This window comes from Mongoliimonas terrestris (assembly GCF_001927285.1).
GTDB classification, from domain to species: domain Bacteria; phylum Pseudomonadota; class Alphaproteobacteria; order Rhizobiales; family Pleomorphomonadaceae; genus Chthonobacter; species Chthonobacter terrestris.
The window spans coordinates 284,601-337,477 of the sequence record NZ_MSIG01000006.1; the positions used below are offsets into that span (position 1 = coordinate 284,601).

General features: G+C 66.8%; 66 protein-coding genes and 3 tRNA genes (2 of these 69 cut by a window edge). 26 read left to right on the forward strand and 43 right to left on the reverse strand.

The genetic code is table 11. The features are described 5' to 3' along the window. The 3 genes from BUQ68_RS11270 to BUQ68_RS11275 form a co-directional block, all read left to right on the forward strand. Positions 1–1,145, forward strand: partial view of a head maturation protease, ClpP-related gene (locus BUQ68_RS11270; RefSeq protein WP_075216039.1) — the 3' portion only. 817 nt of this gene lie to the left of the window's left edge; the window shows 1,145 of its 1,962 coding nt (coding positions 818–1,962); its start codon lies beyond the left edge, outside the window; the stop codon is at positions 1,143–1,145. Between the two features lie 69 nt (positions 1,146–1,214). Then, positions 1,215–1,409, forward strand: coding sequence for a hypothetical protein (locus BUQ68_RS23295; RefSeq protein WP_139315214.1), 195 nt, complete (start codon positions 1,215–1,217; stop codon positions 1,407–1,409). Next, positions 1,406–2,515, forward strand: a complete 1,110-nt coding sequence (locus tag BUQ68_RS11275; protein ID WP_075216040.1) for a site-specific integrase — start codon at positions 1,406–1,408, stop codon at positions 2,513–2,515. The genes BUQ68_RS23295 and BUQ68_RS11275 overlap by 4 nt, the downstream gene beginning before the upstream one ends. Positions 2,516–2,522: 7 nt before the next feature. Here the strand turns inward: BUQ68_RS11275 and BUQ68_RS11280 are convergent. The 3 genes from BUQ68_RS11280 to BUQ68_RS11285 form a co-directional block, all read right to left on the reverse strand. Then, positions 2,523–2,612, reverse strand: a tRNA-Ser gene (locus tag BUQ68_RS11280). 201 nt (positions 2,613–2,813) lie between these two features. Then, entirely contained in the window at positions 2,814–2,984 is a 171-nt protein-coding gene (locus tag BUQ68_RS23720) for a hypothetical protein (protein WP_175577792.1), read from the reverse strand. 118 nt (positions 2,985–3,102) lie between these two features. After that, complete coding sequence (locus BUQ68_RS11285; protein ID WP_075216041.1) at positions 3,103–4,563, reverse strand: S8 family serine peptidase; 1,461 nt, start codon at positions 4,561–4,563, stop codon at positions 3,103–3,105. 261 nt (positions 4,564–4,824) lie between these two features. Between BUQ68_RS11285 and BUQ68_RS11290 the strand changes: the two genes are divergently transcribed. The 4 genes from BUQ68_RS11290 (at position 4,825) to BUQ68_RS11305 (ending at position 7,401) form a co-directional block, all read left to right on the forward strand. Beyond that, positions 4,825–5,229 (forward strand): hypothetical protein, encoded by a 405-nt coding sequence (locus BUQ68_RS11290; RefSeq protein ID WP_139315215.1) that lies wholly within the window; start codon positions 4,825–4,827, stop codon positions 5,227–5,229. Positions 5,230–5,440: 211 nt separating this feature from the next. Continuing rightward, complete coding sequence (locus BUQ68_RS11295) at positions 5,441–5,932, forward strand: RNA polymerase sigma factor (RefSeq protein WP_095407329.1); 492 nt, start codon at positions 5,441–5,443, stop codon at positions 5,930–5,932. Between the two features lie 47 nt (positions 5,933–5,979). Further along, complete coding sequence (locus tag BUQ68_RS11300; RefSeq protein WP_075216151.1) at positions 5,980–6,744, forward strand: hypothetical protein; 765 nt, start codon at positions 5,980–5,982, stop codon at positions 6,742–6,744. Between the two features lie 471 nt (positions 6,745–7,215). Then, on the forward strand, positions 7,216–7,401 hold the full coding sequence (locus BUQ68_RS11305) for a hypothetical protein (protein WP_075216043.1): 186 nt from the start codon (positions 7,216–7,218) through the stop codon (positions 7,399–7,401). Positions 7,402–7,544: 143 nt separating this feature from the next. Here BUQ68_RS11305 and BUQ68_RS23725 read toward each other — a convergent pair whose 3' ends face one another. Together BUQ68_RS23725 and pncB are read right to left on the reverse strand one after the other, a co-directional pair. Further along, positions 7,545–7,709 carry a hypothetical protein gene (locus BUQ68_RS23725; RefSeq protein WP_175577793.1) on the reverse strand — a complete coding sequence of 55 codons (165 nt, stop codon included), beginning with the start codon at positions 7,707–7,709 and terminating at the stop codon, positions 7,545–7,547. Positions 7,710–7,807: 98 nt separating this feature from the next. Beyond that, positions 7,808–9,109: a nicotinate phosphoribosyltransferase gene (gene pncB / locus BUQ68_RS11310; protein WP_075216044.1), complete on the reverse strand. Its 1,302-nt coding sequence runs from the start codon at positions 9,107–9,109 to the stop codon at positions 7,808–7,810. Between the two features lie 244 nt (positions 9,110–9,353). Here pncB and BUQ68_RS23730 point away from each other — a divergent pair, with 244 nt between their 5' ends. Next, positions 9,354–9,521, forward strand: coding sequence for a hypothetical protein (locus BUQ68_RS23730; protein ID WP_175577794.1), 168 nt, complete (start codon positions 9,354–9,356; stop codon positions 9,519–9,521). Positions 9,522–9,567: 46 nt separating this feature from the next. Here the strand turns inward: BUQ68_RS23730 and BUQ68_RS23735 are convergent, their stop codons facing one another. Continuing rightward, complete coding sequence (locus tag BUQ68_RS23735) at positions 9,568–9,741, reverse strand: hypothetical protein (RefSeq protein ID WP_175577795.1); 174 nt, start codon at positions 9,739–9,741, stop codon at positions 9,568–9,570. A gap of 298 nt (positions 9,742–10,039) precedes the next feature. Here BUQ68_RS23735 and BUQ68_RS11315 point away from each other — a divergent pair, with 298 nt between their 5' ends. Continuing rightward, a complete protein-coding gene (locus BUQ68_RS11315) occupies positions 10,040–10,267 on the forward strand; it encodes a hypothetical protein (protein WP_075216045.1) in 228 nt (75 codons plus the stop codon). Between the two features lie 146 nt (positions 10,268–10,413). Here BUQ68_RS11315 and BUQ68_RS11320 read toward each other — a convergent pair whose 3' ends face one another. Further along, positions 10,414–10,608 carry a hypothetical protein gene (locus BUQ68_RS11320; RefSeq protein ID WP_075216046.1) on the reverse strand — a complete coding sequence of 65 codons (195 nt, stop codon included), beginning with the start codon at positions 10,606–10,608 and terminating at the stop codon, positions 10,414–10,416. A 41-nt stretch (positions 10,609–10,649) separates the two neighbouring features. After that, positions 10,650–12,875: a heavy metal translocating P-type ATPase gene (locus BUQ68_RS11325; protein WP_083656501.1), complete on the reverse strand. Its 2,226-nt coding sequence runs from the start codon at positions 12,873–12,875 to the stop codon at positions 10,650–10,652. 71 nt (positions 12,876–12,946) lie between these two features. Here BUQ68_RS11325 and BUQ68_RS11330 point away from each other — a divergent pair, with 71 nt between their 5' ends. Continuing rightward, positions 12,947–13,387 (forward strand): MerR family transcriptional regulator, encoded by a 441-nt coding sequence (locus BUQ68_RS11330; RefSeq protein WP_075216048.1) that lies wholly within the window; start codon positions 12,947–12,949, stop codon positions 13,385–13,387. 19 nt (positions 13,388–13,406) lie between these two features. On the opposite strand, the gene BUQ68_RS11335 is transcribed toward BUQ68_RS11330, so the two are convergent. Further along, a complete protein-coding gene (locus BUQ68_RS11335; protein ID WP_075216049.1) occupies positions 13,407–13,928 on the reverse strand; it encodes a hypothetical protein in 522 nt (173 codons plus the stop codon). Between the two features lie 222 nt (positions 13,929–14,150). Between BUQ68_RS11335 and BUQ68_RS11340 the strand changes: the two genes are divergently transcribed. The 7 genes from BUQ68_RS11340 to BUQ68_RS11370 all read left to right on the forward strand — a co-directional run bounded on the left by BUQ68_RS11340 (position 14,151) and on the right by BUQ68_RS11370 (position 20,401). After that, positions 14,151–14,384 carry a hypothetical protein gene (locus BUQ68_RS11340; RefSeq protein WP_075216050.1) on the forward strand — a complete coding sequence of 78 codons (234 nt, stop codon included), beginning with the start codon at positions 14,151–14,153 and terminating at the stop codon, positions 14,382–14,384. A gap of 922 nt (positions 14,385–15,306) precedes the next feature. Next, positions 15,307–15,564 carry a hypothetical protein gene (locus tag BUQ68_RS11345; RefSeq protein ID WP_075216051.1) on the forward strand — a complete coding sequence of 86 codons (258 nt, stop codon included), beginning with the start codon at positions 15,307–15,309 and terminating at the stop codon, positions 15,562–15,564. A 158-nt stretch (positions 15,565–15,722) separates the two neighbouring features. Then, a complete protein-coding gene (locus BUQ68_RS11350) occupies positions 15,723–16,973 on the forward strand; it encodes a glycosyltransferase (RefSeq protein WP_075216052.1) in 1,251 nt (416 codons plus the stop codon). Positions 16,974–17,122: 149 nt separating this feature from the next. After that, a complete protein-coding gene (locus BUQ68_RS11355) occupies positions 17,123–17,881 on the forward strand; it encodes a hypothetical protein (RefSeq protein ID WP_075216053.1) in 759 nt (252 codons plus the stop codon). A gap of 98 nt (positions 17,882–17,979) precedes the next feature. Further along, positions 17,980–19,101, forward strand: coding sequence for an Acg family FMN-binding oxidoreductase (locus BUQ68_RS11360; RefSeq protein ID WP_095407323.1), 1,122 nt, complete (start codon positions 17,980–17,982; stop codon positions 19,099–19,101). A gap of 77 nt (positions 19,102–19,178) precedes the next feature. Further along, a complete protein-coding gene (locus BUQ68_RS11365; RefSeq protein WP_075216054.1) occupies positions 19,179–19,703 on the forward strand; it encodes an MbcA/ParS/Xre antitoxin family protein in 525 nt (174 codons plus the stop codon). Then, positions 19,700–20,401, forward strand: coding sequence for an RES family NAD+ phosphorylase (locus BUQ68_RS11370; protein WP_075216055.1), 702 nt, complete (start codon positions 19,700–19,702; stop codon positions 20,399–20,401). Before BUQ68_RS11365 ends, BUQ68_RS11370 begins: the two co-directional genes overlap by 4 nt. A gap of 1 nt (position 20,402) precedes the next feature. On the opposite strand, the gene BUQ68_RS11375 is transcribed toward BUQ68_RS11370, so the two are convergent. Beyond that, on the reverse strand, positions 20,403–21,155 hold the full coding sequence (locus tag BUQ68_RS11375; RefSeq protein ID WP_139315217.1) for a hypothetical protein: 753 nt from the start codon (positions 21,153–21,155) through the stop codon (positions 20,403–20,405). 239 nt (positions 21,156–21,394) lie between these two features. Here BUQ68_RS11375 and BUQ68_RS24235 point away from each other — a divergent pair, with 239 nt between their 5' ends. Beyond that, entirely contained in the window at positions 21,395–21,784 is a 390-nt protein-coding gene (locus BUQ68_RS24235; protein ID WP_245293225.1) for a hypothetical protein, read from the forward strand. Positions 21,785–21,786: 2 nt separating this feature from the next. Continuing rightward, positions 21,787–22,356, forward strand: coding sequence for a type II toxin-antitoxin system VapC family toxin (locus BUQ68_RS11385; RefSeq protein ID WP_245293226.1), 570 nt, complete (start codon positions 21,787–21,789; stop codon positions 22,354–22,356). A 116-nt stretch (positions 22,357–22,472) separates the two neighbouring features. Here the strand turns inward: BUQ68_RS11385 and BUQ68_RS11390 are convergent. From BUQ68_RS11390 to BUQ68_RS11400, 3 genes are all read right to left on the reverse strand, one after another. After that, positions 22,473–22,549: transfer RNA gene (locus BUQ68_RS11390), tRNA-Arg, on the reverse strand. 138 nt (positions 22,550–22,687) lie between these two features. Next, positions 22,688–22,993: an ETC complex I subunit gene (locus tag BUQ68_RS11395; RefSeq protein ID WP_075216057.1), complete on the reverse strand. Its 306-nt coding sequence runs from the start codon at positions 22,991–22,993 to the stop codon at positions 22,688–22,690. An 88-nt stretch (positions 22,994–23,081) separates the two neighbouring features. Further along, positions 23,082–23,158, reverse strand: a tRNA-Pro gene (locus tag BUQ68_RS11400). Between the two features lie 438 nt (positions 23,159–23,596). Here BUQ68_RS11400 and BUQ68_RS22860 point away from each other — a divergent pair. Beyond that, positions 23,597–25,210, forward strand: a complete 1,614-nt coding sequence (locus tag BUQ68_RS22860; RefSeq protein ID WP_175577796.1) for a sensor histidine kinase — start codon at positions 23,597–23,599, stop codon at positions 25,208–25,210. A 40-nt stretch (positions 25,211–25,250) separates the two neighbouring features. Here BUQ68_RS22860 and BUQ68_RS11410 read toward each other — a convergent pair whose 3' ends face one another. Next, on the reverse strand, positions 25,251–26,198 hold the full coding sequence (locus BUQ68_RS11410; protein ID WP_139315218.1) for a LysR family transcriptional regulator: 948 nt from the start codon (positions 26,196–26,198) through the stop codon (positions 25,251–25,253). 78 nt (positions 26,199–26,276) lie between these two features. On the opposite strand from BUQ68_RS11410, the gene BUQ68_RS11415 reads away from it, so the two are divergent. The 4 genes from BUQ68_RS11415 (at position 26,277) to BUQ68_RS23300 (ending at position 29,556) form a co-directional block, all read left to right on the forward strand. Then, positions 26,277–26,735 (forward strand): cupin domain-containing protein, encoded by a 459-nt coding sequence (locus BUQ68_RS11415; protein WP_075216060.1) that lies wholly within the window; start codon positions 26,277–26,279, stop codon positions 26,733–26,735. A 660-nt stretch (positions 26,736–27,395) separates the two neighbouring features. Beyond that, the gene (locus BUQ68_RS11420) at positions 27,396–28,349 is read left to right on the forward strand and encodes a dienelactone hydrolase family protein (RefSeq protein ID WP_075216061.1); all 954 of its coding nucleotides are present in this window, start codon (positions 27,396–27,398) and stop codon (positions 28,347–28,349) included. A gap of 246 nt (positions 28,350–28,595) precedes the next feature. After that, entirely contained in the window at positions 28,596–28,820 is a 225-nt protein-coding gene (locus BUQ68_RS11425) for a hypothetical protein (protein WP_139315219.1), read from the forward strand. Between the two features lie 295 nt (positions 28,821–29,115). Continuing rightward, positions 29,116–29,556 (forward strand): BstA C-terminal domain-containing protein, encoded by a 441-nt coding sequence (locus BUQ68_RS23300; RefSeq protein WP_139315220.1) that lies wholly within the window; start codon positions 29,116–29,118, stop codon positions 29,554–29,556. Between the two features lie 26 nt (positions 29,557–29,582). Here the strand turns inward: BUQ68_RS23300 and BUQ68_RS11430 are convergent, their stop codons facing one another. The 10 genes from BUQ68_RS11430 to BUQ68_RS11470 all read right to left on the reverse strand — a co-directional run bounded on the left by BUQ68_RS11430 (position 29,583) and on the right by BUQ68_RS11470 (position 35,422). Next, on the reverse strand, positions 29,583–29,924 hold the full coding sequence (locus BUQ68_RS11430; protein ID WP_075216063.1) for a hypothetical protein: 342 nt from the start codon (positions 29,922–29,924) through the stop codon (positions 29,583–29,585). Then, positions 29,905–30,369, reverse strand: coding sequence for an acetate uptake transporter family protein (locus tag BUQ68_RS11435; RefSeq protein ID WP_139315221.1), 465 nt, complete (start codon positions 30,367–30,369; stop codon positions 29,905–29,907). The genes BUQ68_RS11430 and BUQ68_RS11435 overlap by 20 nt, the downstream gene beginning before the upstream one ends. A 664-nt stretch (positions 30,370–31,033) precedes the next feature. After that, positions 31,034–31,396, reverse strand: a complete 363-nt coding sequence (locus tag BUQ68_RS11440; RefSeq protein ID WP_075216065.1) for a hypothetical protein — start codon at positions 31,394–31,396, stop codon at positions 31,034–31,036. Further along, on the reverse strand, positions 31,393–31,719 hold the full coding sequence (locus BUQ68_RS11445) for a hypothetical protein (RefSeq protein ID WP_075216066.1): 327 nt from the start codon (positions 31,717–31,719) through the stop codon (positions 31,393–31,395). Before BUQ68_RS11445 ends, BUQ68_RS11440 begins: the two co-directional genes overlap by 4 nt. A gap of 9 nt (positions 31,720–31,728) precedes the next feature. Further along, entirely contained in the window at positions 31,729–32,157 is a 429-nt protein-coding gene (locus tag BUQ68_RS11450; protein WP_075216067.1) for a hypothetical protein, read from the reverse strand. Next, positions 32,157–33,044 carry a glycoside hydrolase family 19 protein gene (locus BUQ68_RS11455; protein WP_075216068.1) on the reverse strand — a complete coding sequence of 296 codons (888 nt, stop codon included), beginning with the start codon at positions 33,042–33,044 and terminating at the stop codon, positions 32,157–32,159. The genes BUQ68_RS11450 and BUQ68_RS11455 overlap by 1 nt, the downstream gene beginning before the upstream one ends. A gap of 144 nt (positions 33,045–33,188) precedes the next feature. Continuing rightward, entirely contained in the window at positions 33,189–34,346 is a 1,158-nt protein-coding gene (locus BUQ68_RS11460; RefSeq protein WP_139315222.1) for an SGNH/GDSL hydrolase family protein, read from the reverse strand. A 3-nt stretch (positions 34,347–34,349) separates the two neighbouring features. Then, on the reverse strand, positions 34,350–34,901 hold the full coding sequence (locus tag BUQ68_RS11465) for a hypothetical protein (protein WP_075216070.1): 552 nt from the start codon (positions 34,899–34,901) through the stop codon (positions 34,350–34,352). A gap of 1 nt (position 34,902) precedes the next feature. Further along, positions 34,903–35,079 carry a hypothetical protein gene (locus tag BUQ68_RS23740; protein ID WP_175577797.1) on the reverse strand — a complete coding sequence of 59 codons (177 nt, stop codon included), beginning with the start codon at positions 35,077–35,079 and terminating at the stop codon, positions 34,903–34,905. Further along, positions 35,072–35,422 (reverse strand): hypothetical protein, encoded by a 351-nt coding sequence (locus BUQ68_RS11470; RefSeq protein WP_075216071.1) that lies wholly within the window; start codon positions 35,420–35,422, stop codon positions 35,072–35,074. The genes BUQ68_RS23740 and BUQ68_RS11470 overlap by 8 nt, the downstream gene beginning before the upstream one ends. A gap of 434 nt (positions 35,423–35,856) precedes the next feature. Here BUQ68_RS11470 and BUQ68_RS24430 point away from each other — a divergent pair, with 434 nt between their 5' ends. Continuing rightward, entirely contained in the window at positions 35,857–35,991 is a 135-nt protein-coding gene (locus BUQ68_RS24430) for a hypothetical protein (RefSeq protein WP_280949698.1), read from the forward strand. A 91-nt stretch (positions 35,992–36,082) separates the two neighbouring features. On the opposite strand, the gene BUQ68_RS11475 is transcribed toward BUQ68_RS24430, so the two are convergent. The 7 genes from BUQ68_RS11475 to BUQ68_RS11505 are packed head-to-tail and all read right to left on the reverse strand — an operon-like array spanning position 36,083 to position 43,832. Further along, the gene (locus BUQ68_RS11475) at positions 36,083–36,634 is read right to left on the reverse strand and encodes a hypothetical protein (protein ID WP_075216072.1); all 552 of its coding nucleotides are present in this window, start codon (positions 36,632–36,634) and stop codon (positions 36,083–36,085) included. Then, complete coding sequence (locus BUQ68_RS11480) at positions 36,634–37,938, reverse strand: hypothetical protein (protein WP_139315223.1); 1,305 nt, start codon at positions 37,936–37,938, stop codon at positions 36,634–36,636. Before BUQ68_RS11480 ends, BUQ68_RS11475 begins: the two co-directional genes overlap by 1 nt. Before the next feature lie 26 nt (positions 37,939–37,964). Next, a complete protein-coding gene (locus BUQ68_RS11485; protein WP_075216074.1) occupies positions 37,965–40,058 on the reverse strand; it encodes a phage tail protein in 2,094 nt (697 codons plus the stop codon). Beyond that, on the reverse strand, positions 40,059–40,436 hold the full coding sequence (locus tag BUQ68_RS11490; RefSeq protein WP_075216075.1) for a DUF6950 family protein: 378 nt from the start codon (positions 40,434–40,436) through the stop codon (positions 40,059–40,061). It lies immediately after the preceding gene. After that, positions 40,433–41,038 carry a hypothetical protein gene (locus BUQ68_RS11495; RefSeq protein WP_083656504.1) on the reverse strand — a complete coding sequence of 202 codons (606 nt, stop codon included), beginning with the start codon at positions 41,036–41,038 and terminating at the stop codon, positions 40,433–40,435. The genes BUQ68_RS11490 and BUQ68_RS11495 overlap by 4 nt, the downstream gene beginning before the upstream one ends. Beyond that, positions 41,035–41,751, reverse strand: a complete 717-nt coding sequence (locus BUQ68_RS11500; protein ID WP_075216076.1) for a hypothetical protein — start codon at positions 41,749–41,751, stop codon at positions 41,035–41,037. Before BUQ68_RS11500 ends, BUQ68_RS11495 begins: the two co-directional genes overlap by 4 nt. Beyond that, entirely contained in the window at positions 41,748–43,832 is a 2,085-nt protein-coding gene (locus tag BUQ68_RS11505) for a phage tail tape measure protein (protein ID WP_075216077.1), read from the reverse strand. Before BUQ68_RS11505 ends, BUQ68_RS11500 begins: the two co-directional genes overlap by 4 nt. 55 nt (positions 43,833–43,887) lie before the next feature. On the opposite strand from BUQ68_RS11505, the gene BUQ68_RS11510 reads away from it, so the two are divergent. Beyond that, positions 43,888–44,136 (forward strand): DUF3862 domain-containing protein, encoded by a 249-nt coding sequence (locus BUQ68_RS11510; protein ID WP_210215625.1) that lies wholly within the window; start codon positions 43,888–43,890, stop codon positions 44,134–44,136. Positions 44,137–44,433: 297 nt separating this feature from the next. On the opposite strand, the gene BUQ68_RS11520 is transcribed toward BUQ68_RS11510, so the two are convergent. From BUQ68_RS11520 to BUQ68_RS11575, 12 genes are all read right to left on the reverse strand, one after another. Then, the gene (locus tag BUQ68_RS11520) at positions 44,434–44,787 is read right to left on the reverse strand and encodes a hypothetical protein (protein WP_075216079.1); all 354 of its coding nucleotides are present in this window, start codon (positions 44,785–44,787) and stop codon (positions 44,434–44,436) included. Then, positions 44,787–45,212 carry a phage tail tube protein gene (locus BUQ68_RS11525; protein WP_075216080.1) on the reverse strand — a complete coding sequence of 142 codons (426 nt, stop codon included), beginning with the start codon at positions 45,210–45,212 and terminating at the stop codon, positions 44,787–44,789. The genes BUQ68_RS11520 and BUQ68_RS11525 overlap by 1 nt, the downstream gene beginning before the upstream one ends. Before the next feature lie 2 nt (positions 45,213–45,214). Next, positions 45,215–45,613: a DUF3168 domain-containing protein gene (locus BUQ68_RS11530; RefSeq protein WP_075216081.1), complete on the reverse strand. Its 399-nt coding sequence runs from the start codon at positions 45,611–45,613 to the stop codon at positions 45,215–45,217. A gap of 1 nt (position 45,614) precedes the next feature. Further along, positions 45,615–46,058, reverse strand: a complete 444-nt coding sequence (locus BUQ68_RS11535; protein WP_075216082.1) for an HK97-gp10 family putative phage morphogenesis protein — start codon at positions 46,056–46,058, stop codon at positions 45,615–45,617. After that, complete coding sequence (locus BUQ68_RS11540) at positions 46,058–46,390, reverse strand: phage head closure protein (RefSeq protein ID WP_075216157.1); 333 nt, start codon at positions 46,388–46,390, stop codon at positions 46,058–46,060. The genes BUQ68_RS11535 and BUQ68_RS11540 overlap by 1 nt, the downstream gene beginning before the upstream one ends. After that, a complete protein-coding gene (locus BUQ68_RS11545; protein WP_075216083.1) occupies positions 46,390–46,971 on the reverse strand; it encodes a head-tail connector protein in 582 nt (193 codons plus the stop codon). The genes BUQ68_RS11540 and BUQ68_RS11545 overlap by 1 nt, the downstream gene beginning before the upstream one ends. Before the next feature lie 55 nt (positions 46,972–47,026). Continuing rightward, complete coding sequence (locus tag BUQ68_RS11550; RefSeq protein WP_139315224.1) at positions 47,027–47,422, reverse strand: hypothetical protein; 396 nt, start codon at positions 47,420–47,422, stop codon at positions 47,027–47,029. 62 nt (positions 47,423–47,484) lie between these two features. After that, positions 47,485–48,714, reverse strand: a complete 1,230-nt coding sequence (locus tag BUQ68_RS11555; protein WP_075216085.1) for a phage major capsid protein — start codon at positions 48,712–48,714, stop codon at positions 47,485–47,487. A 14-nt stretch (positions 48,715–48,728) separates the two neighbouring features. Further along, positions 48,729–49,580 (reverse strand): head maturation protease, ClpP-related, encoded by an 852-nt coding sequence (locus BUQ68_RS11560; protein ID WP_075216086.1) that lies wholly within the window; start codon positions 49,578–49,580, stop codon positions 48,729–48,731. Continuing rightward, positions 49,558–50,835, reverse strand: coding sequence for a phage portal protein (locus tag BUQ68_RS11565; RefSeq protein WP_075216087.1), 1,278 nt, complete (start codon positions 50,833–50,835; stop codon positions 49,558–49,560). Before BUQ68_RS11565 ends, BUQ68_RS11560 begins: the two co-directional genes overlap by 23 nt. Before the next feature lie 4 nt (positions 50,836–50,839). After that, positions 50,840–52,549 (reverse strand): terminase large subunit, encoded by a 1,710-nt coding sequence (locus tag BUQ68_RS11570; protein WP_075216088.1) that lies wholly within the window; start codon positions 52,547–52,549, stop codon positions 50,840–50,842. Continuing rightward, positions 52,549–52,877: the 3' portion of a sigma factor-like helix-turn-helix DNA-binding protein gene (locus BUQ68_RS11575; RefSeq protein ID WP_075216089.1), read on the reverse strand. It continues 133 nt past the right edge of the window; the window shows 329 of its 462 coding nt (coding positions 134–462); its start codon lies off the right edge, out of view; the stop codon is at positions 52,549–52,551. The genes BUQ68_RS11570 and BUQ68_RS11575 overlap by 1 nt, the downstream gene beginning before the upstream one ends.

A 52,877-nucleotide genomic window follows, 5' to 3' on the forward strand; every position in this document is an offset into this window, starting at 1 on the left:
CGGAGCCCCGCCCACATCTGCCGACCTCGGCCGTCGGGCTGGAACCGTTGCGTCAGCGTGCGTATGAAGATGCTCTCCACGCCAAGATGACCGGCCGGTCCGTAGAAGGCCAAGCGCGCCACTTCGCGTCGATGAGGCTCCCGGACCTCGCTCGCAGCTTCGCCGAGGACATCGGCATCAGCGGTGCGCGCATGTGGACCCCGCGCCAGGCTGTCGAGTGGGCCACTTCCACGAGCGGCCGCTCGAACTTCCTCGCCGGCCCGCGGATGAACGCCGGCATGCACTCCACCTCGGATTTCCCGGCGCTACTGGGAGGCGTGGCCCACAAGGTGGCGATGGATGCCTATCAGGCGGCGGAATCGCCACTCATGCGGCTTGTTCGGATCATGAACACGTCCGATTTCAAGCCGATCCAAGCAAGCCGCCTCAGCGAGATGCCCTCGCTTGAAGAGGTGCCGGAGGCGGGTGAATACACCTACGGCTCTCGGGCTGAAACCTCGGAGACCTTCAGCATCAAGACCTATGGCCGCATGTTCGCCATCACACGCCAGGCGCTCATCAACGACGATCTGAGCATGCTCGCCACTCCCATGGTGGAGTTCGGTCGGGCTGCCTCGCGCAAGGAAGCGGACCTGCTGGCCGCTCTCCTCGCAAACGACGGCCCGACCCTGGACGACGGAACGGCGCTGTTCGCCACCTCGCGGAGCAACAAGGCTAGCACCGGGTCCGGCATTTCGGTTTCCAGCCTCTCCGATGGGCGGCAGGCCATGCGCAACACGAAGGGAATAGACGGCACGACGTTCCTGAACCTGGCTCCCCGATACCTCGTCGTGGGCACCGCCAAAGAAACTGAGGCCGAGCAGGCCCTCGCCGCTCTCGACGCGGCGGCCCAGGAAGACGTGAACGTGTTTGCCGGCCGGCTCGAGATCCTGGTGGAGCCGCGCATCGCCGGCAATCGCTGGATGCTCTTCGCCGACCCGGCCCAGGCTTCCGTTCTCGGCGCGGCATGGCTGGACGGCCAGCGCGGTCCCAATCTCCTGATGCGCGAGGGATGGGAGGTGGACGGTACCGAGTACCGCGCTCGCCTCGACTTCGGTTGCGGGGCTCTCGGATGGCGCGGCGCCTACCTCAACCCTGGCAATTGAACGGCGCTCAGAACAGAGGGCGGGCCATCGGGCCCGCCTCTACCCCTTCCAGCTTGTGAGGTTCAGTCGATGGCGCGCCGTGCGGTTCCCTTCTCCCAAGCTGACGTGACTCGCGCCGTCAAGGGTGTGATCGCCGCCGGCATCCCGCGTGAGCGAATCATCCTTGTGAAGACCACACCCGGCGGTGTCGAGCTCGTCCTCGGCAGCTCTTCGGAGGATCTGAAATCCGGCCTCGTGAACGAGTGGGACGAGGTGCTCAAGTGATCGCGCGCCGCCTACCGAGGTATGTCTCTGAATTCGTCGACCGTCACGGCAAAGTCCGTGTCCGGTTCCGCCGGAAGGGCCAGGAGCCCTATTATTTCAAAGCGAAGCCCTGGACGCCGGAGTTCATGGCCGAGTATCAGGCGTGCCTCGACAAAGAGGCGGCGCCGCGCATCGAGGTGGGCAAGAGCCGCAGCAAGCCGGGCACGGTCTCGGCGCTGATAGCCGCTTACCTCGCCTCGCCGGAGTTCACAGGGCTCGCCAAAACGAGCCAGACCACCTATCGCGGCATCATCGAGCGGTTCCGTGTCGAGCACGGCGAGAAGCGGGTCGCGCTGATCCAACGGCAGCACATCAAGGCCATCATCGGCAAGAAGGCCGCAACACCGGCGGCGGCGAACAATCTCCTCGATCGCATCAAAGTGCTGATGGCTTTCGCCGTTGACCTTGACATGCGGAAGGACAACCCGGCGCACGGCTTGCGAGGCTTCAGGTTGGCAGGTGACGGCTTCCACACATGGACTGAGGAGGAGATTGCCCGGTTCGAGGAGAGGCACGCTCTCGGCTCGAAAGCGCGGCTGGCGTTCGCCCTCCTGCTCTACACCGGGCAGCGGCGAAGCGACGTGGTGAACATGGGACGGCAGCACGTCGCCGATGGCCGGATTGCCGTACGACAGCAGAAGACGGACGCCCGCCTCCAAATCCGAATTCATCCGGAGCTCCAGGCCGCGATGGGCGCGATGCCGTCCACCAACCTCACCTTCCTGGTGACAGAGCTCGGAAAGCCGTTCTCGCCGGCTGGGTTCGGCAACTGGTTTCGCGAGCGCTGTAACGAGGCCGGCCTACCCCACTGCTCGGCTCACGGGCTTCGCAAGGCGGCGTCTCGAAGGCTCGCCGAGGCGGGATGCACAAATCAACAGATCAAGGCCATAACCGGCCACAAGACGGACAAGGAGGTTGCTCGGTACACCGCCGCTGCCGACCAGGTGCGGCTTGCCGATCAGGCTATGGATGCACTCGACGGGGTGGACCGTGAACAGAAACTGGCTAACTCGGCCGAGGGGTTAGCCAAAACGCCCGCTAAGTCATTAAAGCGAAAGGATGCTTAGATGAGGATGGCGGATGGGGTGGGATTCGAACCCACGGAAGGCTTGCACCTTCGCCGGTTTTCAAGACCGGTGCCTTAAACCGCTCGGCCACCCATCCGGTCGCGCAAGGACGGCGCAGACCATGTCGCCGCGGCGAGAGAATTGCAAGCCGGCGCGTGCGCCGGGATGGAGAGCTTTGACTGCGCCGGCCCGACCGCGCGAAGGCCGCGTCCGCTGCACGTCACGTCGCGGATGGCGGAATGCGCCGCACCCCCCTATAGGGCTCTGGCACCCATCTTTCCCGCGATCGGCCGGGGGGTCAGAACACCAGCGCCACGACGGCCCAGATGATCACGGCCCACATGGAGAGCGACACCAGGAGCGCGCCGAGGAGCCACCATCCGCGCGGGACCGGGCGCTTCCCGGTGTCGTCGGCAACCCATTGCCAGTCCCGCCAGTCGAGGCGGACGTCCGTCCAATTCGTCCACACGTCAAACGCCCATCCCGATGGAGTGCCTTGAATCGTCAGCACGATCCTGTCGCACCCTCCGGCGCGTGACCACCCTTTGTCCCGACATAACCTGTGGGTGAATCCTATCCGTTGGTCGCTATCGGACGGCCTGGATCGAATCACCCGCACGCTCGGGCGCGTCGGCGCCGCGCGGTCCGGCGGCGGGGCCGAACCGATCGGCGGGCGACGCGCGCCGGGCGGGCGCGGCACGGTCCGGGCGGGTCGGGTCGGCGATGTCGGCGCCGGCCTGCTCCACGGACGGCGGTTGCGTGCCCGGACAGGAATCCGCCCGCACCAGGCCCCAGCCGTAGGTGTCGTCCCGGCCGGCGGCGCCAAGGTCGAAGGCCGACGCCGCCAGATGGCCGGCCACCGCGGCGGGGCTCGCGCCCGGCCGGGCGGCGAGGTGGGCGGCGACAGCTGCGGTGACGAACGGCACCGCGTAGGACGTGCCGCTCATCGGCCCGGCGGCCGCCGTCCAGACTTCCACGCCCGGCGCGGCGAAATCCACATAGGTGCCGCGGGTCGCCCGGCGGTAGACGTCCAGCGTGCGGTCGACGGCCGTGACCGCGATGACGTTCGGGTAGGCGGCCGGAAACGCCGGTTCCGCATAGGGCCCGCCGTTGCCGGCGGCCGCGACGAGCACGATCCCGTCCCGTGCGGCGGCGCCGACCGCCGCCTCCAGCACCGCGTTCGGGGGGCCGGAGAGCGAGAGGTTGATCACCCGCACGCCCCTCGCCGCCAGATGCTCGATGGCGTCGACGAGGGTGGCCACATCGGTGCGTTCGCGGCCCTGGTCGTCCGGGGTGAAGGCGTTCACCGCCACCAGCGTCGCTTCCGGCAGGAGGCCCGGCACCCGGCCGTCCGCGCGGCCGACCAGGAGCGCCGCGATGGCGGTGCCGTGGGTGGATCCGCCGTCGCCGTCCGCCGGCATGGCCGCCTCCCCGCGCACCGGACGCATCGGCGCCGCGTCGCCCGGCCGGCCGTCCGGGCCGAGCACCACGATCGACTGGCCCACCAGCGCCGGGTGGTCGCGGGCGATGGCGGTGTCCACAAGGCCGATCGTCGGGGTGACGCCGCAATGGGCGGTGCGGGCCGAGACCCACAGCGGCGCCGGGACCGGCGGACAGTTGCCGCCGACGCAATCGGTCGTTCCGTGGCCGTCCGTGTAATAGAAGTGGTCGAAATCGACCGCCGCCGTGGTAACCCGGCGGGCCGTCTCGCGCGCCGTGTCGATGTCGACGGCCTGCGGCACGCTGAGCGTCAGGACGGCCGGCAAGGCGCGACCGGCGGTCCGGCGCACCTGACGAAAGCCCAAGCGCTCCAGCGTGCCGATCTCCGCGGCGCTGAGGCCGCTCGCCACCAGGGTGCGCGCCGAGCGGGTCGGCGACGTGTCGTCGGCCCCGTTCGGCGACGGCCGGGGGGTCGGGCGCGCGGCATCCGGCGCGCGCGCTTCGTCGACCGCGTCGGCGGGTCGCCGCGGCGTGTCGGGCCGGCGGGGCGGGATCGCCGCCGGCACCACCCGCGGCGCGTCCCGCTTGCGCGCGATGCGCGGCTTCACGGGCGCGCGGTCGACCGCCGAGGCGTCATCCGCCGTCCCCGACGCGGCCTGCCCGCCCTGGCCGCTGTTGCCTTCGCCGTTGCCGGCCGGGCCGTTGCCGCCCTGGCCCGGGTTCCCCCCTCGCCCTCTGTCTCCACCGTTGCCCGGGCTGGACGCACCACGATCGGACCCGCCATTGCCGTTACCCGGACCGCCCTTGCCCTGACCGCCCTTGCCCTGACCGCCCTTGCCCTGGCCGCCCTGGCCTTGACCGCCTTGGCCTTGGCTGCCCTGGCCCCCTTTTCCCTCGCTGCCGCCGTTTGCTTTGCCCCCGCCATTGCCCTTGCCGCCGTCGTCATCACCCCTGTCGTCGCCGCCCCTGTCGTCGCCGCCCCTGTCGTCACCACCCCGGTCGTCACCGCCTCGGCCGCCTGCCCCTTGCCCGCCCGCGCCCTTGCCGCCACGCCCCTCGCCGCCGCCCCTGCCCTCGCCGCCCCCCTTGCCCTCGCCGCGGCCCGATCCGCCGCCCGGTCCGTTGCCGCCGCCGCCACGCCCGCCACCCGGTTCTGCGGCGACGGTCTGCGCGGCCAGCCCCGGCAGGCCAAGCCCGGCGTCGGCCACCGGTTTCAGCGGCAGGGCGACCGCGAGAGCGGCGAGCGACGTGACGAGCAGGCGCGGAGCAGGTGACACGGGTCGACCTCTTCAGAGGGGGATCGGCACGACGGGGAGCCCGCCTTCAGACACACGAACCTGTGAACGGCGCATTGGTTCGCGTGCGCGCCGTCGCGCCTGCGATCTCGGTGAACGCGCGCCGGATCCGCCGGCATCGCCCGACCGGCCGGAATGAAACCGCGGCTGGCGCGTTGTTCCTGCCATGGAAGCGGAAAACGGGATGACCATGCCGCCGACGGTGGGACAGGAAATGGTGGCCATGCTGCCGCGGCTCCGGCGCTACGCGCTGGCGCTCTGCCGGTCTGCCACCCAGGCCGACGACCTGGTGCAGGCTGCATGCGTGCGGGCCCTCGCCAACGCCGCGTCGTGGACGCCGGGCACGCGCTTCGACGCCTGGATGTTCCGCATCCTGCGCAACCATTGGATCGACGGGCTGCGGCGCAGCCGGACCGAGGGGCCGACCGAGGATGTCGAGGAGCACACGTCGCTGGTGGGCGAGAATGGGGAGGCGCGGGTCATGGAGAAGCTGGTGTTGGGGGATGTGCGCCGCGCGATCGAAGCGCTCCCCGCCGAGCAGCGGGACGTCCTGATGCTCGTCTGCGTGGAGGAGATGTCCTACCAGGAGACGGCCGACATCCTGGGCGTGCCCATCGGCACCGTGATGAGCCGCCTCTCCCGGGCCCGAAAACGAATCCAGGATCTCACCGACGCCGCCTGAGCGGCTCCCCCTTCATGATCGATCATCAAACGGTTCTCGGAAATTCCATGTCGCGTCTCCACCTCACAGACGAACTCCTGATGGCCTACGCGGACGGCGAGTCGCGGCCGGACGTGACGGCGGCCGTCGAAGCCCAGATGAGCCGGGATCCGGCGATCGTGGCGCGCGTCTCCGGTTTCGTGCGCAGTCGCCGGCTCGCGCGCGCGGCTGTTCTGGCCGCCGGCATGCCGGTCGTGCCGGACGCGCTCGCCCGCAGCGTGGCCGACGCGCTGGCCGCCGCCGGCGTGCCGCGCCCGCTGGCAGCCCCCGACCCGCTGCCGACTCCTCAGGGCCGCCCGGACGGCGGACGCGGCGACCGGCGCCGATGGATCCCGGCCGCCATGGCGGCGGCGATCACCCTGGTGGTCGCCGGAACGGCCGGCTACGCGCTCGGCGTCGCCGGACAGCCGACGCCCGGCGGGCCGGCGGTGGTGGCCGAACTCGCCGATCCGGCGATCGGGCCGGCGCTCGATCAGGTGTCCTCCGGCGAGGAGCGCGATCTCGGCCAAGGCCGGTTCCGCGCCATCGCCACCTTCGAGAGCGGCGACGGCGGCCTTTGCCGCGAGTTCCTGATGACCGCGCCGGCCGGCCGCACGCGGGCCGTCGCCTGCCGCCAGACGGCGGATTGGCGCGTGACCTTCGCCCTCGCCGAGGCGTCCGGCGGCTACCAGCCCGCCGGGACGGAAGCCGTGCTCGACGCCTACCTGGAGGGCAGCGGCGCCGGCGCGCCCCTGGCGCCGGACGCCGAGCGCCAGCGCCTCGCCAGCCTCTGAGGATCAGCCTTTCCAACGGACCTGCGGCCGGCATCAAGGCGGCGGATCGTCGTTAATGGCGACGCGCCGGCCGGCGTTCACCCGCTGGGCCTCCGGCGCGGTGCGGTCCAGTCATGTCTTGTTCAGGATGCCGCCGCTAGGGTTCCGATCAAGCGCTGGTTTCGCCGTTCGGTAGGAACTTGGAAGACGTCGCGGACGTTTATCTTGCAACGGGCCATGAAGACCGAAGCCGGTTCCTCAGGCCCGACGGCATCGACTGTTGCGGTCGATTCCAATCGGCGAAACAACGAGCGCCTGCCAAGTTGTCGCAACGCTCATCTCGCCGAATGACCGGTGATGCGGAACGGCCACAGCGTCCGATGTTCCATCGGCCGGGCCAAAGTCTTGGTGCCTTTTTAACCGTCCAGGCCCTATTGGAGAGCGGCTCTCGCGGCTCCTCGTCCGGCCTCGAAGCTTCAGCAGGAATTCAAAATGCGTAGCGCCATCATGATCGCTCTGACCGCTGCATATTTCGCCGTGGCCTTTGCGTCCTATACCCAGGTTTCCGCCGAACCCGAAACGCAGGCGATCGCGCCGTGCACGGCTCTGGTCGCGTCCGGCTCCTCGGAGACCACCGTCGCAGACCGCACCGATTGCACGGTGATGGTGGCTCGCTGAGGGCCACCGACTGCCCGCTTGAGGGCAACGCCGGCCCACCGCACATCAGACCAGACACGCTCCAAACGCCACGGCCGCCCGACGAGGGCGGCCGTTTTCATGTGTCGGACTGGTCGGCGCCGCCTGCTTGAGACCGGACGCCGTCAGGCCCGGGCCTTCTGGCCGGCGTGGCGCTGGCGCATCCATTCGGCGCGGCGCTCCTCGAACCAGCGCTTGAAGAAGGGATCCGCGTGCATGCGGCTGATCACCTCCCCGTCGCTGATCTTCCCGGCCTTCCAGCCCAACCAGATCTGCATATAGCTGGTCATCGTCTCGTCTCCCGTGGTGGTGGGTTACGCACACTCGACCTGGGGAAACGCGGCCATCCGCACGTGGTTCCGGCCACCGCCGCCCGACGGCAGAGAATTCAGACCAGCACCTCGCGGTCCACCCGGCCCTTGGTGCCGAAGACCCGTAGGTAGCGGTCGATCTCCTCCCGGTCGCCGCTCGCCTTCGACGGATTGTCGGAGAGCTTGACCGCGGGACGTCCGTTCACCTTCGTCACCTTGCAGACGACCGAGATCGGATCGAGGTCCGACCGGGGCTGGGGCGAGCAGCCGCGGAAGTCGTTGGTGAGGTTGGTACCCCAGCCGAAGCTCATGTTCACCCGGCCGTTGAAGTGCTGGAACACCGTCTCGATGGTGTCGATGTCGAGGCCGTCGGAGAACACCAGTAGCTTGTCGTGCGGATCCTGCCCCTTGGCGCGCCACCAGGCGATGATCTCCTCGCCGCCCTCGATCGGCGGCGCGCTGTCCGGACGAAAGCCCTTCCAGTTGGCCACCCAGTCGGGGGCGTCGCGCAGGAAGGCCGCAGTGCCGAACGCGTCCGGCAGCACGATGCGCAGGTTGCCGTCGTAAAGGTCGCGCCAGTCGCGCAGCACCCGGAACGGCGCCTCGCGCAGATCCTCGTCCGTGTTGGCGAGCGCGGCATAGACCATCGGCAGCTCGTGGGCGTTGGTGCCGATCGCCTCCAGGTCGCTCTTCATGGCGAGCGTGACGCTGGACGTGCCGATAAAGGCCTCCCCGAGGCCTTCCTTCAGCGCATTCACGCACCAGTCCTGCCACAGGTAGGAATGCCGGCGGCGGGTGCCGAAGTCCGCGATGCGCAGCCCGTCGAGCTTGCGCAGCCGCTCCACCTTCGACCAGAGCTTCGCCTTGGCGCGGGCATAGAGCACGTCAAGCTCGAATCGCCCCATGGATTTGAGGACGGCGCGGGAGCGCAGCTCGTTGATGATGGCGAGCGCCGGGATCTCCCACATGGTGGTGTGGGTCCACGGCCCGTGGAATTCGAGCACATACTGCCCGTCCTCGCGGCGAAGATCGTACTCGGGCAGCTGGAAGCCGCGCAGCCATTCCAGGAAGCGCGGCTCGAAGATCTGCCGGTTGCCGTAGAAGCTATTGCCGGCGAGCCAGATCCACTCCTTCTTGCCGAGGCGCAAGGTGCGGGCGTGGTCGAGCTGGGCGCGCAGCTCCCCTTCGTCGATCTCGTCGGCGAGGCGGACCTTCCGGTTGCGGTTGATCAGCGAGAAGGTGACGTCGACGTCCGCATAGCGCTTCCAGATCAGCTGCAGCATGAGCAGCTTGTAGAAGTCGGTGTCCAGCAGGCTGCGCACGATCGGGTCCAGCTTCCAGCTGTGGTCCCACACCCGCTTGGCGATATCGATGGTCATGATGCGCCGCCTTCCCGGGACCCCCGAAGCCCCATGTCGCTCATTCGGCTTTCGCCGCGTCCGGCGCCGGGGCCGGCCGCGGCGGGCCGGCGCGGGCCGTCCGCTCCTGGGCTACGGATTATACCTGTCAGCGGCAATGGGCCACAGTTCGTTTCGCAGAGCACGGTCGTGCGAAGCGGGAACCTCAGCGCGCACAGGCGGTTCGGGATTCAAGACCGCCGAACGGCGTTGCGGAGAGATGATCATGAAGCCCGAGCCCCCGACCCTGCAGCCGGATCCGCCGGAAGGCGACCGGGACACCATCGAGCGCGAACTGGCGCGCCAGGACAAGGGGGCCGCGGACAAGGAGCGCAAGCCGGATGCCGACAAGACCCAGGCCGGCACGCCGGGGCCGGGCGCCTCAGGCAGCTGACCGTGGCTCAAAGCCCGGCACGCCCGCTGAGGTCCGCGTCAGGCGGTCAGAACAGCGCGCTTCCGGCGCGCCAGATGCCGGCCCACATCAGCGCGGAAACGCCGAACGCGCCCGCCAGCCACCACGCGCGATGGGCGGAGCGTTCCTCCTCGGCGTCGAGGCGACGAACCTGGACGCGGGCTTCGGACGGCGGATTGCGCAGGGACGAGACGTGGGACATGGACCGAACTCCTGATCGGCACCATCATTCCAGGCGCGGGTTTCCTTCTTCCGAACACATTCGTTCGAATTCGATCCGTGTTCGCCACACTTTCGACATGGTGAATCGTTGATTACTGCAATTCGCATATTTACCGGCGAGAGCTGGTTCGCAAGCGTCGCTGGCTCATCCGTGGCCGGTTTGGCCGGTTCGGATGCCGGAAACGCAATAAACAGACGCGCATCACCTGTTTGGATGATGGCCAGCCGAATTTAATTTGTATGCGTATTGCACCTCCATCAGACCATGAGGCGCACACGTGGCCGTGCAAGACCGAAGCGAAAAGCGATCGATCCGCGAAACCCCGACCGAAGCCGACCTTGAGATCGCCCAGGACCACCTGCGCGCCGTCGAGGAGGACGTGAAACTGCGGGGCGAAAAGCCGGCGCAGTACCGGGCGGCCGTCCAGGCCGCGCGCGCCCGGATCGAAACGATCAAGTTCATTCTGGCAACCGGGCGTCCCAACCGCTCCGGTTTCCGCCACTAGAGCATTCTCCGCCTAAGTCGTCGGGCACCGCCCCCGACTTGGCCGGAGAATGCTCCAGCCGACTGCCCTGCCAGGGACACCGCCCGCCGACCGACGGTTCCGTTCGGACCGGCGGGCGCGTGTCCGGATGGTGCCGGCAATCGGGATCATCCGGCGAGATCCATGCCGATCCGGGCGTGGGCTTCAGCCCGGGCCGCCTGCAGGGCCAGATGGTCCATGCCGGTCACCCGTCCTTCGCGGACGGTGCCGGTCGCCCGGTGCAGGACGCGGACGAAGGTGAGGTTGCGCGCCGGATAGACCGCGCATTCTTCAATGAGGTCCGGCGTGATGATTCGGTCCATGATGGTCGAGCTCCAATCGGGTTTATCCCACCGATGCCCGATCACACCACGCCCGCCCCGCCCTGACTGTGAGTTGGCTCACGAAACGCCCAAGCCGGCTTCCCACTCGCCGCCGCAGCTGACGGCCGCCATCCGAGCAGCCGCATTGCATTGGCCGTCACCAGCACGGTGGCGCCCGTGTCGGCCAGGATGGCCGGCCAGAGGCCCGTGACGCCGAGCACGGTCGTCACCAGGAAGAGGGCCTTCAGGCCGAGCGCCACCGCGATGTTCTGCCGGATGTTGGCCATCACGGCGCGGGAAAGCGCCACTATGTCGGCAAGGTCCGTGACGCGCCCGTGCAGGATGGCCGCGTCGGCGGTCTCCAGCGCGACGTCGGTTCCCCCGCCCATGGCGATGCCCACGTGAGCGGCCGCCAGCGCCGGGGCGTCGTTGATGCCGTCACCGACCTTGCCCACCACGGCGCCCTCCGACCGGAGCGCCATCACGATCGCCCGCTTGTCGTCGGGCATCAGGCCCGCCCGTACCTCGATGCCGAGATCCGACCCGACCGCCTCCGCGCTCGCCAAGGTGTCGCCGGTCAGCATCAGCGGCCGGATTCCAGCGGCCCGCAGGCGGTCAAGCCCGTCGCGGGCGTCGACGCGCGGCTCGTCGCGAACCGCGATCGCGCCGGCGATCCGGCCGTTCGCCACCAGCACCGCCAACGACTTGCCCGTCCGTTGCAGGCTCGCGACGGCAGCCGCCTCCGTTTCGCCAAGCGCGCACCGCCGCGCCGCCGCTTCGGGCGAGCCAAGGAAGAACGCGACACCGCCGACCTTGCCCTCCACCCCCTCCCCCGGAACCGCCCGCGCCGCGCCGGCCGGCGGCAGCGGGACGCGCTCTTCGGTCGCCGCCGCCAGGATGGCGACCGCGAACGGATGGCTCGACCCGGCCTCCAGGGCCGCCGCCAGCGAGAGCACCGTCGTCCGCTCCGCCGAGAAGGCCAGCACGTCGGTGACGCGCGGCCGGCCCTCCGTGAGCGTCCCGGTCTTGTCCAGCGCCATCACGGTTACGCGACCGACCGTCTCCAGCACCGCGCCGCCCTTCATCAGGAGGCCTCGCCGGGCACCGGCCGACAGGCCCGCCGCCACCGCCGCCGGCGTCGAGATGACGAGCGCGCACGGGCAGCCGATCAGGAGCAGCGCGAGGCCCTTGTAGATCCAGTCCGACCAGTCGCCGCCGGCAAGGAGCGGCGGCGCGACGGCCACCAGGGCCGCAAGCGCCATGATGGCCGGCGTATAGGCCCGCGCGAAGCGGTCGATGATGCGTTCGGTCGGCGCCCGGCTCTCCTGCGCCTCCGCGACCAGACGGACGATGCGCGCGATGGTGTTGTCCTCCGCGGCGGCGGTCACCCGCACCCGAAGCACGCCGGCGCCGTTCACCGTGCCGGCGAACACGCTGTCGCCCTTTGCCTTGGCGCGCGGCATGCTCTCGCCGGTCACGGGAGCCTCGTCCACATGGCTGGCGCCGTCCTCCACCGTTCCGTCGGCCGGAAGACGGTCGCCGGGGCGCACCAGGATGACCGTGCCGATGGCGAGCGCCTCCACCGGCACGTCCTCAACCGCGCCGTTCCGTTCCACCCGCGCCGTCTTCGGCACGAGCCCGACGAGGCTGGAGATGCTGGCCCGCGCGCGTGCGGCCGCGATCCCTTCCAGCACCTCCCCGACCAGGAAGAGGAACACCACCACGGCGGCCTCTTCGGCCGCGCCGATCAGCACCGCGCCGACGGCCGCCACCGTCATCAGCGTCTCGATCGAAAAGGGGCTGCCGGCCAGCGCCGCCATGACGGCCCGCCGGGCGATCGGCACCAGGCCGATGGCGAGCGCCAGCAGGAAGGCGGGCGTCGCCAGCGACGGCGCCAGCACGCCGAACGCGGTCGCGATCGCAAGCGCGACGCCGGATGCTGCTGCCGGCCGCACCTTCGGGGCATTCCACCAGGGCGCGTCCACGATGTCCGCCGCGTGGGCATGGGCATGCGCATGGTCGTGGCCGGCCGCTTTCCCGCCGTCGTCCAGGCGGGACGTCGGATAGCCGAGGCGGCCGATGCTGCGGGCGAGCGCCCGCATGTCCGCGTCGTCGCCGTGCGTTACCACCATGGTGGCGGCGGTGACCGACACCATGACCGCCTCCACCCCGGGCACCCGCAGCGCCGCCGTCTCCACCTTGGCGGCGCACGAGGCGCAATCCATTCCTTCCACTCGGAAGCGGGTTCGATTCTCGGTCTGCGACATGCGTCTCTGCGCCCTTGCGAAAGCCATGGGGCGACCGTACTTCCTCTAGTCGCTAGAGGAGCAAGAGCAAAATGCGCCAGAACCTGTCGATCGGCGAAGCGGCGCGCGAAAGCGGCGTGAAGGTGCCGACCATCCGCTACTACGAGCAGATCGGCCTCCTGCCGGAGCCGCCGCGCACGGAGGGCAACCGCCGGCTCTACGACGACGGTCACCTCAGCCGGCTCGCCTTCATCCGCCACGCCCGCGAGCTCGGCTTCGAGCTCGACGCCATCCGGACCCTGCTCGACCTGCAGGACAATCCGGGCCAGTCCTGCTCGCCGGCCGATTCGATCGCCCGCGTCCGGCTCGGCGAGGTGGACCGGCGGATCGCCCGCCTGACCGCGTTAAAGGACGAACTCCAGCGCATGATCGACGGCTGCAGCCACGGGACGGTGGCGGACTGCCGGGTGATCGAGGTGCTGACCGAGCCGCTCGGCGCGGCCGGGTCCGGCAATCCCTCAGTCGGCGGATAGACGCTGCGGCGTCGGCCGCCTACCGCGAGTCGCGCCGTGCCTGTCCGGCCTTGACGAACTGGGACACTCGGCCGACCTCCATGGGCTCGGCGATGCGCTCGCGCCGGCTGCTGGGCTTCGCCCGCATGCCCTTGCCGGCCGTCCGCCCGGGACCGGGACGGCTCGGCCGAAAGGCTGCCTGCCGCATCTCCAGCGCCCGCTCGGCATTGTCCACGAGCGCAGCGCGGGCAGCGAACGACCGGCGCCGGGTCTGCTCCTTGTTGAGCCGCTGAACGGCGGCCGACAGCACCGTCACCTTCTGCCGGGTGCCGCGATCGTCGCTCGCCGCACGGGCGCCGGCCGGCGCCGCCTTGCCGCGCATCTCGCGTCGCTGGCGTTCGGCGATCGTACGGGCACGATCGCGCCGCTCGCGAAGCTGGCCGAGCACGTCGCCGAGTTCGCCGTCGGCAAGGTCCTTCAGGGCCGGATAATGGGACTTGTCCACGAGGGCGGCTTCGTCATCGGTGAGGTGCCGCCGTTCGGCGCGCCGGGTGTTTGCCACGAGTCTTCTCCTTGTTGCCCCGGACCAACGCCACGCTTGTGGCAAGGTTGCGCAGCTCAGGATCGGGCCGGCGAAGCCGTCCCGCATCGCTGGGGATGATCGGCCGCTCGCCCTAAGATGGCCGCATGGATTGGGTCTGGATCCGTCCATGGCCCCCGGCCCGGGCCCGCGGGTCCCACCGGCTCCGGGGATCGGCGCGTCTCCGCACGAGAGGTTTGCCTGATGTGGGTTGTCCTTCTGGTGAGTATCCATCTGCTGCTCGGGCCCGACGTGTCCGTGGTGGGCAACTTCGGCCCCTACCGCGACCGCGATTCCTGCGAGAACGACCTCAATGGCGTGCGCGCGGAGTTCTCCGACGAGGACACGGCCGCGTGGCGCCGGGGCGAACTCGTCGTCTTCTGCATCAAGGTCTCCGACTACCGCGACCTCGCCACCCCGGAACCCGGCGGCGGCTGAGCCGGCGCGGGCAGGGCGAAGCAAGGGGCCGCGGGAAAGCGTGGGTGGTCCGGCTGAACCGGACCATGACGAGGGCGAGCGGGTCGACGCGCTAGCACTCAGTTTTCCCGGAATTTACGCCCTCCCCCACCCTCCTCGGCCGTCATGGTCCGCGCAGGCGGACCACCCACGCATTTTACCAAGCACCGACCGAGGGTAAGGGTGGGTGGTCCGGCTGAACCGGACCATGACGAGGGCGAGCGGGTGGAAGCGCTAACACCCACCTCTCCCGCAGTCTGCGCCCTTCCCCCACCCTCCTCCATCGTCATGGTCCGCGCAGGCGGACCACCCACGCATTTTTCCAAGCACCGACCGAGGGTAAGCGTGGGTGGTCCGGCTGAACCGGACCATGACGAGGGCGAGCGGGTGGAAGCGCTAACACCCACCTCTCCCGCACTCTGCGCCCTTCCCCCACCCTCCTCCATCGTCATGGTCCGCGCAGGCGGACCACCCACGCATTTTACCAAGCACCGACCGAGGGTAAGGGTGGGTGGTCCGGCTGAACCGGACCATGACGAGGGCGAGCGGGTGGAAGCGCTAACACCCACCTCTCCCGCAGTCTGCGCCTCTCCCCTACCCTCCTCCATCGTCATGGTCCGCGCAGGCGGACCACCCACGCATTTCACCAAGCACCGACCGAGAGAAGGCGTGGGTGGTCCGGCTGAACCGGCGACACCCGATCCGACATCGGGGAATAAAGGCTGGACTTGCCCGGTAGACGCGGCATGAAGAGGGCCGGGGTCCAGGATCCACCGGTTTCAACCATGGGCGCGGCGGAGGCGGTCGCCTGGCGCCTTTGGGGCGAAACCGGATCGGGACCACGGGAAGACGGTCGATCGGCCAGGGGGGCCGGTCCGCCGTCAGGTGTTGCCGGAGTGAAATCATGCGTCTGTTCGGCGTGAAGAAGATCGAGAGCGACACGCTCGTTGCCGCTCCACCCATCGTCCTGGTGGTGGAAGAGACCCCGGAAGCCGCCCTCAGGGCCTTCTCCACGGCGGTACCGGCTGCCCAGGTGATCGGCCATGCCGTGCTCACCGACCGCTGGGAGGTGGAGGACCTCGGTCCGCACGCCGGTCCGGAGACCGCCGGATCGGTTTTCATGGACGGAATCCGGATCGGCAAGCCCTCCTATTCCGCCTGACCGACCGCGCCGCAACGGCCTCGGCTGCGAAAATGTGCAGCTTGATCAAGACATATGCTGGATAATGTGTAGCTTTGTTGCCGTGGTCCGGCGTCCGAGTCGACGCGTTGGCCCGCTCCATCCCTGCGCGTCGCTGCGAAGAGAGTCGAGATCCGACCGTGAGAATTGCTGTCCAGGCGCTGGGGACCCGTGGTGATATCCAACCGTTCCTCGCCCTCGCGATCGCCCTGAAGGCGCGCGGCCACACGGTCAGCTTCGCCACCGATCAGCGTTTCGCCCCCCTCATCGCACGCTACGGCATCGCCACCCGGCCGCTTCCGGGCGACCTCATCGATCTCATGGAGACGCCCGCCGGCCGGCGCGGGCTCACCGGCGGCGTCCTTGCCAAGCGTGCGCTCCTGAAGGCCGTCCGCCCGGCGATCCGCGCGCAGCTCGATGCCCAGGCGGCGGCGGTGGAGAACCCGGAGGCGATCGTCTACCACCCGAAGGCGATCGGCGCCCGGCATCTGGCCGAGCGCCTCGGGATCCCGGCCTTCGTGGCCCTGCCGATTCCCGCCCTGACGCCGACCCGCGCCTTCCCCTCCCCGCTTCTGCCCTTTCGCACCCTCGGCCCGTTCAACGCGCTCAGCCACCGGCTGGTGGCGGGCGCCGAGCGCTGGCTGTTCGGCGCGGAGATCGCCGCCTTTCGGGCAAACCTCGGGTTGACCGGACGGCTGAGCCGTCATCCCGTGACGACGCTCTACGCCTACAGCCCTCTCCTGGTGCCGACGCCGGCAGACTTCGGCCCCGACGTGGTGGTCACCGGATCCTGGGACCTCGTCGAGACGCCCGACTGGACGCCTCCGCCCGCGCTGGAGGCGTTTCTTTCGGCCGGGCCGCCGCCCGTCTATATCGGCTTCGGCAGCATGCCGGCCCGCGATCCCGTGGCGCTTGCCAACCTCGCCGTGGAGGCGCTGCTGCGCACCCGCACCCGCGGTCTGCTCGCCACCGGCTGGGGCGGCCTGGAACCCGGACGGCTGCCGCCCGGCGTCTACGCGCTCGGCGAGGCGCCGCACGACTGGCTGTTTCCCCGCATGGCGGCCGCCGTGCACCACGGCGGCGCCGGCACCACCATGGCGAGCCTCCGCGCCGGCCTGCCGACGATCATCTGCCCGGTGCTCGGCGACCAGCCCTTCTGGGCCCGGCACGTGGAAGCCCTGAAGGTCGGCCTCTCGCCCGGCCGGTTGAATAGCCTCACCGTCAAGAGCCTGGCGCGCGCCATCGACACAGCCGTGGAGGACATCGCCATGCGCCGGCGCGCCATCCTGCTCGCCCGCGACCTCCTCCTGGCGCCGTCCGGCACTACGCGCGCCGCCGAGGCGATCGAGGCCCGCGTCCCGTCCCCCCGCACCGCCCCCGCGCAGCGCTGAGCATCCGCCCGCTGCGCGTCCACCGCGCACGGGAACGCGCCCTCCGGTCCTGAAGTCTTGTCCCGACCACGCCCGCGTTCCTCCCGGACTGTTGGCTACAGCCCGCTCTCGATCCGCGCTTTCCTTCGCGGCGAAGAGGACGACGGGCCATGATCATCATTATCAAGGGACTGAGCGGCGCCGGCAAATCCACCGCCGTGCGGGCGATCGCCGCGCTCTACGATGCTCCGCACGCGGCCGAGCGGGGCGCGGACGGCCGCGTGCTGTCGACCGTCCACGCGCATCCGACAGGCGGCCGGCCGATGACCGTGCTCGGCGGCTACGGACGACGCGGTGGCGGCTGCGACGCGATCCGCCAAGCGGACGGGGGCCTCGACCGGGTGCTCGCCGCCGCGCACCGTGCCGATGCCGCCGGATCCGACGTGCTCCTGGAAGGCAATGCGTTGTCCTTCGACACCACGATCACCCTGGCGCTCGCCCGGCTGTCCGCTACGCGGGTGCTTCTCATCGCGCCGGACGTGGCGGCCTCGCTCGACGCCCTCCGCCGTCGCCGCCGCCTGCGCTCCACCGACCTCCCCGCAGAGCGCCGTCGCCTGGAAGCCGAGGCCGCCCGGCTCGCCGCGGCCCTCTCTCTCCTCCCGTCGACCGTCGCGGTCACCGTCGCACCGCGCCCAGCGGTGATCCGGACCGCCGCCACCTGGCTCGGCCTTCCTCCGACGCTCACGCCGCCGGCACCAACGGCTTGCCACACCCGTCCAGCACCCGGTCACGGTGCCGGGGGCCTGGCGCCCGGTCCCACGCATGCGGACGACGCTGAGCGGACCCGCCTCCCCGGTCGCCGCGACCCGCACCTGCAGCCACCGGACCGGTTCCCTGCACGCCGCCCCGCCCCCATGCACACGCATTGACCCTGGTTAAGGCGGACACATTTTTTGCGACGCATGCTTCTGCCGGCCATGGGACGCCGTCCCGCAACGGTCGCAACCAGCCGGGAAGCATTAAGCCCATGCAAGCCCTGACCCGCAAACGAACGACCCGCAGAGCTCTTCTCGTCGGTGCCGGGCTTGCGGCTGTCGGCGGCGGTGGCCTCATCGCCCTTCGTGCCGCGGCCCGCTCGGCCTATGCGGCCGCCGAAGAGACCGTTTGGACGCCGCCGGCGCTCCGGCCCGAGCGTCCGGACGCGCTCCGGACGACCCTGGTCCACTACGCGACGCTGGCGGCCAACGGGCACAACACCCAGCCCTGGCGCTTTCGCCTCGAGGCCGAGGGGATCCGCATCGGGCCGGACCCCGCCCGCCGCACGCCGGTGGTCGACCCGGACGACCACCATGTGTTCGCCAGCCTCGGCGCGGCGGCGGAAAATCTCGCCATCGCGGCCGGCCGCTTCGGCCTTGCGGCAGAGGTCGCGCCCGGCGCCGATGGCGTCTTCGTGGCCCTGTCCGAAGCCGGCACGGCACCCGGCTCGTCGCCGCTCTTCGCCGCCGTCACAGAGCGGAGGTGCGTACGCCTCGACTACGACGGCGCGCAACTTTCGGCGGCCGACTGGAACGCCATCTCGGCCGCCGGAACTCTGCCGGGTGTCGACGTGGCGATCCACACCAGCACCGCCGACCGGAACGCCCTCGCGGCGCTGGTGGTGGCGGGCAACACGGCGCAGATGGGCGACCCGGCCTTCGTCGCCGAGTTGAAGCACTGGATCCGTTTCGACGGCAGCCATGCAGCCCGCACGCTCGACGGGCTCTACGCCGCCGCTTCCGGCAATCCCGAGGTGCCCGCCTGGCTCGGCGCGCGCCTCTTCGACTACGCCTTTACGGTGGAGAGCGAGAACGCCCGCTATCGTCGCCAGATGGAGACGAGCGCCGGTGTCGCCGTCGTCCTTGCCGAGACGGACGCGCGCGCCGGTTGGATCCAAGCCGGCCGGGCGGCCCAGCGTATGGCCCTCGAAGCGACCGCGCGCGGCATCCGTTCGGCCTTCCTCAACCAGCCGACGGAGGCGCTCGGCGTCAGGCCGGACCTGATGGCCTTCCTGAAAACCTCCCGGCGCCCGAACCTCGTCATGCGTTTCGGCAGAGGTCCCCTGCCGCCGCGCTCCCTCCGCCGCCCACCCGAGGCGGTGATCGACGCCTGAGCGGACCGACCTTCTCCGGGCCGCATCTTGTCTTCAGTCCAAATCCGGACTATATTCGGATCCGGAAGGATGCGATCATGCCCCCCCGGAACCAGCGGTCCGCCGCAACGCCCTCGACCCCGGCAAGCCTCGGCCCCGAGCGCTTCCTGCCGGCCAACCGTCGGCGCCTCAGCGGTCCGGGGCTCAGGACCTTCCTGGCCATTGCCGACCTCTGGGGCCTTGCCGACGAGGAACGCCTGCTCGTCCTCGGCATGCCGTCGCGGTCCACCTACTACGGCTGGGCGAAGGCGGTTCGGGAGCACCGCGACATCACCCTCGACGTGGACATGCTGACCCGCATCTCCCTCGTGCTCGGCATCCACCAGGCCCTCGGCATCCTGCACGCGACCGAGCGGGACGGCGTCGCATGGCTGCGCACGCCGCACGGCGCGCCGCTCTTCGGCGGTCGCCCGCCGATGGCGCTGGTCACCAGCGGAACCCAGGATGGTCTCCTCGCCGTCCGGCGATTCCTCGATGCGGCACGCGGCGGGCTCTACATGCCGCCGAACGAGATCGACCGGTCCTTCCGCCCCTACGCGGACGCAGACATCGTCTTTACATGATCGAGGCCCACGCCCCGGCGCCGCAGCCGACCATCCGCCTCATCCCGTCCCGCTTTCCGCCGATCGGCCTCTTCGACACGGTGGCGACCGCCGCCGACCTCGACGCCGTCATGGATCTCGCCGGCTGGACGAACGACCGCCTGGTGGCCGACCGCATCGCCCGCCTCCCGCGCGACGAATGGGTCTACGGCCGTCCGAACGCCAGCGTGGTCATGGCCGCCTTCCTGCACGTCGCGCCGGGCGGCATGCGCTTCAACGGACCGGATCTCGGCGCCTGGTACGCGGCCGCGACGCTCACCACGGCCGTCGCGGAGGTCGGCCATCACCTGCGGCGCGAGGCGGCGGCGACTGGCGCCGCCACCCTGTCGCGCCAATACCGCAGCTACACGGCCCGGCTTCTCGGCGACTACCTGGATATCCGCGGCCAGCAGGCAACCTTGCCGGACGTCTACGCCCCCGACAGCTATGCCGCCGGCCAGGCGCTCGGCGAGAGCATTCGCGCGTCGGGCGGCGCCGGCATCCTCTTCGACAGCATCCGCCACCAAGGCGGCCTGAACGTCGCCGCCCACCGCCCCCGCAACGTGACGGAGGTGACCCAGGCCGACCACTTCGACATCCGCGTGGAGACGGCGAGCAGCCGGATCGAGGCGAAGCGCCTCGGCTCCGGCGGATCGCCAGAGGCCGACGGGACCACCTGACTCAAGCCGAAGCCTGGCCGTTCTCACGGATGGATCGCCCGCCGTCGCGCGCCTGCACCGTCAACGGATGGCGTGGATGCTCATGATACGAGTCCCGTTGCTTACCGGATTCGGTCAGCCTTGCCTCCAAGACGGTCGCGACGTCACCCGTCACGTCACCGTGCTCCAGACACTCTCGGGCTTCCACCTCGGTCATCACCAGATGCCGGCCGGACGGCATGCGGACCGCTATGGTCTCGGCCGCCCGGAAGAAAGCGTAGGCATGCCCCACATCCATCGGCGATTCGTATCCCGACGTCTCGAACGTCATTTGGCGCAAGACGTTCACCGTCTTTCGCAGCAGGAGCCAGATCATGATGTTCCGGTGGATCGGCATTTCCGCCACCGCCTTCGGAATCCGTTGCTGGAACAGACCCAGGAACGCCCTGTGGCTGTCGATGTGCGCCAGTTCGCCGTGGACGGCGAGCGCCGCGCGCTTGGTGATGCCGTACAACCGGACGGCTTTGCGGCCGTCCGAGAGAAAGCGGGCGAGATGGAGTTCCGTGAAGCTCGACCGGGCCTCCATCCGCAGGGCCACCATGAAGTCGAGAAGGTCGATGGACGGCGGCTCGGCTGAAAAGTCCCCGTCGCACCGAAGCATCAGGAACGAGTGCATCTTCAGCCAGCCGTCCGGCCTCGGCACGAACCCCTGCTCGACGGCCAGGGCCCGGCGCATCGCCGCCGCTTCCAGATCATCTGCATCGTCGAAAGACACGGCCTCGTCTCCCCACGGCCCCCACCCTCGCCCGTCGCCTGGAGCCTCGAGCGACTCACCACGATACCGCCTCGCCGCCGGACGCAGAAGCGCGCGCCGCGCGTGGCTCGTACAGGCATCAGCGCCCAGGTGAGATCGGTGCGGACGGCACGGTCAGCCGACGTCGGCTTGATGCGGAACTCCACGTGTGCCATGTATAACAAACTTGACGAATTGGCTAACGCCAGGGCACCCACCTGATGTCTTCCTCTCCCCGATCGACCAGGCAAGGCAACACGGGCTCACGGCGGCGGACCCGTTCGCAGCAAACCGGAAGGCTCCTTGAACCGGGCATTGAGACGACACCGGTGAAGGATGCGGGTGATGGCACGCGCTCCAACGAAGAAGCTCGGGTCAGATCGGTGATCCGCGTCGCGAAGAGTATCGGCCTTTTGAAGGACAAGGACAGCCGGATCACGGGCCGAGTGAGCGCGGACCTTGTGAAGGAAGCGAAGGCCAGGACGGGAATCGAATCCGACACCGACCTCATCGAGTACGCTTTGGCGAACGTGGCCATCGAAGACGGGTTCGTGGAGGCCTTCCAGTCGACCAAGGCAACCGTGCCCCGCGAGATCGATCTCGAGTTCTGATCTTGGCGACGATCGCGTTCGAAAAAGCGGTTCGGCTCGCGCAGGTGGGGCGTTCGGGCACCCTCGCCCGGCGCGACGAGGCCATGCTCCCCTTCCTCGGCGACCATGCGGAGGCGGGCGCGTCGCTGCTCCTCGACACCACGATCTACATCGACCAGATGCAAGGCAGGCTCCCATCCGTCGTCGAACACCTTGTCGGACTTCGAACTGTCTTTCACACGACCGTGGCGGTCACCGAACTCATGCACGCGGTGGGGCGCCTGGATCCGGCGCATCCCGAGACAGCAAATGTCGTGGCGCAGATGCGCGCCCAGGTCACGGCCATTCGCGAGCACCGCCTTCGGGAACCGGACGCGGACGTCCAGGCGCGAGCCGCCGTGCTCTCGGGCGTGCTCTGCAGGCTTCAAGGCTACGCCAAGGATGACCGCTTTCGCGCACTCCACGACGCCATGATCTATTTCCAGGCGCTCAAGCTCGGCCTGACAGTGCTGACCAGGAACGTCAGAGATTTTGACTTCCTTTTGCAGCTGATGCCGGAGGGCCGTGTGCTGCTCTACCGCCAAGAAGCGTAAGGCTCGGCAGGAAAACATACTTATACTTTGAAAGTATGCGATCAGTGGTTGTCTAAGCGCTGGATCTTACAAGTGTGTGAGCGAAACACTAAGGCTCGCGAGTGAGACACACCCATTGGCGACCCCAGCAGGGCTCGAACCTGCGACCTGCCGCTTAGAAGGCGGCTGCTCTATCCAGCTGAGCTATGGGGTCTTCTGCCATGGGACACCGGCCGTTGGCCGGCGGGGCTGGAGCCTGGTCTGACTGGAGCGAAACGCGGATCGGCGAGATGCTGCCCCATCTTGAAAAAGCCGGAGCGACGATCCGATTTCACCCAGACAGATCAATGCTCTAGTGGGTCCAGGTCTCGGCCCGGTTGAACTTGAAGTTGTCCGAGTAGGACATGCGCTTGGCGGTGCGCTCCTTCGGCTCCTGCACCCGGTAGGCGATGCCGTGGCGGGTGCAGTAGGCGATCGCCTCCTCCTTGGTGTCGAAGGAGAGGGTCACCTGCTGGAGCATGTCGGACGAGGTGGTGTAGCCCATCAGCGGCTCCACCGTGCGGGGCTTCTCCGGCTCGTACTGGAGGACCCACGCCTTGGTGCGGGCCTGGCCCGACTGCATGGCGGTGCGGCTCGGCTTGTAGATGCGCGCGGTCATGGCCTTCGCCCCCTGCCCTCTTGGACGGAGCATCGGCCCGTCCGGCTTTCCTTGGCGGGAAACACCCGCCGGGTCGTCTCGTTCGGAGTGGTCGGGGCAGCAAGATTCGAACTTGCGGCCCCCTGCTCCCAAAGCAGGTGCTCTACCAGGCTGAGCTATGCCCCGACGATCCGAACGCGTCGATTTCGTAGCGTTTTACGCCCGAAAGGGCAAGCGAGGTCTGAAGCCAATTCGGAACATACAGGAGCCAAACGGCAGGATCCGGGACCGCCAGTCCCGGAAAAGTCCCGAAATACGTTCCGGCGGTGTTCCACCTTCTGGCCGGTCATCACCCCGACCACGAACGGTGGCGATCGTCCGCGCGGGCCACTTCAGTTCCTGCCCCAGCTTACACGCGCGGCATCCGGTGATATGTATTGCTGATGCTCCAGCCGGCTCTGGCAGAGGAGCCTTGGTGTCTGTGAATGTAGGACATGCGAAAGCGAGGAAGGCCCGGGTGTGACTAGGTTCCGTTCCGCTCTCAGGCATCTCTCATCCGTGCAAGCACGGCTCCTATTCATCGTGTTCGCAGTTCTGCTACCGGCACTCGTAGCTGGTGGTATCTTGGTTCAGACCGGTTACCAAAGCGAGCGGGAGGCGGTTGAGAAGCATCTTCAGGAGACGGCAAGAGCACTATCACTCGTCGTCGACCGCCAGTTCGGGCAGGCAGAGGCATTACTCTGGGCGCTTTCGACCTCGCCGCAGCTTTACGAAAAGGATTTCGTACAGTTCGACACGCGGGCGAGAGCGGCAATTCGGCTTCCAGGAGCCTGGGTCACCGTTGCTGATGACCGAAAGCAATTGGTCAATACTTTACTGCCAGCCGGAAGCTCCCTTCCTTACGTTGCAGATAAAAAACACCGCATAGGATTAACAGCTGGTACGGTGCGGGTGAGCAACCTGTTTACCGGCCTCGTAGCAAAACGGCCAGCAGCGGGCGTTGATACCGTTTTAACTTTGGAAGATGGCACCGGGCTATATATCAGCCTCAACTTCTTCGCAGAAACCGTCAGCAGTATATTAGAAGATCAAAGGCTGCCGCCAGGTTGGATAGGTGCAATCCTGGACCGCAATGGAACGGTCGTCGCCAGGACCAGAGATGCCGAAAAATTTGTAGGCAAGCCGGCAACACCCGAAAATGTCGAAAGGGTCCGTGCCGGCGTGCGAGAGGTCGTTTCGGAAAGCACTTCGTTAGATGGGATCTCGACGGTGATTGCTCTGGCCCGTTCACCAAGATCTGGCTGGTCAACCATAGTGGCTGTGCCACGTTCTGAAATCAGGGCGCCAGCATGGCGGTCTGCAGTTTACTTGACCCTGATTGGAGGGTTCCTGCTGGCCCTCGGAACCCTGATTGCATGGCTGGTCGGACGCACTATCGCCGGCCCCGTGGAGGCCTTGGCGCACTTGGCAAATCAAGTCGGGGCCGGCGAGCCGGTCAAAGCCTCGAGGAGCGGCCTTGTGGAAATCGACCGGGTCGGCGATGCGCTCGCTTTGGCCTCCAAGCAGCTTCGGGATGCGGACCGCCGGCAGAAACTGCTGATCGACGAATTGAACCACAGGGTAAAGAACACCCTCGCCACTGTCCAATCGCTCGCTGCGCAGGTAGCCCGTTCTGGGTTGCCGCCCCGAGTGGCCCAGGAGCGTTTTGAGCAGCGCCTGCTCGCACTCTCGCGCACTCACAACCTTCTCAATGAAACCCTATGGGAAGGCGCTTCCCTAAGGACCATTGTAGAGGCCGAGTTCGAGCCGTACGTCGGCCCGTCGCAACGAATGCATTTGAACGGGCCTGAGCTCGACCTGCCGGCGCGCCAAGCGGTTACATTAGGAATGGCCATTCATGAGCTCACTACGAACGCGGTTAAATATGGAGCGCTATCCGCGGCCTCAGGTCAGGTCGAGGTAAGTTGGAAGGTCGAACACCATGCCGAACAGGACACCCTGATCATCCTATGGTGCGAAGCGGGCGGCCCTGCGTTGACGTCGCAGCCTGCCTCGGGCTTCGGCTCGCGGCTGCTCCGTCAAACGATAAATTACGAGCTCGGCGGGCACATCGACCTGCGCTTCGAACCCGACGGTTTTTGCTGCACGATCACGATACCGATCGGCGCACACCCAACCTGGTCGGTACCACCTCAGTCTTTGACTTGCCACGAACCTGCACGCCAGGCGGCGCCATAAGCGGATCTGGCGCCCATGGGGGCCACACCGCGAGCCCAGCCTATCGCAATGCGTTTTGAGGAAGTGCGCTTGCGAGATAACGGGCGAGGTGGTCGACGCAAGCTCGGACCCGCATCGCCATAAGCCGGTTCGAAGGGTAAACTGCATAGATGCCAGCCTCGGGCGCCGTCCAGTCGGCAAGCAGTCGTATCAGCCGGCCTTCGGCGCATTCACGCATCACGGCCCAATCAGGCAGCGCCGCCAAGCCGAACCCCTCAAGCGCGGCCTGGCGTAGCGAAGCGGTGGAGTGGGTCAAGAGCATGGGGGTGACCGGTACAGTGACTAGGCCCTCGGGGCCGCGGAAGCGCCATTCACGCGCCCAGAACACTGGGGCAAAACCAATCAACCGGTGCCGGACAACTTCGAAGGGGTGGCTCGGCGAGCCAGCCGTCGCGAGGTAGCCGGGAGACGCCACGATGATGACGCGCGAGGTCCCCAGACGGCGGACGATCAACTGGGGGTCAGGGTCGACCACAATACGGATCGCAAGGTCGAAGGCGGAGTCGACGAGGTCGGTTTGCTTCACATCCTCATGAAGCTCGATTGTCAGCCGTGGATGCGCAGCAAGAAATGTCGCGAGCGAGGGTACTAGAAATCGGTCGGCAAAGTCGTCCACCGCACCAATCCGAAGCCGGCCGGCTGGCTCCTCGGCCCGCGCAGCGAGCTCGTCATAGCCAGCCTGCGCTTCGGTCATCGCGCGCCGCACCCGTTCGTAGAAGGCTCGACCTGCCTCGGTCGGCACGACTTGGCGTGTTGTGCGCTCGAACAGCCTAGTCCCGACCCGAACCTCAAGCTCTCGAACTGCTTCGCTCACCCGCGAGCGCGACAGGTTCAGCGCCGCAGCCGCCCGGCTGAAATTGCCAAGCTCGACTACACGCGCGAACACTTCAAGATCGTCGAACAGTGCCATAGCCGATTGTTCGCTGACGCCGGACACCGTGTCCAGCACCGGCCGTCTACTATCAACCAAAGCGTCCGTTATCCAGTGTTGTGCGGCACCAAGCCGCCAGCGAATGGAGGAACTCTCATGCCGGACAACGTATTTCGCGACGCCGCAATCGCGCTACCCGCTACACTGCCGATGTCTGTGGCTTTCGGCCGCCGCCGCTTTCATGCCACTGCCGCCCAGACCGGAGGCCGAGTTTCAGTTTGGGAGGAATTCGTTGCCCCAGGCGAAGGTACGCCTCCCCATATTCACTATCGTGAGGACGAGACTTTCCATGTGCTCGCAGGTCGGGTTCGCATCTGGTGCGGAGAGGAGAGCTTCGAAGCTGGTCCAGGGGCAACCGCTGTGCTGCCCAAGGGGGTGCGGCATTACTTTCGCAACGAGTCGGCAGAGGAGGCGCGGCTGCTTGTTGTCTGCACGCCTGGCGGCTTCGAGGGTATGCTGATCGATGCCGCCGACCGCGTGGCTGGCGACCCCTCAACCGGGCCGGATGTGTTCGGCGAACTCGCCCCGCGCTACGGCCTCGAGTTTGTCGATTAAGACGAGGCCCGGTTAGCATCTGAGCCAATCCATGCTTGGGGCGAGGCAGAGGACACCCATGTAGGATCGGGTTCTCCTCCCATGGGTTGCCACTGCCCGCCATCCTTTGCGCCTATCTACAGCGCGACTGGTATTGCTGCGACTCTCCACCGTCTAAATTTGGTTGGTGCCGGATACATAGTGGATTGGGTGCGAACGACTGGTCATGGTGCCATCCCTTGAGTCGGTGCCCTCGCAATGGGAGAAAGCTGCGGACGGGCTCGTAGCGAAAATCGGCAGCAAGGAAGGCGCGCATATCTTTCACGTATTTTATGATAATCCGCACTGCTAACAATCTCACTCTAGTACCCAAGCAGTAGTTGGCGGTCGTCACTGCTTGAGCGATACTCATTGGTTTGAATGATGCGTCAAAAATCGTCCGTGCTAACCTTCATCACGAAGTGGCTGCTATGGACGAGACCACAGTGCCGCAGCGCGAGATAAAAAAGCTAGGCATAGCCTTAACCGAGGCATCGGGCGCAGTCCTATTCGTCGGCAGCGGGTTCCTACCCCTGGCAGGGCAAGTTCCAGCAGAAAGGGCTTCCCAGGTAGCTTGCCGCTGCAATCATCCCGAAAACATTCAAACAAGCGCAACACATCGTTGCGACGGGAGAATGGATCATGCATCGCATTATGGCCGCCATAGTTTCCGCCGCCTTTCTTGCTTTTCCTTCGAGCGCTGGAGCATTGCAAGAGGAGAAAATCGGCATTCCGTCGGTTACTCTGGATGACAATAGTATTCTACAAGGGCGGGACGGCAAACCCGTTACGCTGCCCGCAACGCTGGTACTTCCCGATGGCGAAGGACTGTTCCCGGCTGTCATTCTCCTTCACGGCTCAGACGGGCCGACCAGCGGATCTACTTGGAACTGGTCGCAGTACCTGACAAGTCTTGGCTTTGCGACACTTCGCATCGACAGTTATACGTCGCGCGGGTTCCAGGAGATCTATACGGACCAGGGGCGGGTCGCCGAGTTTATGAACGTTATTGATACTTACCGCGCTCTAGACGTGCTTGCGCAGGACCGCCGGATTGATAAGAACCGCATTGCAGTTATGGGTTTCTCTCGCGGTGGCATCGGTGCGCTTTACTCTGCGCTTGCCCGCTTTGAGGAGCAGTACGGGTCGAAAACCGCAAAGCTGGCGGCTCACTTACCCTTCTACCCGCCGTGCAACTTTCTACTCGACCGGGATACGGAGACGACGGGCGCACCGATTCGCGCATTCCACGGCGATGCCGACGACTGGAATCCAGCACCTCGGTGTGAGTCATACATTGAGCGGCTCCAGAAGGCGGGGCACGACGCAGCGGTCACTATCTATCCTGGTGCGCGACATTCCTTCGACTCCTCCAGCAGCCCTGCCTACACCGTGGTGGACAATGCCCAGACCTCCAGGAACTGCTTGAGGCAAGAGAATAACAAAACGCTGGTTAATGCGAGCACGGACCAGCCCTTTTCCTGGCGTGATGCATGCGTGGAAATGGGCCCGTCGGTTCATTTCAATGGTCCCGCCACTGATGCCGCCAAAGAAGCCGTCCGCGCCTTCCTTGCCTCTATGTTTCGCGAGAACTGAAGACATTTGGACGGCCGCAAACTGTTGAAAGAACTATCGATCCGGCGTGACAGGCCCGATGGATCCCGACGGCGATCAACGAGCGTTCAGACTTTCGAACCGTCGACGCGGACGGGACAAAGCGGGAATCTTTGAAGACGGAAGCTGACGGTAGGCGCCACTGCAGCCAGCAATGTCCAGAGGCTCCGCCGCCGCTGACACATCCTGTCCGTTGTTCCCGTCCCGTTCTTGCGCCATGTCCACTGGATGACAGAGCGCCCCATCCACGTGGAGACGATCGGCGACATGCTGGACTTCGGCTACCGGCTGAACGCCTGGTGCGAGAGCTGCACCACGAGTCGGCCGGTCGACCTGCGCCGGGCGGCGATGAAGGTCGGCGCCGGCGTGCGGCCGCGAGATCTGAAGCTGAAGTGCGCCGGGTGTGGCGGGCGGCAGGTGTCGATCAGCGTCGTCCCGCCGCGGGGGTATTGATTGGATCAGCTCGTGTGCTGACCATCAGATCGGCGGGTCGTTGTGGACAGTGGGCGTAGCTGACGAGAGCTTTGGATCAGTGGCGATCGGCCGTTGCGCCGCCCGCGAACAACCTTCAGTATTCGCCGCGTGCCCATGTCCGGGCACAAAAACGCCGAGGCTGGGAAGGGCCTCGGCGAGTCTCAACCCCGCGGCGACCCGAAGGCCTTCCACTGGATCTATCAACAAGCGGCAGACTATAGACCGCAGCTAAAGTGTCAAGGCGTTTGGATGCCGCATATAACGGTATCCTTATATGAACCTGATCCTAAATTCGCACTCTAGACCGGAGATTCCCTACCACCTGCGGCGCTACGTAGCTAACAGCCAGAATGTCCCAATAGGTCATTTCTCAATTCTTATAGAATTGACGGTGATGCTTATCGCGCCATTGGAACTGGACGGTTACACTATCCCAGAGCACATCTTACCGGATATTTCTGAAGGGAAGATGTTCTGTAAGTGGTTACGCGAGACGCAGAAAATAGATACTGCCAAACTGCCGACCTATGTCCACATCTACGAGGACGGTCGCAAGGTCGCAGCCAAGGCTTATCCGGAAACCTTATTGCCGGTCTTCCGCCACCACTTCAGATCGGAGTGGCTGCCGAACCGAGCTGAACCTTACTTCCGGGTGAGAGACGCACGCGCCCTTCCATACTTGCTAACTCTTATAGGTCGCTTTACGAAGAACTGAGAAACGGGGCGGCGGAGTTCGCCGCCCTACCCCATAGTACTGATCAGCCGATCGATCTGCCGCCGCAACTCCCCGATCTCATGCGCATGATCCCGATCCCGGTCGCGCCGCTCCTGGTCGGCTGCGAACTGCTCGATCACGTCCGTGAGCCGGTCGATGGCCCGTCCGAGCTCGCGGTTGGATTCCGCCACCATCTGCATGGCCGAGCGATCGGCGAGCGCACCGCCGACGATCTGCACCTCCGGCGGCGCCGGCGGCCGGTCGGGTGAGCGGAAGCGCCTGGCGTACTGCTGGGCGAGAATGGCGGCGGTGAACAGGACGGTGAGGACGTTGACATAGGGGATCAGGCTAGGCGGGATCTCGGGCATTCTCTTTGTGCTTCCTGTCCACGTCTGCCGCGTCGCCGATCGCATGGAGGGCGTTCACGAAATCGAACACTGCGGCAGCGGGATAGACCGCCAGGCCGGTGGAGAGCGTGCCGGCGGTCAGGAAGCCGAACGCGAGCTGGAGGAAGAAGAAGGCCGACAGGAAGGCAAGGACGGCCCGGACGTGAGGCGACGGTCGCATGGCGCCGTTGATGGCAAGGGCGAGGAGGCGAAGGCTTCCGCCGACCAGGCAGAAGATGGCCCAGGTGTCCTCCGAGGCGTGCTGGGCGAGGATCGAGTAGGACGGCTGGGTGAAGGTCTCCTGCGGCTGGATGAGGACGACGCCCCAGAGGAACACGACCGCGGCCATGAACCATTCGTTGGAGCGAACGCGGAACGTCTTGTTCATGTGGACGATCAGCATCTGCGGGCCTTTCGTGCGAGGCACCCCTGCCCTCCGTTGAACGAGTGATGGATTGGATAGGGCGGCGGTCACTGGATCGCCTCCAATTTTGCACGATGAAGATGGTTCGTTTCCGTGCATGACGTGCAGGGGCCCGCGCGGCAACTGGCGTTCCTGTTGAACGGGACTGCCGCGGAGGTATTTGGCCATATTAGCGGCGATCCTGCCGGCCTCGTAGCCGAGGCGGCTGCCTCTCCATTCCAGAATAGCGCCTTTTCCCTCAATGAAATCTGCGCGCCTTCGGCAATCGTGCATGCAGATGCCGCAGGAGATCTTGCAGTTGTTCCGCTAGCATCTCTTGTACGCACCAGCTTTTGGCTTCAGAGGCCGTTCGAAACTTCTCGCCACGCCGCGTTTTCCCGTTCTGGCATTCGAGAACGCAAAGCCAGGTATCGTCCGGGGCTCGCCAGATCATCGCCTCGTAGTCGCCGCATCGAAACTGAAGCTGCCGATCATCTACCTGTATCCACTCAAGGTGATCCATAGCCTTGGCCCCATTCTGAGGAGACCAGGGCCGAACTGAAGGTGCAGGAATGTGTTCCGCGCATATTATAGTCATCCTGCCGGAATTTTTTGCTCGATGTCAGAGCCTCTCGTGCCCGACCACCCGCTCTTCGTTTAACCAGTGGTGCATGTGGTCGGACCGAGCTCACTCGATCACCTTCAGCGTCTTCAGGACGGCACGCCACTGGTCTCGGGAGATGGCCAGGAACGGGGCGCAGACCCATCCACCATGAGCGAGCGCGGCGATGATCCGCCGGCCGTCGTGGATGGCGTGCACGGTGTCGACGGCCGGCGTCGGCCGGACCAGCATGGCCGAGATCACCTTCGCCGCCACGACAGCGCGCCGGCCGGTCAGCCGGTAGCGGATGCCGTCGCGCGCGGCGGCCGTCTCGCTCATCGCGGCTTCAACGGCCGCCTCGGGCGCGCACTCGGCCGCGGGCGCCCTCCCCCCGCACATCACGAGCACGACGAGCACGATCGCCATGACGAGCACCAGGCGCGCGATCATGGCTTCGGCTCCGGGGTTGGCGCGGCGCCGAGGCGCGCGTCTCGGGTGTTCACCCACCGCACTGTCGCGGCATGCCGATCGGCGCAGGTGTTCGCCTTGGTGCCGTTGGTGATGGCGAGCCGCTCCCAGGTGCCGGCCGTCGGCTCCTGCAGCGGCAGGGCGGCCGCGCGCGGGCATGCGACGGCGAGCTCGACCGGGATCGGCTCCAGGTCCGGCGCGTCGGCCTGGCGCACGGTGATCTGGGGCGGCGGTGGCGAACGCGTCGGAACGCAGCCGGCCAAGACGGCGGCGATCGCCACCATCATCATGATCATGATGGGCATGGGAGAGTCCTACTGGCCGATGGAGCGGTTGTAGCGGCGGACGCCCTCGAGGGAGCCGCAGGCGAGCGCTGTGGCCGGATCGGCGTCCTGTTCTGCCTGGATCCGGGTGAGATCGGCCGCGAGGGTTTCGGCTTGCCGGCGCAGATCGGCCGCGGCGGCAGCGCCTTCCTCCCGGGCCCGGCGGGTGATCGCCTCCTGCCGCGCCCGCTCGCGCTCGCGGACCTCGGCATAGTCAGCTGCCATCTTCGCGACGACGGCCTGCCAAGCGCCGATGATCTTCGCCTTCTCAGCCTCGCAGGTCGCCTCGGCCGCGGCCTTGCCCTCGGCCCGCGCCACATCCTCCCGGTGGCTGACGTAGACGACGCCGCCGGCGACGATGGTGACGAGCACGAGCACCAGGCCGCCGATCGTGAGGAGACGGATGTCGAGCCCGAACATCAGATCTTCTCCACCTCGGCCATCTGGCGCCGGTTCCAGTAGATGTAGGCGCCAAGGCCGGCGACGATCAGCAGGAGCACCAGCACCAGGAGCGGGATGCCGAGGAGGTCGGAGAAGGTGCGGGCGTTCTGGGCCAGCTGCACCACCTCGTAGGACTGGGCCGCCGCGCCGGAGACGCCGCCGGCAGAGGCCGCGATGGCCTTCCAGCCGATCGGCGTCCGGCTCGGCGTCTTGCGGCCGATGACCGACACCTCGCCGGCTTCGTCCCAGACCTCGGCCGCCTTTCGGACGGCAGCACGGCGGTCGGCGAGCCCATTCAGCCCGCCGTTGACCTTCTTCGTGATGGCGAGGGTGTCGTCCTTGTCGGCGAGGCGGTTCAGCCCGTTGGCATCCCAAAACCACACGGCCGAGACGAAGGCCCAGGGGAACTCGGCGACGCGGTCCGGGTCAGCGACGAAGTCCGGAGCGTCCGGGAAGCGCTGCCGGGCCCAGGCACTGAAGGCGCGGAAATTCGCCTTGCCGGTGAGCTGTTTCAGTCCCCTCCCCCGGTAGCGCCAGCCGTCGCTGCTCGCCTCCGGGCCGTTGCCCATCCGGCCGCCGTAGACGCGGTTCGCAAGCGCCGCCGGGTTGTTGGCGAAAGGCGCGGCGTCCCGGTCGGACTTGAACCGGCTCGGCCAGACGACCTGCAGGCGCTTTACCGAGTAGCGGAGGTTCTCCTCCGTCACCCGCAGGCCGCCGCTCTCCACGAAGAGCTGGGCCATGAACTGGATGACGCGCTTCGGCGTGGTGATGCCAGCCGCCTCGGCGAAGTGCCAGCCGGCAAGGATGCCGTCGAGCACATGGGGCTTCGCCCCCGGCGCGAAGCGTCGGAGCTGGTCGATATCCATGATGTCACCGATGGTGGGGAGTTTAGGCGGTGCCCAGGCTCCAGGCCCGATGCAGCACGGCAGACCGGGACGAGGCACAGTCACAGCGAAAGGGATGTCTCGCACGCTGATGCGACGGCGATTAAGAATATAAACTCCAATAAATCACATTCCCAGAAACTGGAGAATGCTTTCTGCTCGCGCGTCGTTGCTCTTGGTGGTCATATGGACTTTGTCGGTGTTCATATACCCAAAACTGTTGGCGGTAGCGAAGTCTCCGTAGAACTCCGCGAAATCGATCAGCGGCAAATTGTAATCTGAAGCGACCTTGCGAATAATGTCATCGATTTGCGGGTGGTACGTGGCGATAGTCGGATATGTAACCGTGTCCCCGTCTGGGGTCATCGTCTCAAGTACGATATCCATGTTGGGGCCTAGTACGTCGATTACGGTACGCAGCGCCGTATCGAAAGCTGCCGGCGTGGCGCCGCTGATCGCACGAGCATCGTTGACGCCCATTGCAATATCCAAAAGAGCCGGAGGGTCCGCATTCAGCGCGGTCAAGGTGTCCCACGCGGCAGTTCCGGTCGTTATGTCGGCGATGACGGAACCGGCATAACCGTAGTTTTCCAAGAAGATGTTCTTGACGGTGGAGTCCCACGTGCGCAGGCCGACGAAGGCGACCGTGCCACTCGCCCAAGTCGCAGTAGACGTATGCTCGCCGACGCTTCCCGCCGTCAGAACTTGCTTCTTGAGCGCACCAGCGCCGTTGAGGTTGACGAGAGTATTGGCGCCGTTGTCCAGCTTGACGTTAACCGTGCCGAAGCCCGAGTTCTGGATGAAAATCCACTCGAAAGTGTCAACATCGTCGTCGGGAGCATAGGTGATGGTTCCCGCTGCCGTCGCGTTTAACGTACGGCCGCCGCGTGTTTTGGTGGTAGTCGCCCACGTACCCGTCATCGTGACGCGCGCGTCAGCGGCGACAAGCTGCGCCTGCGTCAGCCCGCCGCTGGCGAAACGGTGTTCGGCCGCAACCTTGTAGCCCTTGGCTTTCAGTTTACGGCCGAGCCGCATGGGTGGACTGTTGCGGAGGGCATTCGCCCCCGCTCCGCCGTCGACGCCCGTCATCGTGCTGGTGCCGAGAAACCCGATCTTCAAGTCGGAGAGACCAGCATGATAGCCGGCCAATCCTGCACGAAATCGGCTCAACAGCTTCGTACGCGTAGACATACGGCCCGGCAGGCCAGCCGCATCATGGCCTGTGACGTAGGTGAGGGAGCGGGCGGGCAGAGCGCGCGGAGAGAACGGAGGCACCTTCGCCATGGCTCAGACCCCCTTCTCGACGCCGGCGGACTGGCTCGTCGCGCTCTTCAGGTAGATGTCGCCGAGGGGCATGCCGCCGGGGAAGTCCTCACCAGCCAGGATCGGGCGGCCGCGCGGTTTCGTCGGCGCCGCCGATCCCGCCGGGACATAGGCGACCTCAATGTCGTAGGCGCTCGCATCAGCGAGGGGCCAGATGGCCAGCGCCTTGTCCGCCGTCGTCGTGGTCGTCACCTTCTGCCAGCTCGGCGTCAGCGCGAACGGCGAGCCCGCCACCTCGGTCAGGGTGACCGGCGGCCGCGCCGTGGCCAGCACACCCGAGAACAGCGTCCGGAGCCGCTTCAGGAGCCCGATCACCGAACCGTCGCCGGTCGCTTCCGGATCGGCAGCAGCGCCCAGCGCCGCGCTCGTCATCGGCACGGGGTTGTCCGGCGACACGTCCTCACCGACGACGCGGAGCTCCGCCTTGTGGACAGGCGTGTGCACCCCGCCGGTCTCCGTCGTGCGCACGCTGGTGGTTGCCCCGCTGGCGGTGCGAACCTGAAGATTGTCGGCCATGTCAGATCAGTCCGATAATGAGGGCTGCGGGAAGGGTGAGGCGCTTGGAAAAGTCGAGCCGGGCGGTATTCGCGGCCTGGGCCTCGACAACCGCCGCCGGCATCAGCACCGGGATTTGCTTCGGTGCGAGGGCGCGCTCTAGGTTGACGCGAACCTCGTAGATCGTGGCGTCAGCCATCGGAGTTCATGCCCTCCTCGACCTTGAGGAAGCCGGCTTTCACCGAGACCTCCATGCCGTTGCCGACATACTCGAGCTCGTAGCGGCCGACCCGGCCGGGCTTCAGCGACCGCGTCTCGGCGGCGGTCAGCACCAGCGAGACGATGCCTGCCTCGGCGTCGAGGGTGAAACCGGAGTCCGGGTCCGCCGTGCTTTTGATCAGCGGCACGGGCGGTGACTGGCGGCCGAGCTGGATCCGGAACTCGGCACCGTCGAGGGGGAACGGCAGGTTCTGGTCGTCACGGCAGAGGAAGTGCGCCAGGAGCGTGTTCCCCCGGCGAACAGGGATGTCGTCATCGGACATGAGGATCCTCGACACGAAAAAGCCGCCCGGAGGCGGCGGCGATGGAAGGAGATTGGCTCCAGAACGGTAGACCTGACAGGACGGGGAGGATCACGAGCCCCCCTCAACGACGCCTACGTTCGACGTCCGGATTAAGGGTTAGTACGTAAATCATTGGGCCATGACACTATTCGGCGAAATGATAGGATCTATTCGGGAGGATGACGCATGCACACGCAGCAACGCTATTATAGAAGTCGCTTCTGGCCAGCTTTTGCGACGACACTTCAAGTCTTGTTTGGACTGACGAAGCTGGGCGCACTGACCTCGTTCATGCTCGCTGGGTTTGCGGTTTTCGCATTGATTTTTAGTTAGCCATCCTCTCGCCATGGTTCGCCGCGATTAACCGTTTGGTAGTTGCAGTACGGACACATGGGCGAGCAGGAGGAAACACGATGACTGCCGCATACGCATCCCGAGTCTCCGATGTCCTGGAGACATCCATTTCGCCCCGGACAGGACTGCTCATCGTCGCCGCCTACATCGGGACGCTGCTCACGTCCGGCGTGTTGATCGAGATCGCCATCTAGAGGCTGGAGCATCATCCGTAGGTGGCGTGGAACGAGCCGCGGAAGGTCTCCGGGCCGACATGGTCGAGGGTGGAGCGGAGCGCGGCGCTGCTCATGTGCCGAGAAGGGTGACGGCGAGCAGCGTGCGTTCATAGCGTAGGTTCAGATTGCCGCCGCTGTTCTGCCAGGCGGCCAGCTTGAGGCCCGTACCCGCAGTCAGGTAGCGCGCAAGCGTGAAGGCCATCGTGTGGTCGTTGGCAAGGCCCGGGCCCTCGACGCGGAAGCGGTCGTCGGCGACGTTGTTGACGAGGATGGTCAGGTAACGGCTGTTCGACGTGCTCTGCGCCCAGAAGCCCTTGAACGTGATCTGGTAGAGGCCCGAGACGGGCAGGAACACCTCGTCTGTGTCGGACGAGAGGCTGTGCATCGTTGACGGGTTGTTGTCGTCCTGCACGGTCCAAGGCACCGGCGTCAGCACGCTCGTCGGCACCGCCAGGTTGGCCGTCCGGCGTAGGAGACAGGTCGGCCGAGAGGTGCCGAAGAGGCCCGTTGCCCCTTCGATCTCCGTGCCCCAGATCGCGGCTTCCCCGAGGATCGGACTGCGCGCCGCGCCGCCGAGCGTGGTCGGGGCGAAGACCTCAGCGGCGGTTTTGGTGAGAGTCATCAGGTCACCGTGTTTCCGGAGCCGTTGTTCTGCACATTCGTGTTGTTGCCTCGGTGCAGGTTGGCGCCGCTGCAGTTGTTGCAGCCGGCTACCAGGCCAATTCCGAGGTGGAAGTTCACGATGATGTTGCGGTCGATCACCGAGAACCCGCAGTCGTCGCCGAAGTCGATGGCCTGCTGCGCGGACTTCGCTACGGTGGTCTGGAACTTGTTGTGCGCGACCTGCCAGTAGAGCGCGTCCTGAAGGCCGGCGTCGTTGCGCACCAGGAGACCCTTGCCGCCGCTCGACGCCACGTAGACGTTGAGACCCGTCACGAACCCCTCGGCCACCCGGTCGGTGTCGATTGCCGCGACGTGCGCGTTGATGTGGCCGCCACGAACGTCGAGCCAGGGCTGCGCCGTCTCCCCGTCGGTGAGCGTCGCATGCCAGTAGATGCCGGTGTCCACATCGACGCCGATCGGCGTGTCGACGACCAGGCCCTCGTAGCGGCCGGAGACCGAGATCAGCCTCGACAGGTTGCGCCCGCGTGGCTTCTCGATCGAGTTGTCGACGTTGTTCTTGTTGCCGATCAGGTCGATCAGCGTGCCGGCGCGGCTTCCCTCCGGGCCGGTGCCCTGGACGCCGCGGATCTGGTGATAGGTCACGTTGTTGAGGCGGAGGCCTGCGCCCCAGTACTGGTCTTCTCCGGCTCCGGAGAACACCAGGTCGTCCACCTGCACGCTCGCCGAGGTGCCGCTGTCGCTGCCGGAAAGCGCGTCGGGATAGTCGATGAAGACGCCGACACCGGTGTTGTCGTCGAGGCTGGTGCGGCACCCGAAGCCGGCCAGTCGGACCGAACTCTTCGCCCCCTGCATCTGCGTCGCGGGCGCCGACTGGACGATGTGGATCCCGAGCTCCGCGCCGCTGAAGAAGAGCACCGAGGACTGGCCGCCGAGGCCGGTGATCGCCACGTCCGCGTCGGCGTCGGGCAGAGTGTATTCCACCTCCTCCATGGCGTAGGACCCGCGCAGGAGCCTGACCTCCTTGCCGGCCGCCAGCGCCGCCAGCATGGCCGTCGCGTTGACCGACCCGGCCGCGCCGGTCGAGCCGCCGTGCATCTCCAGCGAGGTGAACGGGAGGTTGGCGATCTTCAGATAGGTCGCGCCAAGCGTCGCCGTGCTGGACGCCGCCTTGGCCGCGTCGAGTTCGGTCTCAATCTCGCTGCCCCAGGTCGACGCCTCGCCCATCACGGCGCCACGGGGCGCACCGCCGCCCGTCGTTGGCGCAAAGACGGTCGCTGCCGAGCGCGTGAGCGCTAGGGTCATCTGGTCACCTCGGATGTCGGGCTAGATCAGGGGATGGTGATGGTGGTCGTGTTCGTCGGGCTGGAGAGCCCGGTCGGCCCGGAGACCGAGACGCGGAAGTCCACGTTCTGGCCGGGCGTGCCGACGGGCGAATAGGTCCGCACGGTCGGCGCCCAGGGCTGCACGTCGATGCCGCTCTCCAGCGTCGACCACGAGCCGCCGTTCACCCGCCGCTCGATGGTGGCGAGGTTGGCCGAGAGGTCGCCCGTCGTGATCGTCAGCTGGTGGTTGCTGTCGACGATGCCGGAGGCGAGCGTCGGCGCCGATGGCGTCAGTGCCTCGTAGTCGTTGGACAGGTTGGTCATCGCCGACCACTCGGACGGCGGGTCGTCGGTGCTGTCGGCAACACGCGCCCGGAGGTCGCTGTTATAGGTTCGGTCCACGGCGTTGGCGTAGGCCCAGAGGTTCACGCCGGACTTCACTTCGGTCATGGACTGCCACGGGCCCGGCGTCGGGCTGGCGGCCCGGTAGACTGCCTCGCCGACGCTGGCGAGTGACGAGTACCAGACCCGGAGTTGCGCGCCGCCGGTCTTGGGCACGAAGACCGCGTCCAGGAAGTCCGGCGCGCCGGGCGCATCGCCGTCGGCGATCTCAGGCAGCGTGTCCGGCGGGTCCGGCTCGTGCGTGGCCGGTGTCCACGTGGCGAGCGTCGGGCGCTCCACGAACGGGATCGACAGGGTCACGCCGTCGTCGTTGAGCCGCGGGCCGGTGAGATCGGCGAGAACCGTCTCCTCCAGATCCGGGATCGGGATCATGGCGTGCGCGTGGCCCATCGCCAGGAGGCCGGCGAGGTTTGTCGTGACCTCGCCGCGCGGCGCGCGCTGAAGCCCGAACACGCGCCGGGCGATCCGCGCCGCCTGGGCATGCGAGGGGCAGAAGGCCAGCTTGATGTCGACCGGGCGCTCGCCGACTTCGTTGATCTCGTCGCGGTAGGTCGCCCAGCGGATGCCGTCGAGCGGGATGTCGCCGAAGTCCCATCGGCGCTCCGGGCTGTAGTAGTTCACCCGGCAGATGTTCGGCCGCTCCACTGCCTCCGGGCCGGCGGACCAGGTGACGGAGGTCGCGGTCGGCAGGTTCACGGTGACGGTGGCGGCCGGGTCGTCCTCGATGAGGCGGATGGTCCACTTGCCGTCCGTCGTCGGCAGGATCTGCGTTCCGGTGGAGAGGAGCGCCTCGGCGAGGATCTGGCCGCGGGCCGTCTCCAGTTCGAACGCGCCGGAAATGCGGGACCGCTTCTCGGTGCCGCCCGACTTCAGCGCGACGAGCTCGTCGGCCTTGTCCGCCTCAAGCGCGATGTCGTCCATGTCGAACTGGTCGAACGGCAGCCCCCAGCCGCCGTCGGCCTCGTCGGCCGTGAGCAGCCAGAGGATGCCGAGGACGCCGTTGTCGCTCCAGGCGTAGTTGTTGATCCGCGGGTCGAACCAGCCGGGGCCGCGGACGAGGAGTTCGACCTGCGGCTCGCCCTTCGGGTAGATCTTGAAATGCTTCGTGCTCTCCAGGCCGGGCGACCGGCACGTCAGCAGCGATTGCGCAACGCCGAGACCGCGGTGCTCCGATGTCCACTCGCCGGGGAAGGTCGACACCAGTTCCGGCCATGCGGCCTCGGACGACGTGCCGGCCTTGGTCTGGATCGAGAGCCAGTCGGTGCCTGAGATCCGGCCGTAGGGCGGGCTGGAGATCTGCCCATCCGCTTCGACCGTCACCGACCGTCCGTTAATCCATACCTCCTCGATACCTGTCACCGGTCCCTGGCAGTGGCTGACGACGATGTAGAGGATGTTCGACTTCGCGGCCTTGAAGTTGGCGTTGCCGCCGACGCGAGCCCGGCCAAGGATCGCCAGCCGCGGCGCGTCGGCGGCTTCGAAGGTCTGCCGCGCGGCCTCCGGCTTGGGCGGCTTCTGCGCGCCGAACAGGAGCGACCCGCCGAGGAATAGCCCCGCGGTGACCACTTGGCTGATGGTGAGCGCGGTGGCCGAATAGGCGAACGTCGCGCCCAGCACCGTGCCCGTGGCCGTGGCGGCGCCGCCCACGCCGGCGGCCGTGAGCCCGCTGGCGATGAGGATGGAAATTGGATCGGCCACTCACACCCTCCAGGCGGCCAACACGGCCTTGGCGTCGATGAACACGACGCGGTCCTTGCTCTTCACGGCCCACCGGTCCGGGCCGGTGCAGATGCCGGCGACAGCGGTTCGGACCACGACGATCACACCCACGTCGCCGCGCTCCGGCATGTCGGTCGGCTCCAGGCATAGGCCCGCCGCCGCGCCGGCGGCGAGCGCCTCGAGCCCGCCGGCCGCCGCCACGTAGTCGGCGGGGTCGACACCGTCTGGCGGCATCCACGGTGACACGTCGACCATGCGGGCGACCTGCACCCACCGCAGCGCCCAGCCGGCACACTCCGACCAACCCGGACGAAACGGCTCGCCCGAGGTTGCCCGGATCCACTCGGTCAGGGTCATTTCGGCCAGCGGTAGGAGAGCTTGGCGCCGACGTATTCGAAGAACCGATCGGTCGTGCCCGGGTAGCGGCGGCGCTGGTCGGCGGTGGTATAGCGGCCGCCGGGCGCGAAGTTCTTGGCGCTGAACACACCCTCGATGCCGACGGTCACCTCGCGGTTGCCGATGCCGTCGAAGCGGAAGCTGGGCGCCGTCATGCGGCCGTTCGTGAAGAGCGGCAGCGGCGGCGTCACGGCGGTGTCGGTGCCGGGCCGGAACACGGCGAGGTAAAGATCCGCGCGCCGGCCCTCCACCTCACGATGGCGGCTCGTGACGATGCGGCGGGTCTCCCGCAAGAAGGCCGTGTCAACGCCGGTGAGCGTGAGGTCGACCTTTGACGCGACGTTGACCTCAGGCAGCTGCACGGGCCCGATCTTGACCACCCGCGTCTGGCCCGGGTCGGTGACGCCCTGCCATTCCAAGCCGCCCGCCTCCAGGGTGCCGGTGCCGGGATGAAGCCGGAGCTCGCCGCTCGCGAACTGCATGTGAGCCAGCACGGTGAGCACGACGTGCGGCGCCGAGAGCAGCGCCTCGTATTCCTCCGGGATGATGCCGATCGTGGTCACGAGAGGTTCGCCCGCAGCACCGCGTCCGGAATTTCGATCAGGTCGAGCGAGACGCTATCCATGGCGGCGAGGTCGCTAGAGAACTGGCCGCCGGCGCTGGACTTCAGCCGCATGGCGATGACCGGGCGGAGGGTCACGTAGTCGTCGGTGGTGATGGCTTTGCGCAGGCTGGGCCAGATCTCGACCGTCGCGACGGTGCCGGCCATGGTGACCGACTTCGCGGTGTAGAGCCCAAATTGCCCGACGAACCCGAAGGTGGTGCCGGCGTAGATCTCGCCACCCCAGGCAGCCACGTCGAGTTCGACCACGGTGGCACGGACCGCGGCGGCCGTCTCCACTGCGGCGAAGGGCGGCGACACCTGCCAGTTCTGGCCGTTGGACCAGGGCAGCCCGTTGGACCAGGTTACGCCGCCGAGCTCCTCGGCCTTCGTCACACTCGTGCCGAGCTCTTCATAGCTCGGCTGATAGGGGTCCACCCACGGCACGCGCACCGCGTTTGCCCCGGCGTGGAGCGCCGTCACGAGCCCGCGGAAGGCCCGTGCCGCCCGCCCCTGCAGCGGCGGGAACTCCATGGCGAGGCCGACGAGGCCGTAAGGGCTCTCCACGGTCTGCACGTCGCCGGTGATGCTTTCGGTCGACCCGCGGGAGTTCGGGCCGGCCGTGGGCGTGATGGACCGCGCCCACAGGCCGACAGGCCAATCGACCAGCTTCATCGACGAACGCCTCGCGCTTGGGCCGTGCGGTTGATGCCGTTGACCATCGTCGGCAACTCCGCCTGCATCTTGTCGAGCCGAGCCGAAATGCCGGCCACCGCCTGAGCGTCCGCGCCGCGGAAGTCGGCTTGGATGACGACGCCGCCGCCCATGCTTCGTTCTGCGCCCGGCTTGTGGATGGACACTCGCTCGTCCGGCGAGGCCTTGAAAGCCACCAGCTGGCTGTCGATGCCGCCAGCCCCACCAACCTTGAACGACCCGCCGTTGGCGAAGCCGGGAAGGCCGCCGAAGATGCTGTTCAGCAGGCCACCGAGGAAGCCTCCGCCGCCGCCCGCGCCGCCGGCCGCGCCCCCACCGAACAAGCTGCCGAAGTTGATCTGCTGGAGCGCCATCTTGGCAAAGGACTTGATCAGGTCGCCGATCGCCTCCTTGGCAGACTTCGACCCGTCGACCACGCTCATGAAGGCATCGCCGATTGTCGAGCCGATGTCCTCGGCGGTCGACTGCACGGAGGGCAACTCCTCCTTCATGCCAACGTCGAGGCCCTGGACGACGTTTTTGCCCACCTCGGCCATCACACGGGAAGGCGATCGGATGTCGAGCTTATCCTTCACCCACCCGGCCACGCTCCCGGCCATGTCAGAAACATTCTGCTTGAACAGCGCCCATTCGGCCTTGAAGCCTTCCCAGAGGCCCGCGACGATCTGCCGACCGATCTCCATCATCTGACCGGGAAGGGCCTTGAAAATGGCGATGATGTCGTCGCCGAACATCTGGAATGCTTGGGTCGCAAGAGTGATGCCGCCAGCAACGGCAGCGAGCGCAGCAACTACTGCATAGACTGGTGCGCTGATCGCCGCCATCGCAGTCGTGAACAGGCCGATGGCAATGAGAAGCGGACCCAGGGCCGCTGCCGCCGCCGCGATCACCGTGCCCCACTTCAGCATGGCCGGGTTCGCCTTGCTTAGCCAGGAGATGGCGTCGGCAAGTTTGGTCGTCATCTCGGTCATGAAAGCCAGTAGACCGCTGTTCGCGATAGCGAGTTGCAGGGTCTCGAACGCGCCTGAAAGCTTCTCGAGCTCGCCGTTAAAGCCCTTCATGCGCGCCGCGGACTGCTCATCCGCAAGCCCTGCCTGCGTGACGGCCTCGGTCATCTTCTGAATGCCGGCGGCGCCCTGGTCCGCGAGCGCAACCGCGGTGCGCATCGCATCCTGACCAAAGATCTCCGTAAGCGCGGTATTTTTGGCCTCGTCGCTGAGGCCGGAAAGCCCGTCTTGAAGCTCCTGCGCGATGGCTGCCATGGACTTCATGGAGCCATCGACCTCGAAAAACTCCAGGCCAAGTTCCTGCATGGCGGCAGCGGCGCCGTCGCTTTTCGGGACGAGCGTCGTCAGGAAGGTCTTGAACGAGGTGCCCGCATCCGAGCCCGAATTGAACACCGAGGACGTGGCAGCGATCGCCGCATTGAACTCTTCGATGCTGACGCCGAGCGATCCGGCCACGCCGCCAGCCTGGGCAATTGCGTTCTTGTAGTCTTCGAACCCGAACTGCGAGGCGAGCGTGACGCCCGTGATGCCGTCGACCACCTTCCCGAGCTGACCGACCTCAATTTTGAACTGGGCCATGACGTTGGTGGCCACGTCGGCCGAGGTCGCCAGGTCCCCGCCGGTCGCCTCCGAAAGCTTGATGGACGCCTCGGCCGCGCCGCCGAGGATGTCCTCGACCGAGACGCCGTTCTTAACCAGCATCTCCATCATGGCAGCGGCTTCGGCTGCGGATTTGGAGGTCGATGCGCCGAGGTCCAAGGCCATGGCCTGCATGCGGCCCATCTGATCGGCCGTGGCGCCGGAGGCCGCCTGGACGCGGTTCATTGCCGCTTCGAAGTCGCCGGCGACCTTGACCGCCGCGGCCCCGAAACCGACGACCGGGGCGGTGACGGCCACGGAGAGCGTCTTGCCGACGCTCTGCATGGTCTTGCCGACGCTTTTCAGCTTGTCGGCCGCGTCCTTCATGGCATCTTCGAACGCGGCGGTGTCCGCGCCCAGAATGACGCGGAGGGCGCCGATCACTGCACCGGCCATGTTTGCCTTTCAGGGGACTACGATGTTGCGAATATTCGCGGCCTGGATCTGCCTCATGAGCACCGCCGCGAATGCGGCCACGTGCGAAGTCAGCAAGGCTCAGTACGACCAGCTCAAGAACGGCATGACGCTGGCCGAAGCCGTTCGGGTCCTGGGGTGCGAAGGCGAGGAAATGAGCAGCTCCGAAATCGCGGGGATCTCGACCGTCATGTTCATGTGGTGGGGCGCCAGCTTCGGCGGGAACATGAACGCCATGTTCCAGAACGGTAAGATGGTCACCAAGGCGCAGTTCGGCCTCAAGTAGGCGCCTTCCGATTGACCGAAGCCGTCCAGGCCATCGCTATGGCAATCTGTTGGTCCATCGGCATCGACCCGCGGCGCTTCTTCGGGCCGGGCCGGCGGCCCTGAAGGTCCTTCAGCTTCGGGAACTTCTTCACACGCTGAAGGGCTGCCACATGCCACGCGAGCCACGCCCGCTCGTTCTGCTCGCGGGCCAGGCGATCGGCACGAGCTTGTAGGATCGGTGCGAGGGTTCGGGGTGTCTGTCGCCAGAAGCTATCTGCATCCAGGCCGAGATCCCCCGACCAGATCCCGGACAGCTTCAGCGGGTCCCAGCCCTCGCCTTCGGAGGGCGCGCGCTGCCTGAGGCCGCCTCCGCTTTCGGGAACGCCTTGGTGAATGCCTCGGCGATCAGTTCGCCGGCACGCTGCGGACCGAGCACCGAAATCACGTCCCCGGCCTGCGCGTCGGTGATGCCCGCATGAAAACGCGCCAGACCGATGCGGAAGACGCGGCGCAGATTGCCGGCTCTGCCGGACTGGAGGATGTCGCCGAGGCGCGAGGCCTCGATATCGAACTCCTCCTCCAGGTCGACCAGCGCATTGAAGTCGAAGACGAGGGTGTAGGTCGCGCCCAGCGCTTCAAACGCGACCTCCCCGCGGAGACTGTTCGCCATCAGGCCGCGACCCCCGTCACGTAGGAGCCGGTCACCTTGAAGGTGACGGTTGCCGTCATCTTGTCGTCGGTCGGCGCCGCGGGCTCGTAGCCGGTGAGGATGCCATCGAAGGTCCAGGTCACGTCGTTCGGCCAGGTGATCCGGCACTTCACCCGTTCGCGCGCGGCGCGCACCGCCTGGATCGTGTCGTCAGCGTCCGAACCGGGGATGAAGTTCATCTCGAACGAGGCCTCGCCCGGGTCGTTGAGGCCGAGGATGAACTCACGCGTCGCGCCCGGCGACTGCATGTGCGTCGCGTCGATCACGTCGATGTTGTCGCTCGGCGGGGTGATGTCCGTCACCTCCGCGATCGGCTCCCAGGTGGTCCCGTTGTCGGTCGAGATCTCGAAGAGAGACCCATGACCGATCATCGCTTCAGTCGCCATTTTCAGCCCTCGCTGTGCCAGATGATGTAGTCGGTGGAAACGCGGTATAGCCGCTCGCCGGCGTCGACCAGCGCCGTGTATTCGCCTCGCTCGCTCTCTGCGAACGCTGCCTGGAAGGCGATATCCCCGTTGATGCCGCGCACCGATTGCATGCGCGCCAGCACGGCCCGGGCCGCTTGCTTGGCGGCGAGAAAGGTCTCCCCCCAGCAGTCGACTTGGACCCGGCTGGCAACCAGTCCGCTCGGCCCGCCCATCGTGTAGTCCCGGTCTCCATCGATGCGGTGGAGCACAATCGCGGGAAGCGCGGAGGCTTGCGGCCGCAGGACCCATTGGACACGGGAGCCCACCAACGCGGCCACCCCGTCGTCGGCGAGCAGGAATGCGACGAGCGCCTCTTCCATCTCAGCCCTTGCCCTTCGCGGCCTTCCGCGCTAACCGGGCGGCGGCCTTGTCGATCTCCACGCCGAGGCGGACGGAGATGAGGTCCAGCGCCTTCATCTTCTGGCTGTCCCAAGCCGGCCGCATGAAGGGCTGAGGCGGGTTGTCCTCGTTCCCGAACTCTTGGATGTGCGCCGCTGGGTCGCCGCTGGCGCCGACAAAGACCTCGACAGGACTCTCTCGATTATGGAGGCCGCGCTGCCGTCGGGTCAGCTTCGTCCCAACGTCGATCCCCTCGCGGAGGTAACCGACTTCCACCGGCGCCTTGCCGCGCGCTGCGCGGGCAATCGGCTCACCACCTTCGGTCAGCACGCGCCTGAGCACGTTTTTTCCCGTCGCCTTCGGCAGATCCTTGAGGGCGCGCTCCAGTTCGCGCAGCCCCTCCACCTTCACCTTCACGCGCGCCATCAGACCCGCTCCGCTCGAGCAGATGCGGTGATCTCGACGCCTTCTCGGCGGCCGATCTCCTTCGTGCCGACGATGTCGAACACCCGCCCGTCGAACAAGATGCGATCCGTGGGGGAAACATCAGCGACCGTCGTAGACCAGCGGATGCGGAAGCGGGTCGTGATCTTCGCGACGACCGCACCGGCGCTGTAGCGCTCGCTGTCACGGATGTCTTCCTTGGCGGCCAGCACGCTCGCCAGCTTCGACCAGGTCTGGATGGGTTCGTTCATTGCATCCGGCGCGGTGGTAGCGCGTTGGATCACGATCCGCCTGTCCAGGCCGCTGGCGCGCATCATAAGCTCCAGATCCGGAAGTTGGCAACCAGGCCCTCTACATCGTGCGGCACAGCGGTAGCCGCGGCGGCGCCGATTCTGCTCTCCCGGTAGGCGAACATGTCGGCGACCATCAACCGCACGGCCTGCTTGATTGGCTGCGGGACGGCCCCGGGTGCATAACCGGCTTCGTACCTGATGCGAACACCGCCTGGTCCCCATCGGGTGGCCGGCCAAGAGGTACCCCAGCTGCTCGAAAGGTAGGTATGACCGTCGTCACTCCTCACTACCCGATAGGCTGACGAAGGAAGCGTCTGCTCAATCCCGCTGGCGTCGTCGTATTTGACACTCAGAACCGTCACCACCGGCGGGCATGGGACACGGATGCGGCCTGGGCAGAAGCCTTCTGCTTCCACCTCCAAGGTCTGGAGGGCGAGCGAACGCCCCAGCAAACCATCCGGGCCTGCCAGCAAGCCGCTAGCGGCCAGGATGTATTCTTCCAGCAGAGGGTCGAATTCGTCACTCGTCTCGTTCAGATGCCGGCGCATCTCCTCGATGGAGACAACCAGGTCTGTGGGCGGCGTGATCACGGTGACGGTCATGGATGCGCGCACCTCTGACGAACGGCCGGGGCGGGCTTGCCCGCCCCGATCGCGTTCACTGCTTCGCCGCGTCGCCGTAGACGCTGAGATCCAGGCCCTGGCCGGCGAACTTCGGGTCGGTGGGTTCCCGACGGTTCGGGTCGTTGAAATCGATGCCGTTCTGAACGGCCGACGTTCCGGCCCGCGGGTTGTTTTCCACGGCGGGGTGGTCCGCAGCGGCCGCGACCGCGGCCTTGATCTCCGGTTCCATGAAGGCGCCGCTGGCGGCGTCCATCTCCGCAGCCGGAGCCGGGTTGGTGACCGCGCTGTTGGCCGGGAGACGGCCCTCCGCTTCAGCGGCCGCAGTGGCCCTCTCGGCCTTCTCCGCGGCTGCTTCGGCGTTCTTCTTCGCGAGGTCCTCCGCACTATCGGCGGGCGACTGGTTCGCAATTGGGGTGGCTTTCTTCGCCATGATCGTCGTCTCCATTGGAATGGGAAGAGGCAGCCGAAGCCGCCTCTCAGTGGCGTGCCTCGTCAGGAGGCCGCCATCTTCAGGAAGCGGAGCGGCTCGGGATTGAGCAGGCCGCCGCCGACGCGCTTGGTGGTGTAGAAGTGGACGAACGGCTTGTTGGTGTAGGGATCGCGAAGCACCCGAAGGCCGACACGGTCGATCACCAGATAGCCGCGCCGGAAGTCGCCGAACGCGATCGGGATGGCGCTGGCCGCCATGTTCGGCATCGCCGGCATCTCCGTCACCGGATAGCCCGCGATCATGGCCGGCTGGCCCGCCTGGAAGGAGGGCTGCCAGATGTAGTTGCCCTGGCCGTCCTTCAGCTTCCGGATCCGAGCCTGGGTCCCACGGTTCATCAGGAACCGGGCCTCCGCCGTGTACTCCTGCGGGATGGCGTAGGTCAGGTCGATGATCTCGTCGGTGGTCACGGCCGCGGCGGCGGCGGCCGTGTTGACGAGGACTGCGCCCCAGGGGTGCGCGGCCGCGTTCGCCGCCCCGGTGGCATAGGTCAGTAGGCCGTTCGGCTTGTTGGTGCCGTTGCCAGAGATGAAGGCGATGCCCTCCTGATAGGAGAACTCCAGCTCCACCTCGTTCGCGATCCACTGCTCCAGGTTCACCTCCGCGTCGTCCAGCATCTGCTGGGTCGCCGCCGGGTTCGCGTAGAGCTCGCCGGTCGCGTAGCTGAGCGAGCCGAGCGTGGGCGTGGTGGTCTCCGGCCGAGCCGCGGTCTCGCCCACCCAGCCGGATCCGGTCCCGCGGGAGTTGAACAGCTTCTTGAAGCCGGCGCCGGAGATCTGCTGGACCGACGCGATCTGGCGCATGGCCGAGACCTGCACCAGCTTGTCGGTGACGGTGCGGTCCCACTCCACCGGCGCCAGGTAGCCGCCCTCCGCATCCGCGCCCTTGTTGAGGCTCGCCTGCACCGCGCCGCTCCGGAAGTGGGCGCGGAAGCTGTCGGTGTACTCCTTGTCCTTGACCTTGGAGCCGGCGCCGCCGAGCTGAGCGGCGGCGATCTTCACCGCCATGTCGTCCACGGCCTTCTGCAGCTCGCCGACGGCGGCGTTGATGCGTTCGACCTTCTCGTTCTTGACGACGTCTTCCTGGCCCTTCTTGAGGGCGGTGAGCTGCTCGGTGTGCTCGGCCTTGAAGGCTTCGAAGGCCCTGTTCAGATCCGAGATCAGCGCAGTGGCGCTGCTGGCGTCGGCGCGCACGGACACGAGGCCCCGGCGGCCGAGGGGCGTATGCATAGTCATGTTGGGTGATCCCTTCAGTTTGTCAGGGTCATGATCAGCCGACGCAGGTCGGCTTCCAGTTCGCCAGCGCCGGGCATGGCGTTGGCGGCAGCGCCGGGCATGCCGCCCTTAAGATCAGCGATGACGCTTTTGCGCTCGCTTCGGGTCATGTTCGGGTTGGCCCGTGCGAGAGCGGCGTCGATCCGCCGGACGGCTGCCAGCGACTTGGCGCCGGTATCCGCGCGCTCCTCGATCTCTGCGGAGGGGAGCAGCTCGTCGGCAAGTCCGGCATCGATCGCCTGGGAGCCGTTGAACCAGGTCTCCTTGTCCATCCACGCCGCGGCTTCGGTCTTTTTCACGCCCGATCGGCTGGCGTAGAGGCTGGCCATTGCGTCATCGAAGGGCTCCAGCGTTTCCGCCGCTTCCCGCATGTCATGGCGATTGCCCACGGCGACGGCCCAGGCATTGTGGACCATGAGGAAGCCGATTTCGGAGATCTGTATCTGGTCGCCCGCCATGGCGATGATCGATGCTGCGGACGCGGCAAGGCCCATCACCTTCACGGTCACCTTGTGCGGATGCTCGCGCAGCAGGTTATAGATCGCGATGCCCTCGAAGAAGTCTCCGCCGGGCGAGTTCACGTTCACCGTCACGTCGCGGCCGCCGATGGACCTGAGCGCGGCGGCGACGCGCTTCGAGGTCACGCCCTCGCCGGTCCAGAAGTCTTCCCCGATCACGTCGTAGATCGAGATCACGCCGGCATCGCCCTCGGTGGCGGCGTGGATCCCTGGCTTCCAGCGCGCAAGAGCCTTGTCGGCCGGGACCGGCGACAGGTCGTCCGACAGGCTGTCCAAGGCCTTGATCTCAGGAAGATGCCGGAGGCTCATCGTTGCTTTCCTCTGCGGGCGCCTGCCCAGCCGGCGGAGACAGATCATCCCGCGCTTTCAGGTTCATGAGGCTGCGCACCTCGTCGACATGCATCCACGGCTGATGGCCGCCGGAGCCGAGTGCCTTGGCGAAGAAGTCGGCCTGATCCTTGAGAGAGCCGCGCAGGAGCGCGCCCTCGTTGAACTTCGGCTTGAAAGTCTTCTTCTCATCGCCGACCAGCAGCGTCCGGCGGATCGCCTGCTCCCAGGCCGTGAACCAGTTCGACAGCCCGTAGCGGACGAAGCCGATGCCGAGTTGCTCGATGCCGGTTCCCCAACTCGTGTCATCGACGCCGAGGAGCGGTCTCGGCACGCCGAACGTCCGGGCGATCTCCTCGATCTGGTGCTTGCGCATCTCCAGGTGCTGGTTGTCCTCGGCGGTGCCGGCAAACTGCTTCGGCTCCATGCCCTCTTCTAGGATGAGCCACCGATGGGCGTTCTCGGCCCCAGCGTAGCGGGCTTCCAAACTGTCCCGGAGGTTGCGATAGGCAGCATCGCCCAGGTTCTTCGGGTGTGTGATAGCCCCGCCGACCAGCATCCCATTCCGGAAGAGCCGGGACGCGGCCTCTTCGGTGCTGAGCGCCAGACCGATTGCCTCGGCCGCCTGGCGCACCAGCGACATTCCTGAGATGCCGTCGAGCGAGAGTGCGCGCAGGTGGAACATGTCTTCCGGCTCGATCAGCCGGCCGCCATCGATCCGATACCGAACCGCCCAGGTGACGTCGTCTTGCACTGGCTCTACGCGATCCGGGCAAATCGGAACCAGGCGGATCACCCGCCCGCGCGAGCGGATCACAAGGGCGAAGGCATTCCCGTAGAGCAGCGCGTTCAGCTGCATGTGGCTTCTGAAGTCGAAGGCCGTCTGCCAGTTGTTCGGCTCCGAGTAGAGCACGTCATAGAGCGGATGATCCGCGGCCTTGTCACTGTCGAAATCGTCCCCCCGGAGGAGGTGCAGCGGAAGCATCCCGATCGCGTAGGAGATCAGGCTGACGCAGCGATAGACCGTCGTGTTCTTGAGCGCGAGGCGCGGATTGACGATGGTGCCGGAGGCCGTCTGCCCGCCCCCACGCAGGAATTCGACCAGCCGCGGATCGCGGAGGCTGTCAAAGCTCTCGCCGAGAGCTTTCGGCCCTTCATAAGGGCGGCCGACCGCCGGAGCGGAGACCGCCTCTGCAGGATGGGCGTCCTGGCGGCGTGGTATCAGCGGCACTCGCATTCGCTTACACCATCAGGATGCCGCGGGTTTCGTAAACGGAGGCGCCGATGGCCTCCGGGTTCTTGGACATGAGGGCGACCGCATCGAAGACAGCCATCACCGGGTCGATCTTGGCCGACCCAGCCGCCGCCTTTGTCACCATCGTCGCGTTGCCACGCGTCTCAGTCCGGGCATTCGAGGCAGCCCACGATAGGAGCGCCTGCCCACAGTGGGTCAACGAACCGTCGGCGAGTTTCCGCTCTACGGTCTTTACCGACCCCTGCAGCTGCCAACCCTGGCTGACGCCCACCACCCGCGCTTTGCCGGTGGCGTCCGCCTCCGAAGTGCTTCCAACGCCGATCTCGGCCAGGGCATCGACGATGCCGCCGACACTCGCCGGGTCGAGGCCGATGGAGTGCAGCTTTCCAGTCGCGTTGATCCGCTGCACCAACGCGACTAGGTCGTCCAGGTCATCACCGAGACGGTCTACGACGACCAGGTCGCCGGCCGCCTCGAAGTCCCTGAGACGCGCCGCCTCCGACTTGCGCCGCTCCAGCACCGACGGGTGAGCCCAGCTGCGGCCCCAGAAACGCCAGCGCCTGCTGTCTTGCGCCTGCCGACCAACCACCGCCAGCGACAGGAGGTCGTCCAAGCCGCCCCCGTCGATGCCGAGCGTCACCACTTCCGAGCTGTCCAGAAGCTCGTCAAGGCCGAGGCCTGCCTCCGCTTGCACATCCCAGTAGTCAACGCCGGGCCACCGGTCGCGGCGCAACCGCTGTCCGATGGGCACGTTGAGGTGCTTGGCTAGGAAGGTCTGCCGGTCCTCGCCTTCGCTGTTGCCGTTGATCGCCTCTCGGAGCTTGCGCTCCAACCAATCCTGGCTGACCGACCGGCCGATGTTGGGGTTGGTCACGTAGAAGTTCGAGGGATCCAAATAGGCCTCGGACTCCAGCATCGCCTCCGGCCACTCGTAGAGCACCCCGAGTGAGTTCGGGTCCAGGATCACGCCGTCGCGCACGTCGCGGAAGTAATCCAGCTTCGTCTTCCACACCCCGGAAGGCGGCTCGTCGGAGTGAGTTGTCAGGTAGACCACAAAGCCTTCTGGCCGGCTGACCAGGCCGCCCGTCGCCTCTTGCAGCATGGCGGCGGCATTCGGCTTCTTGCCGAAGAGCCACAGCTCATCAACGAGCACGAAACCCGCCTTCTTGCCGGAGACCGTATCGCTGTCGGCCGCCACGATCTTCAGCGTCGCCCCGGTCACCCGGTGGGTGATGGTGCGCAGGTGAGTCTGGACGTGAAGAAGGTCCCGCAGCTCCTCGTCGGCTTTCACCATGCCCGCGGCAGGGTTGAACGAGTTGTTGGCAACCTCCATGGTCGGCGCCAACAGGAGCAGTTCGTTCGAATGCCGCCAGTTCCGGATGAGCGCCGTGACCATGATGCCGGCGGCAATTGTGGACTTCGCGTTCTTCTTCGAAATGAGCAGCAAGAAGTCCGAGATCCGGCGCTTGGCCGTTCCGGCATCGTAGGCGCCGAAGATGGCGGCGACGAAGTCGAACACCCAAGGCTCGCAGCACTCGCCGAAGGTCGGCATCCCTGGGACGTCCACCACCCGCAGGCTCTTGAACACGGCAAGCGCCGCATCCGCCTCCTCTGGGAAGAGTGGATCGAACGGCACGAGCGAGCGTCCCTCGACGATCCGCGCCTGCCAGTCCGGACAGGCGGTAGACCAGCGCATCAGTTCATCAGCCGGGGCGGTGAAGGCGGCGCGAACTTGCCGGCGACCTGCTGAGCTGCTTCGACCTGCATCTCCTTCTTGCCCTTGCGCACTGGCGAGGCCACACCGCGGTTGACGATCCGTTCCGAGAGCGCCTTTTCATCCAGCCGGGCGAACCGGGCGAGCAGCTTGTCGATCGCCTGAACGTTGCCGGTCCGAGCCTGCTCCACCAGCGCGGCGAGCGCGGCGCCCTCCACCCGGGCACGGGCCTCGGCCTTCTCCTTGAGCTCCCGAAAATAATGCTTCCGCAAAGTCGGCGGCGTGACGCCAAGCGCGGCCGCGATGCTTT

Excerpts from the sequence above, each read along its gene's own strand:
- BUQ68_RS23295 (WP_139315214.1), top strand. The coding sequence starts at position 1,215 with ATGGCGCGCCGTGCGGTTCCCTTCTCCCAAGCTGACGTGACTCGCGCC.
- BUQ68_RS11295 (WP_095407329.1), top strand. The coding sequence starts at position 5,441 with ATGCCGCCGACGGTGGGACAGGAAATGGTGGCCATGCTGCCGCGGCTC.
- BUQ68_RS11300 (WP_075216151.1), top strand. The coding sequence starts at position 5,980 with ATGTCGCGTCTCCACCTCACAGACGAACTCCTGATGGCCTACGCGGAC.
- BUQ68_RS11305 (WP_075216043.1), top strand. The coding sequence starts at position 7,216 with ATGCGTAGCGCCATCATGATCGCTCTGACCGCTGCATATTTCGCCGTG.
- BUQ68_RS23725 (WP_175577793.1), bottom strand. The coding sequence starts at position 7,709 with ATGACCAGCTATATGCAGATCTGGTTGGGCTGGAAGGCCGGGAAGATC.
- pncB (WP_075216044.1), bottom strand. The coding sequence starts at position 9,109 with ATGACCATCGATATCGCCAAGCGGGTGTGGGACCACAGCTGGAAGCTG.
- BUQ68_RS23730 (WP_175577794.1), top strand. The coding sequence starts at position 9,354 with ATGAAGCCCGAGCCCCCGACCCTGCAGCCGGATCCGCCGGAAGGCGAC.
- BUQ68_RS23735 (WP_175577795.1), bottom strand. The coding sequence starts at position 9,741 with ATGTCCCACGTCTCGTCCCTGCGCAATCCGCCGTCCGAAGCCCGCGTC.
- BUQ68_RS11320 (WP_075216046.1), bottom strand. The coding sequence starts at position 10,608 with ATGGACCGAATCATCACGCCGGACCTCATTGAAGAATGCGCGGTCTAT.
- BUQ68_RS11325 (WP_083656501.1), bottom strand. The coding sequence starts at position 12,875 with ATGTCGCAGACCGAGAATCGAACCCGCTTCCGAGTGGAAGGAATGGAT.
- BUQ68_RS11330 (WP_075216048.1), top strand. The coding sequence starts at position 12,947 with ATGCGCCAGAACCTGTCGATCGGCGAAGCGGCGCGCGAAAGCGGCGTG.
- BUQ68_RS11340 (WP_075216050.1), top strand. The coding sequence starts at position 14,151 with ATGTGGGTTGTCCTTCTGGTGAGTATCCATCTGCTGCTCGGGCCCGAC.
- BUQ68_RS11345 (WP_075216051.1), top strand. The coding sequence starts at position 15,307 with ATGCGTCTGTTCGGCGTGAAGAAGATCGAGAGCGACACGCTCGTTGCC.
- BUQ68_RS11355 (WP_075216053.1), top strand. The coding sequence starts at position 17,123 with ATGATCATCATTATCAAGGGACTGAGCGGCGCCGGCAAATCCACCGCC.
- BUQ68_RS11360 (WP_095407323.1), top strand. The coding sequence starts at position 17,980 with ATGCAAGCCCTGACCCGCAAACGAACGACCCGCAGAGCTCTTCTCGTC.
- BUQ68_RS11365 (WP_075216054.1), top strand. The coding sequence starts at position 19,179 with ATGCCCCCCCGGAACCAGCGGTCCGCCGCAACGCCCTCGACCCCGGCA.
- BUQ68_RS11370 (WP_075216055.1), top strand. The coding sequence starts at position 19,700 with ATGATCGAGGCCCACGCCCCGGCGCCGCAGCCGACCATCCGCCTCATC.
- BUQ68_RS24235 (WP_245293225.1), top strand. The coding sequence starts at position 21,395 with ATGTCTTCCTCTCCCCGATCGACCAGGCAAGGCAACACGGGCTCACGG.
- BUQ68_RS11395 (WP_075216057.1), bottom strand. The coding sequence starts at position 22,993 with ATGACCGCGCGCATCTACAAGCCGAGCCGCACCGCCATGCAGTCGGGC.
- BUQ68_RS11415 (WP_075216060.1), top strand. The coding sequence starts at position 26,277 with ATGCCGGACAACGTATTTCGCGACGCCGCAATCGCGCTACCCGCTACA.
- BUQ68_RS11420 (WP_075216061.1), top strand. The coding sequence starts at position 27,396 with ATGCATCGCATTATGGCCGCCATAGTTTCCGCCGCCTTTCTTGCTTTT.
- BUQ68_RS11425 (WP_139315219.1), top strand. The coding sequence starts at position 28,596 with ATGACAGAGCGCCCCATCCACGTGGAGACGATCGGCGACATGCTGGAC.
- BUQ68_RS23300 (WP_139315220.1), top strand. The coding sequence starts at position 29,116 with ATGAACCTGATCCTAAATTCGCACTCTAGACCGGAGATTCCCTACCAC.
- BUQ68_RS11430 (WP_075216063.1), bottom strand. The coding sequence starts at position 29,924 with ATGCCCGAGATCCCGCCTAGCCTGATCCCCTATGTCAACGTCCTCACC.
- BUQ68_RS11440 (WP_075216065.1), bottom strand. The coding sequence starts at position 31,396 with ATGATCGCGCGCCTGGTGCTCGTCATGGCGATCGTGCTCGTCGTGCTC.
- BUQ68_RS11445 (WP_075216066.1), bottom strand. The coding sequence starts at position 31,719 with ATGCCCATCATGATCATGATGATGGTGGCGATCGCCGCCGTCTTGGCC.
- BUQ68_RS11450 (WP_075216067.1), bottom strand. The coding sequence starts at position 32,157 with ATGTTCGGGCTCGACATCCGTCTCCTCACGATCGGCGGCCTGGTGCTC.
- BUQ68_RS11455 (WP_075216068.1), bottom strand. The coding sequence starts at position 33,044 with ATGGATATCGACCAGCTCCGACGCTTCGCGCCGGGGGCGAAGCCCCAT.
- BUQ68_RS11460 (WP_139315222.1), bottom strand. The coding sequence starts at position 34,346 with ATGGCGAAGGTGCCTCCGTTCTCTCCGCGCGCTCTGCCCGCCCGCTCC.
- BUQ68_RS11465 (WP_075216070.1), bottom strand. The coding sequence starts at position 34,901 with ATGGCCGACAATCTTCAGGTTCGCACCGCCAGCGGGGCAACCACCAGC.
- BUQ68_RS23740 (WP_175577797.1), bottom strand. The coding sequence starts at position 35,079 with ATGGCTGACGCCACGATCTACGAGGTTCGCGTCAACCTAGAGCGCGCC.
- BUQ68_RS11470 (WP_075216071.1), bottom strand. The coding sequence starts at position 35,422 with ATGTCCGATGACGACATCCCTGTTCGCCGGGGGAACACGCTCCTGGCG.
- BUQ68_RS24430 (WP_280949698.1), top strand. The coding sequence starts at position 35,857 with ATGACTGCCGCATACGCATCCCGAGTCTCCGATGTCCTGGAGACATCC.
- BUQ68_RS11475 (WP_075216072.1), bottom strand. The coding sequence starts at position 36,634 with ATGACTCTCACCAAAACCGCCGCTGAGGTCTTCGCCCCGACCACGCTC.
- BUQ68_RS11480 (WP_139315223.1), bottom strand. The coding sequence starts at position 37,938 with ATGACCCTAGCGCTCACGCGCTCGGCAGCGACCGTCTTTGCGCCAACG.
- BUQ68_RS11490 (WP_075216075.1), bottom strand. The coding sequence starts at position 40,436 with ATGACCCTGACCGAGTGGATCCGGGCAACCTCGGGCGAGCCGTTTCGT.
- BUQ68_RS11500 (WP_075216076.1), bottom strand. The coding sequence starts at position 41,751 with ATGAAGCTGGTCGATTGGCCTGTCGGCCTGTGGGCGCGGTCCATCACG.
- BUQ68_RS11505 (WP_075216077.1), bottom strand. The coding sequence starts at position 43,832 with ATGGCCGGTGCAGTGATCGGCGCCCTCCGCGTCATTCTGGGCGCGGAC.
- BUQ68_RS11510 (WP_210215625.1), top strand. The coding sequence starts at position 43,888 with ATGAGCACCGCCGCGAATGCGGCCACGTGCGAAGTCAGCAAGGCTCAG.
- BUQ68_RS11520 (WP_075216079.1), bottom strand. The coding sequence starts at position 44,787 with ATGGCGAACAGTCTCCGCGGGGAGGTCGCGTTTGAAGCGCTGGGCGCG.
- BUQ68_RS11525 (WP_075216080.1), bottom strand. The coding sequence starts at position 45,212 with ATGGCGACTGAAGCGATGATCGGTCATGGGTCTCTCTTCGAGATCTCG.
- BUQ68_RS11530 (WP_075216081.1), bottom strand. The coding sequence starts at position 45,613 with ATGGAAGAGGCGCTCGTCGCATTCCTGCTCGCCGACGACGGGGTGGCC.
- BUQ68_RS11535 (WP_075216082.1), bottom strand. The coding sequence starts at position 46,058 with ATGGCGCGCGTGAAGGTGAAGGTGGAGGGGCTGCGCGAACTGGAGCGC.
- BUQ68_RS11540 (WP_075216157.1), bottom strand. The coding sequence starts at position 46,390 with ATGCGCGCCAGCGGCCTGGACAGGCGGATCGTGATCCAACGCGCTACC.
- BUQ68_RS11545 (WP_075216083.1), bottom strand. The coding sequence starts at position 46,971 with ATGACCGTCACCGTGATCACGCCGCCCACAGACCTGGTTGTCTCCATC.
- BUQ68_RS11550 (WP_139315224.1), bottom strand. The coding sequence starts at position 47,422 with ATGGCGAAGAAAGCCACCCCAATTGCGAACCAGTCGCCCGCCGATAGT.
- BUQ68_RS11555 (WP_075216085.1), bottom strand. The coding sequence starts at position 48,714 with ATGACTATGCATACGCCCCTCGGCCGCCGGGGCCTCGTGTCCGTGCGC.
- BUQ68_RS11560 (WP_075216086.1), bottom strand. The coding sequence starts at position 49,580 with ATGAGCCTCCGGCATCTTCCTGAGATCAAGGCCTTGGACAGCCTGTCG.
- BUQ68_RS11565 (WP_075216087.1), bottom strand. The coding sequence starts at position 50,835 with ATGCGAGTGCCGCTGATACCACGCCGCCAGGACGCCCATCCTGCAGAG.
- BUQ68_RS11570 (WP_075216088.1), bottom strand. The coding sequence starts at position 52,549 with ATGCGCTGGTCTACCGCCTGTCCGGACTGGCAGGCGCGGATCGTCGAG.